The organism is Amycolatopsis sp. CA-211722, from assembly GCF_056828465.1.
The window spans coordinates 7,652,506-7,710,176 of the sequence record NZ_CP184752.1 but is presented as its reverse complement, the minus strand read 5'-3'; the positions used below and the strand labels follow the sequence as shown (position 1 = coordinate 7,710,176).

Below are 57,671 nucleotides of genomic sequence, written 5' to 3'. Positions count from 1 at the left end.
TGGTGGATTACGAGCCGCTCGGGGCGATCGTGTCGGAGGAGTCGGCGTTCGCCGAGGGCGCTCCACTCGTGCACGACGAGGCGCCGGGCAACGTGCTCGTCGACGTGTCGATGTTCGACACGCCCGGTGTCGACGCGGCGTTCGAGGCGGCCCGCGCGGGCGGCGGCCGGGTGGTCGAGGTCGTCACGAAGAGCGGACGGCAGAACGCGCTCCCGCTCGAAACGCGGGGAGTGGTCGCTTCCTGGGACGACCACGACGACCAGTTGCTCGTCCGGATGTGCACGCAGGTGCCGCATCAGGTGCGCACGGCGATGGCCCGTTCCCTGCGGGTCCCCGAACGCACCGTGCGGGTCACCGTCCCGGACATGGGCGGGGGTTTCGGGCAGAAATGCGTCGTCGGCCGCGAGGAGATCGCCGTCGCGGCGGCGGCCCGGCGGCTGAACCGGCCGGTGAAGTGGATCGAAGACCGGCGCGAGGCGCTCACCGCCGGATTCCTTGCCAGGGAACAGCGTTACCGCACGCTGGCGGCGTTCGACGAGGACGGGCGGATCACCGCGCTGGACGTGGACGTCGTCTGCGACATGGGCGCGTACTCCTGTTACCCGTTCACGGCGGGGATCGAGCCGTTGATGGCGTCGGCCGAGATGCCGAGCGTCTACCAAGTGCCCGAATACCGGGTCCGTGCCCGCGCCATCGCGAGCAACAAGGCACCGACGGCGCCCTACCGCGGGGTCAGCCGTCCGCAGTACGTGATGGCGATCGAACGGGTCATGGAACGCGCGGCGCGGGAACTCGGCCTCGATCCGGTCGAGATCCGGCGGCGCAACGTGATCACGCAGTTCCCGTACACCGGGGTCAACGCCATCACCTACGACCCCGGCACCTATCGGGAATCGCTCGAACTCGCCGAAGCGGCGATCCGCGACGAGGGTTGGTACGAGATCCGCGATCGTGCCGCCGCCGAGGGCAGGCATGTCGGCATCGGTTACTGCTGCTTCTCCGAGCGGACCGGTTACGGCTCGGGCGCCTTCGCCAAGCGGAAGATGGCGGTGGTCCCCGGTTTCGACATCTCCGAGATCCGGATGGACACCACGGGCTCCGTCGTGGTCACCAGCGGCACCATGAACCACGGCCAGTCCCACGAGACGACGCTGGCGCAGATCGTGGCCGACCGGCTGGGGCTGCACCTCGACCAGGTCAAGCTCCGGCAGGGCGACACCGAGCGGATCGCCTACGGGTGGGGGACTTTCGCGTCCCGTTCGGTGACCATCGGCGGCTCGGCGGTGTCGCTCGCGGCCGACAAGCTCGGCGAACTGTTGTGCAAGATCGCCGCACACCTGCTCGAAACGAGCCCCGACAACGTCCGGCTCGACGGCGACGGTGGTGTCGTCCAGATCGACGATCCGGAGCGTCGCGCGTCGTTCGAGGAGATCGCCGACGTGGCGTACCTGCGCAGTCATCTGCTGCCCAAGGACGTCGAACCGACGTTGACGGCCACGGCGAGCTTCGACGTGCCCGGTGACGGCACCTTCTCCAACGCCACGCACGCGGTGGTCGTGGAAGCCGATCCGGGTACCGGCCAGATCAAGATCCTGCGCTACGCCTGTGTCGAGGACTGCGGCGTGGTGATCCATCCGCAGGTGGTCGACGGCCAGTGCCGCGGCGGGATCGCGCAGGGCATCGCCGGCGCGCTGTTCGAGGAGGTCACCTACGCGGGCAACGGGGAGCCGTCGGCCGCGAGCTTCATCGACTACCTCGTCCCGACCGCGACGGAGATCCCCGACATCACCGTCACCCACCTCGAAACCCCTTGCGCCTTCACGGAAAACGGTGCGAAAGGCGCGGGGGAGGGCGGCACCATCGGCGCGCCGGCCGCGGTGCTGAACGCGATCAACGACGCGTTGCGCCGTACCGGGGTCGAACTCGACACGACCCCGGTCCACCCGCAGACCGTGCTCGCCGCGCTCGACGCGGAGATCCACCAGGAAGTGAGCGTCCCCTCATGAGCGACCGGCATCTGATCGTCCTGAACGTCAACGGCGAGTCGCACGAGGCGCTCGTCGAACCGCGCAAGACCCTGCTCGACGTCCTGCGCCACGACCTCGGGCTCACCGGCACCCACGTCGGCTGCGAGCACGGTGTTTGCGGCGCCTGCACCGTTCTCGTCGACGGCGAACCGGTGCGGGCCTGCCTGATGTTCGCCGTCCAGGCGGAGTCGGCCGAGGTCCGCACGGTCGAGTCGCTGGGGCGGGACGGCGAACTTTCCGATCTGCAACGGTCTTTCAGCGAGCACCACGGCCTGCAGTGCGGCTTCTGCACGCCCGGATTCCTCATGCTGGCCGAGGGATTCCTCGCCCAGCGACCGGACGCGGGGCGCGAGGAGATCCGTGAGGCCGTCTCGGCGAACCTGTGCCGCTGCACCGGCTACCAGACGATCGTGGACGCGATCGAGGCGACCGCGACCCGTCGATGCCACGCCAAGGAGAAGGAGGCGACAGCGTGATCCTGGAGAACCAGCTGTCCGTACCGGCGGGACCCGACGAGGTCTTCGCCTTGATCAACGACGTCGAACGAGTGGCGGGCTGCCTGCCCGGCGCGACCCTCGACGGACGGCAGGACGACGCCTATCTCGGCCGCGTCAAGGTCAAGGTCGGCCCGATCACCGCCGCCTACTCGGGCACCGTGCGGTTCACCGACGTCACCGAGGCCGACCGCAGCCTGCGGCTGGTGGCCAGGGGAGCGGACGCCCACGGCAACGGGGACGCCGAGGCCGACGTCACGCTGACCGTGCGCGAGGCACCCGGCGGCGCCACCATCGAACTGCGCACCGATCTGTCGATCCGCGGCAAGCTCGCCCAATTCGGCAAGGGCGCGATCGGCGCGGTCTCCACCCGGCTGCTGGACCAGTTCGCCCGCAATCTCGCCGACCAGCTTCGGGCGGGGCCTGTCGCGGCCGCTCCCGCGCCGGTGCCGGAGGCCGTCGACGGTCTCGCCATGGTGGTTCCCGAGGGCGTCAAACGTTACGGCGTGATCGCGGCCGCCGCGGCCCTCGGGCTGTTCCAGGGCTGGCTGCTGGGCCGGATCCGCACCCAGGACAAACTGATCAAGGAGTTGCAGCGTGGCCGTCGATGAAAGCCTCGACAGCGTGTACGACCGAGCCGGTTTCGGCGCGAGCGTGCCGCGCGGATCGCGTCCGGCGCTGGTCGTGGTCGACTTGACGCGGGGCTTCACCGAACCCGCTTTCCCGTCCGGAGCCGACCTCACCGCCGAGGTCACCGCGACCGCCGCCCTCGTCGCCGAAGCACGGCGACAGGGTGTGCCGGTGATCTACACCGCGATCAGCTACACACCCGCCGAAGCGGACGGTGACGCCGTCGCGTGGCTCCGGAAAGCGCCTGGGATGCGGCAACTCCGCGAAGGCAGCGACGCGGTCGCCCTCGACCCGAGGCTCGAACGGCGTGAGAACGACCATCTCGTCCTGAAGAAGGGCGCGTCGGCGTTCCACGGGACCTCGCTGGCGGCGCTCCTGACGAGTCTGGGCACGGACACCGTCGTCGTTTGCGGCGCGACGACTTCGGGATGTGTCCGCGCGACCGCGGTCGACGCCGTCCAGTCCGGCTTCGACACGCTGGTCGTCCGGGAAGCCTGTGGCGACCGGGCTGCCGGGCCGCACGATGCCGCTTTGTTCGACCTGCAAGCGAAATACGCGGACGTCGTCGCTCTCGACGATGCCTTGGCGTACCTGGCGGACCAGGATCACCGGACGCTCGGTCAGGCCGCGTTGGCGGACCTCGGTGACGTTCCGGCGACCAGCCGGTGGGTGACGTCGGGTCCGGTCCGGCTGCACGTCCTCGACTACGGTCCCGCCGACGGTGTCCCGGTGCTCGTGCTGCCGGGGATCACCAGCCCCGCGGTCACGATGGACTTCGTGGCACGGGAACTCACCGATCTCGTGCGGCCGATCGTGCTCGACGTGCGCGGCCGCGGGCTGTCCGATGACGCCGCGGAGTACGACCTGGGAAGCTACGCCGCCGATGTCGGGGCGGTCGTGGACGGGCTCGGGCTGCGCGATCCGATCCTTTTCGGACACTCGATGGGCGCGCGGATCGCCGCACGGGCCGCGGCCACTCGGCCGTTCCGGGGCACGGTGCTGGCCGACCCGCCGCTGAGCGGCCCCGGGCGGGCGCCGTATCCGACCACGCTCGACGCCTTCCTCGGGCAACTCGCGCAGGCCGGCCGGGGCACCGACGCCGACGAGGTGGCCCGATCGTGGCCGCGATGGCCGCGGCGGGAACAGGAACTGCGCGCCCGCTGGCTTTCTTCGTGCTCCCGCGACGCGATCGTCGCCACGCACGCCGGGTTCGAATCCGAGGACTTCTTCGATGACTGGCCGACGGTGCCCGCTCCGACGTACTTCCTGTACGGCGGCGCTAGTCCGGTCGTCACGGCCGCCGGTGCGGCTGAAGCGGCCGAGCGCAATCCGTCGGCCGAGTTCGTCGAGATCCCGAAGGCGGGGCACATGATCTTCTGGGATGAGCCCGAAGCCGCTCTTGCCGCTTTGCGGGAGGCGTTGCGGAAACTGTTGTGAGTGGGTTGCGAAAGCCATTTTCGCAACGTTGAAGGTTGCGGTCCCGTTGGTCGTGGGTGGCGCCTCACCATGCCACTGCCACGCTCGCTCGCAGCTGCAGTACGTGAAGGCCCCCTTCATTGCGCTAGACGCAGTGAAGGGGGCCTTCACGTACTTGGGGAAGGTGTGAAGGTCGAGTTTCCTCGGCTGAGCCGAGGGAAGGAGGCCTTCACGCGCCGCCGCTGTGGCTGCTGAGACTGGTGTTATCGCTGAGGCCGCGGATGGCGATCGCGAGTCCGTGAAGGCCTCCATACCTACCCTGAGGGTAGTGAAGGGGCCCTTCACGGATGTCAGCGATGGTCGTGAGTGGCTCCCCGGCCGAGACGTGTCGCGAAAGCCACTTTCGGGACATCAGACGTCGCGAAAGTGGCTTTCGCGACATGGTCGCCACGCGGTCACGAGCCGAGCCTCAGGCCGCGTGCGCCAGCGTCAGCGCGCCACCCGCCGCCGAAAGCACCAGAACGGACCAGCGGACGGACCGTTCACCGACCCGGCGGCTCAGCACCCGGCCCAGAAGATCGCCCGCGAGTGCGGCGAGCGCGACCGCGAGGAGCACGCTCAGAGGCGCCTCCACCCAGCCGAGGCTGGGCAGCGCCACCACCCCGAGCAGGAAGAAGTAGATCGACAGCGTCCCGCGTGTCTCGTCCGCACCCCAGCCCGCGCTCGCCCCGTACACCGCCACGGCGGGACCGGACAGCCCGGCGACGGAGTTCATCGCCGCGCTCACCACCCCCGCGCCGACAGCGCCCGTCCGGCCCGCCAGCCGTCTGCTGGTGATGCCGCTCGCCAGGATGCCGACCGCGAGGACACAGCAGCCTCCCGCGGCGAGCAGCAGCGGACGTGCGGGAACACCGCGCACCACGAACGCGACGACCGGGGTGAAGACCACCGCGGGGACCGTGAGCCACGCGACCTGCGTCCACCTGATCGCCCGCCAATGCGTGATCGCGACCGCCAGGTAGACCGGGAAGCCGAGCAGCAGGGTGAGCCGGACGGCGTCGAGCGGGCCCAGCGCCAGCGCGAGAAACGGTACGCACAGCAGGGAAAGCCCCATCCCGGAAAGGCGCTGGGCGACGACCCCGGCCGCCGCCGCGAGCGAGGTCATGGCCAGGGTTCCCACCGGTCCATTGTGGAGCCGACGCCATCGCGGCGGTAGCCGTCGCTTGGTGAAGACGTCATAGCCCGACGCTATGAGCGGACGGTCGATCGGCCAACTGGACCCGTCGATCGTGCGGGTTCTGGCACTTCTGGCCGTTCCAGCCGTACCGCACGCTCAGCGTCATTGCCTTTTGGAACAGACGGGAGCGTGAGATGAAGATCGGTGTCCCTCGTGAAGTCAAGAACCACGAGTACCGGGTCGCGGTGACGCCGGCGGGCGTGCACGAGTTCACTTCGGCCGGGCACGAGGTGTTCGTCGAGCGCGGAGCGGGCGAAGGGTCCTCCGTGCGCGACGAGGACTACGCCGCGGCCGGGGCGAAGGTGCTCGACAGCGCCGACGACGTCTGGGCGACCGGAGACCTCGTGCTCAAGGTCAAGGAGCCGATCGCGGAGGAGTACCACCGCCTGCGCCGCGACCAGTTGCTGTTCACGTACCTGCACCTCGCCGCGAGCGAGCCGTGCACGCGGGCACTGCTGGACGCGGGCACGACGTCGGTGGCCTACGAGACGGTCCAGCTGCCGAACGGTTCACTGCCCCTGCTGTTCCCGATGAGCGAGGTCGCCGGAAGGCTGGCCCCGCAGGTCGGCGCGCAAACGCTGATGCGCGCCAACGGCGGGCGAGGGGTGCTCATCGGCGGCGTCTCCGGGGTGGCCCCGGCGCGGGTGGTCGTCCTCGGCGCCGGTGTCGCGGGGATGAACGCGGTCGCCGGCGCGGCCGGGACCTGGGCCGACGTCGTCCTGTTCGACAAGAACGTCGACAAGCTGCGCGCAGCCGACCGGATGTACCAGGGCCGGATCCGCACCGCGGCGGCCAACGCGTACTCGATCGAGGAGGCCGTACTCGAGGCCGACCTCGTGATCGGCGCGGTGCTCGTGCCCGGAGCCAAGGCGCCGAGCCTGGTCTCGAACGAGCTCGTGTCGAGGATGAAGCCGGGCAGCGTGCTCGTCGACATCTCCGTCGACCAGGGAGGCTGCTTCGAGGACACCCGGCCGACTACGCACGCGGAACCGACGTTCGCCGTGCACGACTCGGTGTTCTACTGCGTCGCCAACATGCCCGGCGCCGTCCCGCACACCTCGACGTACGCGCTGACGAACGTCACGCTGCCGTACGCGCTGGAGCTGGCGAACAACGGTCTCTCCGGTGCCCTCGCGCGATGCCCGGAGCTGCGCGGCGGCGTCAGCACGGTGGACGGGCGGCTGACGTCCGCGCCGGTCGGCGAGGCACTCGGAATCGGCTCCGTTTCGCTCGACGACGTGCTCGGCTAGGTGGTGCGGGCCGGGATGTGGAGCTAGGTTCAGATCCCGGCCCCGTCGCCGGAAGGGAGGTGCCGTTGCCGCGAACGTTGATCGAAATCGACCGGACGTCCGCCGAGCCGCTCTACCGGCAGGTGCGGCGCGCCATCGAGCACGGCATCGCGATCGGCACCTTCGACCCGGCGCACCGGCTGCCGAGCTCGCGTGAGCTGGCCGCCGAACTGAGCGTTTCCCGCAACACCATCAATCTCGCCTACCAGGAGCTGGTCGCCGAGGGGTTCGTGGAGAGCCGGGAGCGCAGCGGGCTGTTCATCAACGCGGAGATGCGGCCGCATTGCGCGGTGCAGGAGCGCGGCACCACCCCGGCCATCGACTGGAGCGCGCGGGTGCGCCGGTACCCGGACGCCGGGGTGCCGCATATCGAGAAACGCCCGGACTGGCACACCTATCCGTACCCGTTCCTCGCCGGCCAGGTCGACGTCTCCGCGTTCCCGGCGCGGTCGTGGACCCGTTGCCTGCGCGACGCGCTGTACCGGCCGCACGTGTTCCCGAGCCTGCAGGACAGCGTCGGCTCGGACGACCCGATGCTGGTCGACCTCATCTGCCGCCAGCTGCTCACCGCGCGGGGTATCGAGGCCGACCCGTCCGAGGTGCTGATCACCGTCGGTTCTCAGCAGGGGCTCGACCTGCTCGGCCGCGCGCTGCTCGGCTCGGACAGTGTCGTGGCGATGGAGAACCCGGGATACCTCGACGCCCGGCACATCTTCCTGCGCACCGGCGCCGGGCTGCGTGGCGTCGACGTCGACCAGAGCGGCCTGCGCCCACCGGACACCCTCGACGGCGTCGACCTGCTCTATCTCACCCCGAGCCACCACCACCCGACGAACGCGACGTTGAGCATCGGCCGCCGCCGTCGGCTGCTCGGTCTCGCCGCGAGTGCGGGCACGGTCCTCGTCGAGGACGACTACGACAGCGAATTCCGGTACCACGGCAGCCCCACGCCCGCGCTCAAGGCGCTCGACGGCACCGGTGACGCGATCTACCTCGGCACCTTCTCCAAGTTCCTCTCACCCGGATTGCGGCTGGGGTATCTGGTCGGGCCGCGCGAGCTGGTACGGGAGCTGCGGGAGATCCGGCGGTACGTGCTGCGGCACCCGCCCGGTCACCTCCAGCGGGCGCTGGCGCTGCTCATCGACAGCGGCGAGTATCACCGGTCCCTGCGCCGCTATCGCACGAAACTGATGCGGAAATGGGAGGCGACCTGCGCCGCGGTCACCGAACATCTGCCGTGGACGCAGACGGCGTATCCGCCGGGCGGGGTCAGTCTCTGGATGACCGGGCCGTCCGAACTGGACTGCCGGGCGCTGATCGAACGCGCCGAGCGCGACGGCGTCCTGATCGAGCCGGGCGACATCTTCTTCGTCGGGGAAGACCCGCCGCGGAACCACTTCCGGATCGGCTTCGCGGCGGTCCCGTTGCGTGACATCGACCCTGGTATCCGCTTGCTCGGCGAGGCCTGCCGCGACCTGATCGCGTAACTGGTACCACCGCGGCGGCGCGTTCTGGACCTGTTCAGACGGCCAGATGTGTCGCACTGTCTGGGGATCCCTCGTGAGCCCCGGGAGGCCTGTGTGGAGTTCCTTCGAGAAGATCCCCAGCGTGCAGCCGATTTCGTCGCGCTCGGCGGTACCGTTCTCACCCTGGACGCGGCGGGGAGACGGGTCCGCGCGCTGGCCGCGACCGGCGGGCGGATCACCGCGCTCGGTTCCGAACGGGAGATCTCGCGGCTGATCGGCCCGGAGACCACCGTGCTCGACCTGGCGGAGCGCACGGTGATCCCCGGCTTCGTCGAGTCCCACAACCATCCGGCGTTCTTCGGGATGACACTGGCCGCGCCGGTCGACGCCGGCAGCCCGCCCAACGACACCATCGCCGACATCGCCGGCCGGGTCGCGCAGGCGGCCAAGGATCTCGGGCCGGGGGAGTGGATCCGCGGTTTCCGGTACGACGACACACTGCTCGCGGACGGCCGTCATCCGACACGCGCGGACCTCGATCCCGTCTCCGGTCGCAATCCCGTGGTCCTGACCCACGTTTCCGGGCACTTCTGCACCGCGAACTCGCTCGCCCTGCGCGAAGTCGGGATCACCGCCGAGACCCCGGATCCGCCTGGCGGGCTCATCGTGCGCGACGCCAGGGGCGAGCCGACCGGCGTGCTCGTCGAGACGGCGGCCTTCCTCGTCACGTCCCGGCTCCCGGGGCAGAGCGCGGGCGAACTGGCCGAAGCCCTGCTGCTGGCGGACGAGGAGTACCTCGCCAACGGCGTGACGTCCGTGCACGACACCGGGATCGGCCTCATCGGCGGAGCGGCTGAGCTGGAGGCGTACTCGCTGCTGAGGCGGGCCGGGAAGCTGCGCGTCCGGGTGCGTGGCTACCTGTTCGACGGCCTGCTTCCCGGTCTCGGCGAGGGCCACCCGGAATCGCCGGAAGCCCAGGTGGACGACAAGTTCGCGATGACCGGCGTCAAGATCGTGGCGGACGGGTCGATCCAGGGCAAGACCGGATGTCTCGCGGAGGGCTACACCTGCGACCCGGACGAACACGGCATGATGCTGCTCGAACCGGCCGACCTCGGCCGCCGGATCGCCGCGCTCGACGCCGCGGGCTGGCAGGTCGCCGTGCACGGCAACGGGGACGCGGCGATCGACGCGATCATCGACGGCTACTCGCGGCTGGGCTCGCCGCGCGGCACCGGCAGGCGGCACCGGATCGAACACTGCCAGACGGTGCGCGAAGACCAGCTGGACCGGATGGCCGCCCACGACGTCCTCGCGTCGTTCTTCGTCAAACACGTCTACTACTGGGGAGACCGGCACCGTGACGTCTTCCTGGGCCCGGAGCGGGCGCGCCGGATCAGCCCGCTGGTTTCGGCCCGGTCGCGCGGAATCCATTTCGGACTGCATTCGGACACCCCGGTGACCCCGGTGCCGCCGCTGGAAGGGATCTGGTGCGCGGTACGCCGGATCACCAGGCAGGGCAAGGTGCTCGGCCCGGAACAGGCCGTGGACGTCGACGCCGCGCTGCGCGGCTACACGATCGACGCCGCGTACCTGGCGGGGGAGGAGGACGTCAAGGGCAGTCTGGAGACCGGGAAGCTCGCCGATCTCGCGGTGCTCTCCGGTGACCCCACCACGATCGACCCGGACCGGATCCGCGAGCTGACCGTGGACGCCACCGTCAGCGGCGGCGAGGTCGTCTGGCGGCGCGAGACGACGGGGGCACGACGATGATCCGCAGCTGGCCGAGTGTCCTCATAGGACTGTTTGTTCCCGCTTTCGCCCTGCTGGCCGGGATTCTGCTGCTCTCCGGATCGACGGCATCGGTACTGGGCATCCCGGTGCTGTTCTTCTGGGTGTTCTGCTGCTGCCCGCTGACCTCCCTGTGCCTGTGGATCAGCTGGCGTTTCTTCGACCGCGCCCACTACCCGGAGGACGACTGATGCTGATCGCGATCGTGGCGGTGGTGATGGCGGGTTCGATCGGGCTCGCGGTGTGGGCGGGGCGGTCGGCACGCGGTGGCGGGATCTCGGAATTCCTCGTCGGCGGCCGGTCGTTCCCGGCGTGGCTGGTGTACTTCCTCGCGGTCGGCGAGGTGTACAGCATCGGGACGATGATCGGCTTCCCCAGCGGTATCTACGCGCACGGCGCGAGCTACGGGATCTGGTTCCTCGGCTACATCCTGCTCGCGTACTCGCTGGGCTACTTCCTGGCGCCGCTGGTGTGGCGGGCGGCGAAACGGTACGACGCGATGACCGTGCCCGACGTGTTCGGACGGCATTTCGGCAGCAGGCGGCTGGAGCTGATCACCTGCGTCACGATGCTGATCGCGCTGGTCCCGTGGGGGCAGTACCAGTTCATCGGTCTCCAGGTGGTGCTGAGCAACCTGGGGTTGCGGCTGGATCCCGTGCAGTGCGTGGTGCTGGCCGGCATCGTCGCGTTCGTCTACATCGCCGTCTCCGGGGTGAGGTCGCCCGCTTTCGTCTCGATCCTCAAGGATTTCTTCATGCTGCTCGGCGTCGTGCTCGTCGGGGTGGCCGTCGTGATCGCCGCCGGCGGCACCGCGAAGGTCAGCGGACCCGAGGTGCTGAGCGCGGCGCAGACCACCATGGGCGGCTCGGAACTCACGTTCGCGATGACGACGATCCTCTTCCAGAGCATCGTGTTCTACCTCGGTTTCGGTGGCGCCTACGTGTTCCCGGCCCGGTCCGAACGCGCGGTGAAGAGTTCGACCGTGTGGATGCCGATGTACATGCTGATCTACCCGTTCCTGGTGCTGGCCGCCTATTACGGCGTGCGTGCGCATCCGGACCTGGAGAACCCGAACACGGTGTTCATGGTGACGGCCAAGGGTTTGCTGCCCGACTGGCTGCTGGGTCTCGTCGCCGCCGGCGCGGCGCTGTCGGGCGTGCTGGTGCTCGCCGCGACCGCGCTCACCATCGGCGGCATGGTCTGCCGCAACCTCGCGCCGAACGTCCCGGCCGCGGCCCAACGGCGGTGGACGGTCGTCGCGGTGGCCAGTTTCCTGGTGCTGGCGGCGGTACTGACCCTCGTCGCGTCGACGTTGATGCTCACCATCCTGAACCTGACGTACAACCTGCTCGCCCAGGTCGTCCCCGGCTGGCTCGCGATCCTGTTCGTGCGCCGGGTGCGGACGGCCGCGGTGGCGGCCGGGATGGTCGTCGGAGTGCTCACCGCGATCGCCCTGTACGTCACCGGTGCGACGTTCGGCGGTTTCAACGCCGGGCTGGTGTCACTCGTGGTGAACCTGGCCGTGGTGGCGATCTGGAGCCTGGCGGCGCCGGACAAGGCGCGGACCCCGGTGGCGAAGTCGGCCGACAGCGCTACAGACCCGGAGGCGGTGCCGTCGCTCAGCCGATGAGACGAGCGATCACGCGTGATCAGAGGCGTAACTCGCGTGATTGAAGGCGTAACTCGCGTGATCAGAGGCGTAACTCGCGTGATTAAAGGCGTAACTCGCGTGATCAGAGGCGTAACTCTCGGCCCGCGTGTCATCCGCTCGGAATCACGCGAGTTACGGCTCCAATCACGCGAAATACGGCTCCAATCACGCGAGTTACGGCTCCAATCACGCGAGTTACGGCTTCAGACACGCATCATCCGGCTAGCTCGACCGGGTTCGCCACGAGCGCAGGGCGAGGCGCCGCGCCGGGGGAGGTGCGGCGGCTTCCTCGGGCACCCGCTCTCCGTACACCGCCTTCGCGACCGAGAGTTTCAACTCGCGGCACCGCCGCACGACCGAGGGCGGGAAGCCGGTACCGGTCGGCGGGTCCGGCGTCCCGCCCGTCTCGGCGTCGTACGGAGTCCAGCCCGAGCCCAGGTCGATCAGGCTGCGGTGTTTGGTCGTGTAGTACCCGTGCGTCACGCTCATCGCGAGGCCGGTCGCGCCCGCCGCCGCGGCGACGAGGTGCAGGTGATACCGGCTGGAGATCCAGGTCTGCCCGGGCGCCATCGGCGGACCGTGGCGCCAGATGTCGCGGAACGGATGGAATTCCGCGCCGGCGAGTTCGTGCTCCAGCAGCGCCGGTACGGCGCGGTCGACCCGGGGGATCCCCTCGACGACGGCGAGCTGCTCGGGGTGGATCTCCCACGCCCGCACCAAACCCAGCACCTGGGCGGCCAGTACGGACGGCTCGAAGGCACCGATGTCGGACTGCACGCACAGGACGAATTCGCGCGCCTGCGTGGCGGGTCTGGGTCCGGGCGGTTCCAGGAAGACGTCGTCGCAGGTCCGGACGGCCCCGGGAAGCAGTTCCGCCGACGGGTCGTCGCGGACGTCGACGACGTCGAACCGGTCGGTGAGCGACCGGAGGAGGTCGGTGGCGCCGGGCGGGAACGGTGTCAGGCCCTGCCCGGTCATGGCCGTGCGCGCACCCGATCGCCGCGCGGCGGCCGCGGCGCCCGCGATCAGCCCGATATGCCGTGGCCACAACGCGTTGAGGTAGCCGCCGCCGATCAGGTGCACCACGTCGGTCCGGCCGAGGAGGTCGATACCCGCGTCCCATCGCGGCGCGAGCCCGGGGTCGTCCACCGCCGACTGCACCCAGCGCGCCACCTCCCACGGATCGTCCGACGGCGCCTCACCGCACAGCCGCCACAGGGTGTCCGTGCAGCGGAGGCGCGGATGCAGCCCGTCCAAGAGCACTCGCGCGGGTCCCGGCGAATGGGTGTCGAGCCAGACGTCGGCCTCCGGATCGATCCGCGCCAGATGACGCAGCCACGTCGCCGCGATCAGTTCGTCGCCGTAGTTGGGAAAACCGCTCGGGCCGATCAGATAATGACAAGCGCGGGTGGGCGGATCGCTCCGCCCACCCGCGCTTCCGTCGAAGGTCACTGCGCGACGGTGATCTGCGTGTCCAACGCCTGATCGCCCTGCGCCTTCTCGTTGCCGGTCGCTTCGGTCTTGACACGGTCCTTGGCCACGCCGGCGCCTTCCAGGGCGGTGGCGATCGCCTCGGCGCGCTTTTCCGAAAGCGCCTTGGACTTTTCCGCGTCGGGGTAGCCCGCATGGGTGGCGACGGTGATCTTGACGTCGTTGCCCTGCATGGCCTTGGCGATTTCGCCGAGTGCCGTCTTGCTCTTTTCGGTCAGTTCGGCGCTTTCCGTGGTGAAGGTGATCGGTGACTGCTGGAGCGCCTGCTGGATCGCCGCGGTCACCTTCTGCGCCGCCTCACCGCCGGCCTGACCGGCGTCCCCGGTGCCCGCTCCCGAGGAAGCCGGGGCACCGGTGCCGGACGACGACGCGGCGGCCGCGCTCGAAGCGGTTCCGTTCGCGCCAGATGTCCCGGCCGCACCGTTTTCGCCCTCGGATCCGCACGCGGTGACCAGGCCGGCCACGATCGCGACGCCCGTTACCGTCCGGGCAATTTTCCTGCGCATGAAGTTCGAACTCCCTTTGGCCGTGTCCGCATTGGCTGACCCCAGGGATACGAACACGAACGGGCTAAAAGCGCCAATTGCGATCACGGGTGACCGGCTTCGACCGTGTCGCGGCCGCGATGCGGAGAAAACGCGTCGACCAGGAAAACCTTTGTCGTGACGGACTCGTGGGCCGCACTCGTATGGTCACGAACGGTCGGCAAGTCCACCCGAGTGAGCGACCATCGTCTTCGGGCCCGCGTCGTGGCCCAGGAGGTTTTCCCTGTCTGGAAAGGAGAACTCGCCGACTCACCCATCCGTCGCGTTCAAGTTGCCGCACTCGGCGAATGGACTTTGATGGACGTGTGCGCCGGTCGTCGGCGTATCGGAACCAGTGAGGAGTTCTCGTGGGTATCGACTTCGAAGGCATGAAGAACAAGGTGAGCGGGGAGCACGTCGACAAGGCCGCCGATTTCGCGAAATCCCGCTTCGGTGAACACTCCGACAAGATCGACTCGGCCGCGGACAAGGCCAAGGGTTTCCTCGGTGAGTCCGGTGGCGAACAGCGGAACGAAGAGCAACAGCAGGGTGGCGGATTCGGTAACGAGGCACCCGGCGGTCAGGCGGGCAACGAATACGGCGGTGACCAAGGCCAGCGCGCCGAGTTCGGCGGGAACAGCGGCGAAGAGGGTGGCTACGGCCGCTGAGCCGCCTACGGCTCAGGGAAGGGAGCCGGCGGCGTTCACCCCTGGGAAAGCAGTCCGAGGACGTCCCGGAACGGTGCGTACCCGGACGTGACCGAGGTGTCGAGAACCCGGGAACGGCGGTAGAACGGGCTGAGGTCGAACCCCACGCCGATCCCGCGGATCTCGACGGTGTTCTCCTCTCGCAGCACCGTTTCTCGCAGATGCTCATCCAGGTAGTGCGGGTCGTTCGCCAGGCTCGTCGCGCCGTCCATGGGGCTTCCGTCGGACACGACGAGCAGGATCCGGCGGGACTCCGTTCGCGCGCGCATCCGGTCGCAGGCCCAGGCCACCGCCTCGCCGTCGATCCCTTCCCGGAACAGATCGGCCTTCAGCAGCGCCGCGAGGTCCGGGCGCGCCCGCCGCCACGGGGTTTCGGCGTCCTTGAACACGAGGTGCAGGCGTTCGTTGAGCCTGCCGGGATGGCGCGGCCGTCCCGCTCGCCTCCACTCCCGCCCGGGTCCGCCGCCGTTCCAGGCGCCGGTCGTGAAGCCGAGTACCTCGCAGGTGGCGCCGGCGAGTTCGATCGAGCGCGCGAAAAGATCGGCCAGCGCGGCGACGGGTTCCGCGTGCGCGGTCATCGAACCCGAGCAGTCGATCAGGAACGTCACGAGGGTGTTCGCCACCGGTTCGATCCGTTCGGTGCAGAAGATCCGGCGTTCGGTGGGGGAGCTGATCAGCCGCGCCAGGGTGCGGCCGTCGAGGTGACCTTCCTCCTGGTCGCCGTCCCAGCCGTCGCGAGCGGGCTCGGCCAGCACCGCCTTGAGGTCGCGTGCCAGCCGCCCCGGACCGACACCCTGCCTGCCGACACGCCGGTCCAGCCGTTCGCGGAGTTCGGCCAGCAGTCCGGGGCGGACCAGGTCCGACGCACGCCGTTCACGGTCGTACGCCGTGGTGAAAACCCGGTATGCCGCACCGGATTCGCCCAAGGTCCGGCTGGTGCCCGCGGTCGCGATCGGAATCTGTTCACCGTGGCTCGCGTCGAAGTCGATCACCAGGCTGAACCGCGGATCGGTGGGATCACCCTCGCTCTCGGCGTCCTGCTCGGTCCCGGCGAGCAGGCCACCGGTCGTCCGGGCGATCGCCAGCGCGTGTCCGGCGAACGCCTTCTGGTCCGTCCGGTGCCGCCGAAGCCCGGCGAGGTCGTGACCGAGCGAAGGCGCCAGCGCGAATCTGGTCGCCTCGATGAGATCCTCGGTCTCCTCGACCACCGGTTCGCCGGTGATCCGCGACCGGCAGACCTGCGCGACGGTGTACAGCAGCAGACCACGCGCGGTCTCGGTCAGCCCGGACCGGTGGAACTCCAGCGACCAGCGCAGATGCCGCAGCCGCAGGTTCCGTCGCATTCCCGGCAGGTCGGCGGGTGGGAGCGACTCGACGCGGAACTGTTCCAGCAGCTCGAAGATCCCGCGTTCGGCCGGGTCGGGTGGGCACAGGTTCCGGTGCAGTGCGGCGTCGGAGGACGTCAGGCGCAGTGCCATCCCGTCCGCGATCCCGCGGGACGACAGCAGGTCGTCGTCGGCGGAGTGGCGGAGATGTGGTGCGTGCAGGGGCAGCGGTTCGCGGCCGCGGCGCAGGCGCCGTGCCCGGAAGTGGAGCGCGGGGTCGCCGGTGAGTGCCCGGATCGCGGCCGCGCACAGCTCCTCGACCTGGTTGCGGCGCCGGGTTTCCGCCTGCCCCGTGGTCATGCCGAGAGCAGGTGGAGCTCGTCGTCGAAGCAGCGCTGGAAGTATTCCGCCACCAGGTCCCGCTCGGCTTCGTCGCATTTGTTCACGAAGGACAGCCGGAACGCCGTCGCCGGATCACCGAAGATCTCGATGTTCTCCGCCCAGGTGATGACGGTGCGCGGGGACATCAGGGTGGACAGGTCACCGGCCTGGAAACCCTTGCGGGTCAAGGCGGCCACCGCGACCAGCGACGCCGCCAGCGACTCGGAGACACCGGGGACCCGCGCTCGCACGATCGCGATCTCCTCGGCGGCGGGCAGGTAGTTCAGCGACGCCACGATGTTCCAGCGGTCGATCTGCGCGTGGTTCAGCCGCTGTGCGCCGTGATAGAGCCCATTGAGGTTGCCCAGTCCGACCGTGTTGGCGGTGGCGAACAACCGGAAGGACGGATGCGGTCGCAGCACCCGGTTCTGATCGGTGAGGGTGAACTTGCCGTCGCGTTCGAGCACCCGCTGGAGGACGAACATGACGTCCGGGCGGCCGGCGTCGTACTCGTCGAGCACCAGCGCGACCGGCCGCTGCAGCGCCCACGGGAGGATGCCCTCCTGGAACTCGGTGACCTGCTTGCCTTCGCGCAGTACGACGGCGTCGCGGCCGACGAGGTCGAGGCGGTTGAGGTGACCGTCCAGGTTGACGCGCACGCACGGCCAGTTGAGCCGTGCGGCCACCTGCTCGATATGGGTCGATTTCCCGGTGCCGTGCAGGCCCTGCACCAGCACCCGGCGATCACGGGTGAAGCCGGCGAGCAGCGCCAGCGTCACGTCCGGGTTGAAGCGGTACGCCTCGTCGATCTCGGGGACGTGCTCGCCGCGCTCGCGGAACGCGCCGACGACGAGATCCGAATCGATGCCGAAGACTTCGCGTACCGGGAGCCGTAGCTCGGGGACCATGAGAACTCCTTACGAAGGAACACTTTCCGGTTCGGACCCGCCCTCGGCGTCGACGCGGCTGATCGCTTCGGCCGCGCGCTGCAACGCGGGGAGCGTCTGCAGCGCCTTGTCCGGTGTCAGCCGCATGACGGGCGCCTGCACGGCGACGCAGAGGTTGGCGCGTCCCGGCACGAGGACCGCGACGCACACCAAGCCGGGCAGGAACTCCTCGTCGTCGAGCGCGAAACCGTCGCGGCGGATGCGGGTGAACTCGGCTTCGAGCGCGTCGAGGTCGGTGAGGGTCTTGTTCGTGTACTGCTTGAGCGGCGCGTGCGCGAGCAGTTTCCGCCGCTGGGCCGGGCTCATCTGCGCGAGGATCATCTTGCCGCTGGCCGAACAGTGGATCGGCACTCGTGAGCCGGGCCGGAGATAGAACCGCAGCGGTTCCGGTGTCTCCACCCGGTCGAGGTAGACGATCTCGTTGCCCGACAACGTGGTCACGTTGCAGCTCTCGCCGAGTTCGTCGACGAGGTGGCGCAGGACGGCGTGCCGGGCGCCGTGGTGGGTCGCGTTGAGGAGCAGGTTCTCCGCGAGCCGTCGCAGCCGGTGGCCGGTGCCGTAGTGGCGTCCGTCGGCCTGGCGGACCAGCAGGCCGGCCCCTTCGAGCTGCTGCAGCATGCGGTGCAGCGTCGGTTTCGGCAGGCCGGTCTCCTCGACGAGCCCCTGCAGGGAGACCAGCTGGTCCTTGGCGGCGATCAGCTCGAGCAGGGAGAACAGCCGCATGGTCGGCGTGTCCCCGTTGATCGGATCGGGTTCGCGAAGCAGCTCCATGTTCCGAAAAGTAGCACATGGCGTCTCGGTTTCCAGGATCTGACGTTGACGCTCGGCGATCCGCGTCCTATCGTCGGTCGCATCCTGATTTCAGGAACGCCACGTATCGTTTTTTGTAAATCTGCCTGTCGAAGGAGCGGAACATGACGGAACGGAAGACGGGTGACGGCCGCGTGGTCGTCAGCGGCCGGAAGAAGATGACCCCGTCCGAGGCCTTCGTCGAGACGCTCGTGGCGAACGGCGTCACCGACATCTTCGGCATCATGGGCTCGGCGTTCATGGACGCGATGGACATCTTCGCGCCGGCGGGTATCCGGCTGGTACCGGTCGTGCACGAGCAGGGCGCCGGGCACATGGCCGACGGCTACGCCCGGGTGAGCGGCAGGCACGGTGTCGTCATCGGGCAGAACGGCCCGGGTATCAGCAACTGCGTGACCGCGATCGCGGCCGCGTACTGGGCGCACAGTCCCGTGGTCATCGTGACGCCGGAAGCTGGAACGATGGGCACCGGCCTCGGTGGCTTCCAGGAGGCCAACCAGCTGCCGATGTTCCAGGAGTTCACCAAGTACCAGGGACACGTCAACAACCCGAAGCGGATGGCGGAGTACACCGGCCGGTGCTTCGACCGGGCGCACTCCGAGCTCGGCCCGACGCAGCTCAACATCCCGCGCGACTTCTTCTACGGCGAGATCGAGGCCGAGATCCCCGAGCCCGCCAGGCTCGACCGCGGTCCCGGCGGCGAGCGGAGCCTCGACGAGGCCGCGGCATTGCTGGCCACGGCGGAGTTCCCGGTGATCATCTCCGGCGGCGGTGTCGTGATGGCCGACGGCGTCGAGGAGTGCAAGGCGCTCGCGGAACGTCTCGGCGCGCCGGTGGTGAACAGCTACCTGCACAACGACTCGTTCCCGGCGAGCCACCCGCAGTGGTGCGGGCCGCTGGGGTACCAGGGTTCCAAGGCCGCGATGAAACTGATCTCGCAGGCGGACGTCGTGATCGCGCTCGGCTCGCGGCTCGGCCCGTTCGGCACCTTGCCGCAGCACGGCATGGACTACTGGCCCAAGGACGCGAAGATCATCCAGATCGACGCCGACCACAAGATGCTCGGCCTGGTCAAGAAGATCACCGTCGGCATCTGCGGTGACGCCAAGGACGCGGCGGTCGCGCTGACCAAGCGGCTCGCGGATCGCACGCTGGCCTGTGATTCCACAAAGGACGCTCGCGCGGCGAAGATCAAGGCGGAGAAGGACGCGTGGGAGGCTGAACTCGACGCCTGGACCCACGAGACCGATCCGTTCAGCCTCGACATGATCGCGGAGCAGGAAGGCGAGGAGGGCAACTGGCTGCACCCGCGGGAGGTGTTGCGGGAGCTGGAGAAGGCCATGCCGCCGCGGGTGATGGTGTCGACCGACATCGGCAACATCAACTCGGTCGCGAACAGCTACCTGCGCTTCGAGGAGCCGCGCAGCTTCTTCGCGCCGATGAGTTTCGGCAACTGCGGCTACGCGCTGCCGACCATCATCGGCGCCAAGGCCGCGGCGCCCGACCGGCCCGCGATCTCCTACGCCGGCGACGGCGCGTGGGGGATGAGCATGGGCGAGATCATGACCGCGGTCCGGCACGACATCCCCGTCACCGCGGTGGTGTTCCACAACCGGCAGTGGGGCGCGGAGAAGAAGAACCAGGTCGACTTCTACAACCGGCGATTCGTCGCGGGTGAGCTGGAGAGCGAGAGCTTCGCGGGGATCGCGAAGGCGATGGGCGCGGAAGGTATCGTGGTCGAGAAGCTCGACGAGGTCGGCCCCGCCCTGCAGCGCGCGGTCGACGCGCAGATGAACGAGGGCAAGACGACCGTCATCGAGATCATGTGCACCCGTGAGCTGGGCGACCCGTTCCGGCGGGACGCGCTCTCCAAGCCGGTGCGGTTCCTGGAGAAGTACAAGGACTACGTGTAGAGCGGCATTTTGCGCGTGAAGGCCCCCTTCCCTCGGCTCAGCCGAGGGAAGGGGGCCTTCACGCGCTTTGCGATCGGGCTGGACGGCTGGGGGTGGCGAGCGTCCCAATTCCTTCATGAACGCCTCTCCGCTGCCCTTGGGCTGGTTGTTGGGGCAGGGCACGTTGCGAAAGCCACTTTCGCAACCTTCAACGTTGCGAAAGTGGCTTTCGCAACGTCGATGCGGTGGGCCGGCGTGGGTCTGGCTGGTGGGTGGGTCGCGAAAGCCACTTTCGCGACGTCTGATGTCCCGAAAGTGGCTTTCGCGACACGGCGAGCGACCCGGTGGGGACGAATTGGCCCATCGAACGCAGCCGCTGCCGCGTAGTGCACCGCGAAAGCCACTTTCGCGACATGGGCGCCCCGGCCAACTGGACCCATCGAACGCCGCCGCTCTGGTGCTGGGCCGGTGCCAGCCGGGTTGCGAAAGTCAGGGCACAGACTCGTGTCTCGAAGGAGGTCTCCGGTGGACGTCACCCAGCTGCGAGCGCAGGCCCGCAGGCATCTCGGCCCGCACTTCACCCGCAAGGACACCTGGGCCTCGGATTTCCCGGTGTTCGTACGCGGCGAGGGAAGCTACCTGATCGACACCGAAGGACGCCGCCATCTCGACGGTCTTGCCGGGCTCTTCTGCGTCAACATGGGCCACGGGCGCGCCGACATCGCCAAGGCCGCCGCCGACCAGGTCGGCACCCTGGCCTACGCGAGCAACTGGGGTTCGGCGCACACGCCGGCGATCGAGGCGGCCACGCTGCTGGCAGAGCTCGCGCCCGGCGACCTCGGGACGACGTTCTTCGTCAACTCGGGCTCCGAGGCGGTCGAGACCGCGCTGAAGTTCGCCCGGCAGTATCACCGCAGCCAGGGGCAGCCCGAGCGGACGAAGATCATCAGCCGGGACATGGCCTACCACGGCACGACCATCGGTGCCCTCTCGGTGACCGGGCTGGCGAAGATCAAGGAGCCCTTCGGCCCACTCATGCCGGGCGTCCGGCACGTGCCGAACACGTTGGGGCTGCTGGGAGACTGCGGCCCGGCGTCCGATTTGGACTGTGTTGCGGCGATCGAGCGGGTCATCCTGGAGGAAGGGCCGGAGACGATCGCGGCGCTGTTCGCCGAACCGGTGCAGAACGGCCGCGGCGCGCTGGTGCCGCCGAAGGGATACTGGCCCGCTTTGCGCGCCCTGTGCGACAAGTACGGCATTCTCCTCGTGTCCGACGAGGTCATCTGCTCGTTCGGCAGGCTGGGGCACTGGTTCGGGCACGGTGTCACCGGGGTCGTGCCGGACCTGATCACCTTCGCCAAGGGTTCGACGTCGGGGTACGCGCCGCTCGGCGGGGTGATCGTGCGCGAGAAGCTGGTCACCGAGCTGTACGACTCGCCGAAGGGTGGCGTCTTCACCCACGGCGCGACGTGGGGCGGGCATCCGGTCGCCACCGCCGTCGCCGTCGCGAACCTCACCGCGATGCGGGACGAGCGGGTGCTCGACAACGTGCTCACCGAGGGCCCGGAGCTGTTCTCCGCGCTGAACTCGCTCAAGTCCGCGCACCGCTGCGTCAAGGACGTCCGCGGCACCGGGTTCTTCTACGCCATCGAGCTGATGGCCGACCGTGACAGCGGCCGGGAGCTGACCGAGGCCGAGTCCTTGAAGGTGCTTCGGGAGGTGCTCCCGGAGGCGTTCCGCCGCACGGGTGTCATCCTCCGCGGCGACGATCGCGGCGCGACGATGTTGATGATCTCGCCGCCGCTCGTCGCCGACCGCGAGGTGCTCACCGAGCTTCTCCACGGTGTCGACGCGATGCTCAACGACGTCGAGAAGGCCGTCCAGCCCTGATCCTCTGTTCACCACGTGGGGGCCGCCGTCTTCCGGCGGCCCCCGCTTCGTCCGTGGAGGTACTTCGATGAGCCTGACCACCGAGGTCACGCCGGACGTCACGCTCGACGGCTGGCGGGAGGCGTTGCGCGGCCGGGATCTCCGCGTCGCCTTGCCGGACGGCGACGACGATCGCGCCGTCCGCGCCGCGCTGAAGCTCCGGGACGAGGGAATCGTGCACCCGCTGCTTTTCGGTGACGGGGCGCGTCTTCGCGCGGCAGGGGCCGCGGAGGAACTGATCGTGGACGTCGCGGAAGCCCTCGCCGACGACCGGACCGAGGCCGCCCTGGCGGCGGGATTCGCGCGTCGTCCGGAGAACCTCGACGCCGCCCGGCGCGATCCGGTGTCCGTGGCGGCCGCGGCCTTGCGGGCGGGCGTCGTGGACGCTTGTGTCGCCGGCGCGACCCGGCCGACCGCGGACGTTCTGCGCGCGGGGCTCCGGATCGTGGGTCTCGCGCCGGGAGTGTCCACTTTGAGCAGTTGCTTCCTGTTGCTGCTCCCGGACGGGCGGCGGCTGACCTTTTCGGACTGTGCCGTGGTCCCCGAGCCGGGCGCGGACCAGCTGGCGGACATCGCCCTCGCCGCCGCGGCGACCCATCGCGGCCTGACGGGCGAAGACCCCGTGGTCGCGATGCTTTCGTTCAGCACACAGGGGAGCGCCGCCCATCAGCGTGTCGACGTCGTCCGCGAGGCGACTTCGCTGGTGCGGCAGCGGGAACCAGGGCTCCCCGTGGACGGCGAGTTGCAGTTCGACGCCGCGCTGGTGGCGTCGATCGCGGCGGCCAAGGCGCCCGGATCCGCGGTCGCCGGCCGCGCGAACGTCCTCGTCTTCCCGAATCTGGACGCCGGCAACATCGGCTACAAGATCGCCGAACGGCTCGGCGGAGCCGTCGCGCTCGGCCCGATCCTCCAGGGCCTCGCCGCGCCCCTCAACGATCTCTCCCGCGGCTGCTCGGCCTCCGACATCGAGACGCTCGCGCTCCTGAGCGCCGTCCAAGCTAGCCGAGCAGGGCAAGGGTGACGTAGGCGATGGTGCCGACGAGCAGAGTGGACAGCAGGCCGAGCAGCAGGGCCCGGCCGCCGGTGCGGATCAGGGTGCCGATCCGCACCGCGCAGCCCAGGCCGAAGAGCGCTCCCGCCAGCAGCAGCGTGCAGACCACCTTGGCGACGTCGAGCGCGACGCCTGGCAGGATCCCCGTGCTCCGCACCACCACCATCGCCAGGAAACCGAGGACGAACAGCGGGACCAGCGGCGTGCGCTTGCCGCCCGCGGACGGACGGCGACGGCGTTCGTGCACGCTGACCGCCGCGACCATCGGCGCCAGCAGGACGACCCGGCTCAGCTTCACCACGACGGCGACCGCGACGGCGGCGGCTCCCGCCGGGGTGGCCGCCGCGACGACCTGCGCGACCTCGTGCACGCCCAGCCCGGCCCAGCCGCCGATCCGCAGCGCGTCCATCCCCAGCCATCCACCGAGGAGCGGGACCGCCGCGATCGCCAGGCCCCCGTAGAAGGTGACCAGGGCGACCGCGGTCGCTACATCGGAGTCTTCACGCTCGACGACGCCTTCCATCGCCGCGATCGCCGACGCGCCGCAGATGGAGAACCCGGTCGCGACCAGCATCGCGAGACCGCGTGGAACGCCGATCAGCCTGCCGAGCCCGATCGTGCCGAGGAACGTGAGGCCGACCGTCAGCACGACCGCGAGCAGGGTGCCGGGTCCGAGGGAAAGCACCGAAGGGAGCGCGAGTTGCAGGCCGAGAAGGACGACACCGGCGCGCAGGAGCTTCTTCGTCACCTTCGCGATGGCTTGCCGCGTGCCGTCCGAGAGCACCGGGAGCGAGCCGGCGAGCACTCCGAGCACGACCGCGAGCGTGAGAGCGCTGAGCACGGGAACGGCGGTGCTCAACAGGTACGCGACGGCCACGCCGAGCGCGGTGACGGCGAGACCGGTCAGATGCGGCTTCGTCCGCCGCGCATACGTGGTGCCCATGCCGACGAGCGTCGTCCGGAGAGGACGGTGCCGGTAGCCGGGAAAGCGCCGGGTAGGTCATGCAGTTTGGCTATGACTGCGCCGGAGCTGGACTCGTTGCGCCTGCTCGTTCTCGTCGGTGAACTGGGCAGTATCGGGCAGGCCGCCGCCACCCTCGGGATCGCGCAGGCTTCGGCGAGCAAGCGGCTGTCCTTTGTGGAGCGACGGCTCGGCCTGGTCCTGCTGGACCGGACCCGCCGCGGTTCCGCGCTCACCCCGGACGGCCGCGTGATCGCCGGCTGGGCACGATGCGTGCTCACCGAGCTCGACGGGCTGCTCGACGGTGCCGAGGCCCTGCGGACCCGGCACGAGGCCGGACTCCGCGTCGCGGCGAGCATGACCTTGGCCGAACACCTGGTCCCAGGCTGGATCGGCGAGCTCAACCGCGCGAACCCCAGCCTCTACCTCGGCCTGGAGGTCACGAATTCGGATCAGGTCGCCGCACTGGCCCGTGCGGGCAAGGTCGACCTCGGCTTCCTCGAGTCACCCGGTTCGCTGCCCGGTCTCACTTCGCGGAAGGTCGCGAGCGACCACCTCGTGGTGGTCGTCTCCGGTTCCCACCCCTGGGCGCGCGAACGTCGACCGCTGACTCCGGCGGAGCTCGCCGGGACGCCGCTCCTGGTGCGGGAACGCGGTTCCGGAACCAGGGAAACCGTGGACGCCGCCTTGCGCCGGGCCGGGGTGGGGCCGGTGAAACCGTTGCTGGAGCTGGGTTCCGCGTCCGCCGTCCGCAACGCCGTGATCGCGGGCGCCGGCCCCGCGGTGATCAGCGCACTGGAGGTCACCGGCCACGATCTCGTGCCCGTCGCGGTGGAGGGTGTCGACTTCGGACGCGTCCTGCGCGCGGTCTGGCCTGCCGGACGGCGCCTCGACGGCCCGGCGGCGGAGCTGCTGGCGTTGGCGACGCGCCAGCAGTCCTGAGTGGTAACTGGACCCCTTTCCCACATCGTAACTGGCCCTCGCTCAGGGCCCGACTTGTTCCTACGGTGACCGGAACCACAATGGAGCTCCCAGCGCCACCGCTCCGGCGGTGCGCGAGAAGGAGGAGACGTGACTTCAGCGTCCGACCCGGCACAGAGCAGCGGCTTGAAACCAGGGCTCAAGCAGCGACATATGAACTTGATCGCCCTCGGCGGCGTCATCGGGGCCGGGCTGTTCGTCGGCAGCGGCGTGGTCATCCAGTCGGCCGGTCCGGCCGCGGTGGTCTCGTTCCTCATCGCGGGCCTGATCACCGTGCTCATCATGCGGATGCTCGCGGAGATGACGATCGCCAAACCCGCGCTCGGCTCGTTCTACGTCTACGCGAGGGAAGCGCTCGGCAACCGCGCGGGCTTCGCCGTCGGCTGGATGTACTGGTACTTCTTCGTCATCGTCGTGGCGGTCGAAGCCGTCGCGGGCGGCCGGATCCTGCAGCTGTGGGTACCGGACGTACCACTGTGGGTGCTCAGTCTCGGCCTGCTCCTGATCCTCACCGGCACCAACATGGTCTCGGCCCGGTCCTACGGCGAGTTCGAGTACTGGTTCTCGTCGATCAAGGTCGTCGCGATCGTCGTCTTCCTGGTCGTCGGCGCCTTGTACCTGTTCGGTTTCTGGCCGGGCGCGCAGGGTGGTGTGTCGAATCTGGTCTCCCACGGCGGATTCGCGCCACTCGGGATCGGCGCGGTACTCGCGGCGGTGGTCCCGTGCATCGGCTTCTACACCGGCGCGGAGATCGTCACCATCGCCGCCGCCGAGTCCGCGGAACCGAAGAAGGCGATCGCGAAGGCCATGCGGTCGATCATCTTCCGGGTGGTGTTGTTCTACGTCGGTTCGGTGTTCCTCGTCGTCGCGATCAAGTCCTGGGACGATCCGGCGACCGCGGTGAGCCCGTACGCGGCCGTGCTGGAGGTGCTCGGCATCCCGGCGGTGGCCACGATCATGAACGCGATCGTGCTGACCGCGGTGCTCTCCTGCCTGAACTCGGCGCTCTACACCTCGTCGCGGATGCTGTTCGCGCTCACCAGCAACGGTGACGCCCCGAAGGCCTTCACCAGGCTCTCCCGCAGCGGTGTGCCGCGGCGCGCGATCCTGGCCGGGACCGCGATCGGGTACGTGTCCGTCATCGCCGCCTACACCTCGCCGGACCTGATCTTCCAGTTCCTGGTCAACTCCTACGGCGCCGTCGCGCTGTTCGTGTACCTCTCGATCGCGCTCGCGCAGGTGCGGCTCCGCCGCAGGCTGGAACGAGAGGACCCGGACAAGCTCACGCTCAAGATGTGGCTGTTCCCGTGGCTGAGCTACGCGACCATCGCACTGATGGCCGCGGTGATCCTGGCGATGGCGCTGTTGCCCTCGACGCGCTCGCAGTTCTGGCTCAGCGCGGTGACGCTCGCGTTGATCCTCCTCGGCTTCGAGATCCGGCGGCGGCGGGGGAAGCCGGTGGCGAAGGCGCCTTCCGGGCCCGTCGATCCCGTCCCGGACGAACCCGAGCGCGCCCCGGCCACCGTCCGGGAGTGAGCTGAACGGGCCGAAAGCGTCCTTCGCCGCATCCGACGCGGTGAAGGACGCTTTCCGCCCGGCTGATCACCGGCTCACCGTGAACTCCCTTGTCACGCTGGAGAGTTTTTCGGGATTGCGGACGTGATAGGCGCCGGTGACGAGGCCGTTTTCGATCCGGACCGCCAGCACGCCGTCGATCTCTCCGCCGACGCGGACCAGCAGACCGGGACCGCCGTTGACCTGTACCGGTTCGACGGACCTTTCCGCCTCGCGTTTCCACCAGCCGACCGCCAGCAGGCGAGCCACCTCGTCCGCGCCCACGATCGGCCGCGGCAGGGCGTGTTTCACCCCGCCGCCGTCGCTGAGCGCGACGACGTCCGGCGCGAGGATGTCGAGAAGGCCCTGCAGATCGCCCGTTTCCACCGCCGACTGGAACGCCTGAAGCGCGGCGCGGTGTTCGGCGGGCGACCCGGTTCCGCGCGGTCGGCGGGCGGCGACGTGGGCCCGCGCCCGATGGGCGATCTGGCGTACGGCGGCGGGAGTCTTGTCGACGGCCTTGGCGATTTCGCCGTAGCCCACGGCGAAAACCTCCCGCAACACGAAGACCGCTCGCTCGGTCGGCGCGAGTGTTTCCAGCACCAGCAGCATCGCCATCGAAACGCTGGCGGCCAGTTCGACGTCCTCGGCGACGTCGGGGGTGGTCAGCAGCGGTTCGGGTAGCCATGGGCCGACGTAGGACTCCTTGCGCCTGCCGAGCGTCCTCAGCCGCTTGAGCGCCTGCCGGGTGGTGATCCGGACCAGGAACGCGCGCGGGTCCAGCACCGTGCCTAGCTCGACGCCCGCCCAGCGCAACCAGGTTTCCTGCAGGACGTCCTCGGCGTCGGTGGCCGAACCGAGCATCTCGTAGGCCACGGTGAACAACAGGGCGCGATGGGCCACGAACGCTTCGGTCGCCGGGTCCATGGCGCCGTGGGCCTCGCGTCGTTCGCTCATGGCCGGTCCTCACCTGTTCGGGTCGATCGTGCTGTGCCCATACGACCCCGGCCGCCACCGTTTTGTGACAGTGGCCCGCGCCACACGGTCCCTCGGGCATGATCGGCTGATGCGCGTCTTGTCGGAGAGTCAGCTCGGTTCCATCCTGGCGGGCGTTCCCGCGTCACGCCCCCGGGTGGTGGTGAGCGGGAACTTCGCCACCCCGATGCGCGCGCTGAACGTGCTGGACACGGCCCTGGCGGAGTACCGGCTGTTCGCGTTGAACGCGCAGGCCGGGATGCCGGACCGCGAAGGAGTGCTGCTGGAGACGCCGTTCGTGGGCGCAGGGATGCGCGGCCGTGCCGGGCTGAGGTACTTCCCGTCGCGGTTGTCGCTGGTGCCGCAATTGCTCAAGACGGCGCTGCCGCCGGATGTCGTCCTGCTGCACACCTCGGTTCCGGTGGACGGCATGGTGTCGCTGGGGACGGAGGTGAACATCCTGCCCGCGGCGGTCGAGGCGGTGCGGGCGCGCGGTGGCCTGGTCATCGCGCAGCTCAACCCGGAGATGCCGTTCGTCCACGGCGACGGGGTTCTTCCGGTCAGCGAGATCGACTACGCCCTCGAGGCGGCCGAGCCGCTCCTGTCACCGGTCCCGCGGCCGGTGGGGGACACGGCGCGGACGATCGGCGAGCGGGTGGCGGGCCTGGTCGAGGACGGCGCGACCCTCCAGCTGGGCATCGGCGGGATCCCGGACGCGACACTGGCCGCGGTGACCGGACGGCGCGGGCTCGCGATCTGGTCGGAGATGTTCAGCGACGGCGTGCTCGCGCTCGACCGCGCCGGAGCCCTCGATCCGGCGGTGCCGGTGACGGCATCGTTCGTGTTCGGCACCGCCGAGCTGTACCGCTGGCTCGACCGCAACCCGCGGGTTCGCTTGCTGCGCACGGAAAAGACGAACGACCCCGCCGTGATCGCCCGGCAGCGTGGGCTGGTGTCGGTGAACAGTGCTCTCGAAGTGGATCTGTTCGCGCAGGCCAACGCGAGCCGGGTGCGCGGCGCGATCTATTCGGGATTCGGCGGGCAGACCGACTTCGTGGTCGGGGCGTTGCATTCGCCCGGCGGGCGGGCGATCATCGCGCTGCCGTCGTGGCATCCGAAGGCCGACGTTTCGACGGTCGTGCCGCGGCTGACCGGGCCGGTGACGTCGTTCCAGCACAGTTTCCTGGTGAGCGAGCACGGCGTCGCGACCATCTGGGGCAACGATTCGAGCGAGCAGGCGCGGCAGATCGTCGACCACGTCGCGCATCCCACCGCCAGGGAAGAGCTCGTGACGCGGGGCAGGGAGCTCGGCTTCACGCTTTCCTAGTGCCGGATCGCCTTGAGGGCAGCGCGAGTGAGCGCGGATTCACGGGAACGGCGGTGCCGGTGCCACGCGTTCGAGCTTCGTCCAGCCGGTCCAGCCTCGGGTGCGCAGCAGCTCGATCAGCCGTCGGGCCGGCGGGGCGGTGTCGAAGGCGAGAGCGTCCATCAGTGCGGCGAACGGCGGTGCGACCTCTGTGTCGCCGACGTAGGCCTCGTCCCGCTCGTCGGCCATCCGCGTGATGTAGACGGCCAGCTTGTCGGCCAGTTCGACCAGCTCGGGATCGTCGCCGATCCGGTCGAGCGCCTGCCCCAGGGTGAGATAGAAGTCGATGAGGGGCGGGTCGGCGAGCTGAGCCCGCTTGCGCGCCGCCCACTCCGGGATCCGCTCGGGTGAGTGCGCGGCCAGCAGGATCCAGCCGTCGCGCTCGACCTCGACGATCCGCTCGTCGACGCCGTGCGTCCGCAGGAGGCCGAGGATCTCGACCACCTCCGGTGGCAGCACCAGGCTGTCCCCGGAGGCGAGCCGCGCGATCCGCTCGCGATGCCGCTGCCGTTGCCGGATTTCGGCGCGCAGCCGCTCGTCGATGTCGGCGACCGCCGCGGCGAACCCGCGTTCGTCGGCCTGGAGCAGTTCCCGCACTCGCGACAGCGGGACCCCGGCTTCGGCGAGGGTTCTGATCCGGAGCAGCTCGACCACGGCACCGGCGTCGTACCTCCGATAGCCGGAACGGTCGCGCCCGGGCTCCGGCAGCAGCCCCTTGGCGTGATAGTGCCGCACGGCGCGCACCGTCACCCCCGCGTACGACGCCAGCTCACCGATGGTCAACATCCACCCAGTGTGCGGCACCGCGGATCAGCCGCGCGATCTCCCGGGCGTGGGTGACGACGAGCCGGTGGTCGGCGTCGAGCCACGACGTGGAGACGTGCGGCCGTTCCTGGACGAGCCGGTCGACTCCGGCCCGCCAGTTCTCGTTGCGCCACCGCGCACGCTCGTCGCCGCCGGTCCCGGCCATCCAGGTGGACATGATCAGGTGGATCGGGCGGTCGATCTTCCGATACCGGTCGAGGATGCCGGAGCGCACCGCGTCGATCTCGATGTTCAGGTCGAGGAAGTCCTGCGGCGAAAGCAGCACCTGACGCGCGGTGCCCGCGACCCGCTCGGACTCGTGCCGCAGTCCCTCCGCCATCGCACGGAACTCCGGCAGGTCGGCCTCGGTGAGGAACGGTTCGGGTACCGGGTTCGCGCCGTCGACGAGGACGAGCCCGGACACGGCGTCCGGATGGCCCGCGGCGTAGTGCACGGCCAGATCCGCGCCGAGCGAATGCCCCACGAGCAGGGGCGCGGCCCGCGGGCCGCGCCCCTGCTCCGCCATGACGGCGCCGAAATCGCCGAGGAACGCTTCGAAGGTGTACCGGTCGGCGGGCGAGGAGAGACCGTGGCCCCGCAGATCGAACGTCACCACGTCGTGATCACGGCGCAGGCACTCGATCAGCTCGCAAAGATCCGCCTGTGCCGTGAGCAGCCCGGGACACAGGACCAGCGGCCGCCCCCGGCCGCCGCGGGAACCCCGGATCGTGACGCCGTCGTGGTGGACCGTGAAGTGGCCGTTTCGCGTGTTCATGGCGGCCATGCTGTGGGGTTGACCCTGCGTCAGGGTCAACCCCTCAGTGCGGGTACAGCCGGATGATCGCCGACGGCGGCACCGCGCCGCCCAGGAGGACCTCCTTCGAGCCGGTCGCCCAGTTCGTCGGCGTCTTTCCCCAATTGCCCCCGGCCAGTTTGGTCGCCTTGGCGCGTCCGGCTTCGGTCGACACGTCCAGCACACTGCCGGCGCCGCCGCTCGTCTTCCGGTACTCGTTCAGGTCGATCGCGACCGTCCGCTGGCCGGGTTTCCGGTACTTCTTCGCGACTCGGTAGTCCTTCGTCGTGGAGATGAACCGGTCCTTGAACTTCTTCTTGCTGCCGTGCCCCACATGTCCGGCCGGGGTGCCCAGCTTGTCGAACTTGATGTTGTTGTTCTTGTCCTTCAGCGGACGGCCGAGGTCGTCCTTTCCCTTGTTCGGATTCTTCGGATACAGCCCGATGGTCGGGTTTTCGTTCTTCCGGAGATTCCGGTAGACGATGTTGCGGGAACCGCCGCCGCAACCGCCGGGCGAGCCGGTGAGCCCGAGCGGGTCCATCCAGGTGACCGGGTTGTGCACGTAGGCCGCGGGGTTGGGCGAGGGGTCGAGGCCCAGCGGGTCGTCGCTGGTGAACCGCGCGGTGGCCGGGTCGTAGTAGCGATGGACGTTGTAGTGCAGGCCCGTTTCGGCGTCGAAGTACTGGCCGGGGAACCGCAACGGGGTACTCGCACGGCCAGGGGCAGTCGCGAGCGGTTCACCCCATAGCGTGGTCCGTGCCTGCCATGCGACGTTCCCGCGCGCGTCCACCAATTCCGTCGGCGTGCCGATGATGTCGGTGACGATGGAGTGGAACTCGGCGTCCACCCACCGCGCCTCCGCCGTGCGCACCCGCTCGGCCTGGGTGATCGGGGCGTCGGTGTCCTCCTGATGGTTCCAGGTGATCGCGTGCCGCCCGTCGTGCACCTGCTCGACCAGGGTGACGTCGTCCCAGGTGAAGTCGACCTGCTCGGCCACGGTCACCCCGTCGGCGGCCAGTCGTTGTTTGGCCACGCGGCGGCCGAAGGGGTCGTAGCGGTAGCGCCAGCAGGTGCCGTCCGGCGTGACCGCCCCGATCAGCCGGTCTTCGGCGTCCCAGGTGAAGTGCCACGTGTCGGGCTTGCGGGACAGCCGTTTCCGCTGCCTCGTGACCACTCTGCCCTGCGCGTCGTACCGGTAGGTCAGGCCGCCGGCGGTCAGGAGCCGGTTGTTCCGGTACGTGCGTGGTCCCTGCGCGTCGGGCTCCGCCGCTTGCCACGCCGCGTCGACGACATTGCCCGCCGCGTCGTAGGTGTAGCGCTCGGACCAGCCCATGCCGCGCACGCCGGTCACCTGGCCGTGGTCGTCGAGGTCGAACGAACGGCTCCCGGCGAGCCGGTCTTCGATCGCTTCCACGTGATCGTCCGCGCGGTACCGGTACCGGCGCCGCTGGATCTGGTTCGCCCGGGTTCCGGCGCCGAAGACCGAGGAGAGATACTGCTCCGCCAGCCGGTCTCGCGTGTCCCATCGCTGCGCCAGTACGACTCCGGTGTCGAGCAGCCGCTCGACTTCGCGGCCGGCCGGGTCCAGCCCGAAACGCAGCGACCGCCCCGCCGTGCGCAGTCCGGTCGCCTGATGGTCGGCGTCGTAGTCCCAGAAGCTCTCCGCGCCGGACGGGGTGCGCCGGTAGATCCGCCTGCCCACGGTGTCGTAGCGGAACTCCAGCACCCGGCCGTTGACCGTCTCGCGCAGTTCCCGTCCGAGCGCGTCGCGTTCGATGACCACTTCGCTGTCCGCGTTCACCGCGCGCACCACCCGTTCGGCCGCGTCGTACTCGAACGTCGTGACCTGTTCTCCCGAACGCCTTTCGACCACGTTGCCGAGCAGGTCGCGGACGAACCGCGTGGTCTCGCCCGCCCCGTTGACGAATTCGACGAGCTGGTCCGCCGCGTCGTAGGCGTATCTGAGTTCGCGGCCGTCGAAATCCGTTTCGGAGACCAGGCGTCCCGCCGCGTCGTACCGGTACCGCCAGGTCGACCCGTTCGGATCGCGGACCGCGGTCAGCCGGAGCGCGGGGTCGTACTCGTACTCGACCCTGCTGCCGTCCGGCCGGATTTCACCGGCGGGGAGGTCGAAGTGGGTCGTCTCGACGCGGGTCAGCCGCCCGCGCGCGTCGAGGAAGCCGATCTCGTTGCCCTCGGCGTCGTGGCGGGTCTCTTCGACGGTCCCGTCGGGCAGGGTCCGCGAAAGCAGGCCACCCTCGATCGTCCACCGGAACGTGGTCACCGTGCCCAGCGGGTCGGTGACCGAAGTGACGCGGCCGAACTGGTCGCGGGTGTAGCGGGTGGTGCCGCCACGGCGGTCGGTGATGGCGAGCAGCCGCCCCGCGGGATCGCTCTCCATCCGGACGACGCCGCCCGCCGCGTCCGTGACCGCCGCGAGCCGGCCGCGGTCGTCGTAGGTGTGCCGGACCACCGCGCCCGCGGGATCCTCGATGGAGGACGGATACCCGCGTTCGTCGTAGGAGTAGCGCCAGACAGCGCCGTCGGCTTCGGTCACGCTGGTGCGCCTGCCGTGTTCGTCGAACTCGACGATCTCCTGTGTGCCGTCCGGCCGGGTGATACGCGAGAGCTCGCCCAGTCCGGTGTAGGCGTAACGGAAAGTCCTGCCGAGCGGGTCGGTGCGCGAGAGCAGCCGGTTGTATCCGTCCCATTCGGAGAGGGTGACGTGGCCGAGCGGATTCGTTTCGCGGACCAGCTGGAGCGCCTCGTTGAACTCGAACCGCGTGGCGTGACCGTCCGCGTCGGTGTAGATCGTGGCCGAGTCCTCGTACCGCCATTCCCCGGTGAGCGCGCCGCCCGAGCCTTCGGTGCGCACCACACGTCCGGCGCTGTCGTAGTGATAGGCGTACCACTCGCCGTTGCGGTCCTCCCAGCGCGTGATCCGGCCCGCCGCGTCGTAGGCGAAGCGCATCGGACGCCCGGAGGAGTTGAGGACCTCGGTCAGCCGTCCGCCGGAGTAGGAGAAGCGGACGAGCGGGATGGGAGTGACCTTGTCGCGCAAGAAAAAGCCGGTGACGAGACCCGCTTCCGTCGTCACCTCGACGACGTGGCCGCCGGAGTGGTGGATCGCGGCGAGGCGCCGCTCGCCGTCGTACTCGAAGTCGATCCGATCCCCGTTCGTGTCCACGACGGCGGAGATCGGGGTGGCGCCGTCCACGGCCGGTCCGAAAAGGAGCAGCTGGCGGGCCAACGGCTGCCGGAGCAGATAGCCGTCCGCGGTCCGCGACAGCGGCCAGCGCGGACCGGCGACGGGCAGCACCTCGTCTCCAGTGGCCGGGGGATGGGGGTAGACCAGCAGGGTGCCGTCCTCCGCCGCGAACACCACGCCCTCGGCGTCCACCTCCAGCCGTTGGTCCACAGTGGACGCCCAGGTCCGGCCGAACGACCGGCCGGCCCGATAGGAGGAGACGTGGCTCCGGCGCAGCACCAGCGCCAGCGACGCCTCGATGAGCACGTCGGTGTGGGTGTCGAACATGTCGCCGGTCGCGGGATCCACCGGATCACCGGAACCGGGCTTGCAGCCTTCCTCGCGGCCCGCGGTCTTCGGGTCCTTCGGGCGCGAACCGCCCGCGCCGCTGGCCTTGGTGCCGCCGCCCCCGCCCCGGTCGGCACGGTATCCGCCCGCGCCGCCGTCCGGCACGTCGTCACTCTGGCGGCCCCTCGGCTCGCCGCCGCCCTTTTCCCCGGCCGGGCCGCCACGATCCCCGGATGGGCCTGTGTGGTCTCCCGATGGGTTCGTGCTCTCGTCCTTGCCCCGGGGTTTGGGATCGGGCGGAGACCTGACGGTGATGTCCTTGGGCTTCCCCGCGGGTTTGACGTTGCCCGGCTTCATGTTCTTCAACGCCTTTCCGGCGTCTCCGAACAGGTCTCCGGCCTTCTTCAGCAGCGGGGCCAGCGCCTTGAGCGCCTTGACCAGTTTGGTCGTCAGACCGGCGATCTTCGACGCGGTCTTCGCGACCGCGGCCACCACCTGCGGCACCACCCAGGCCAGGCCGACGCCGAGGGTGAACACCACTTGCAGTGCCCACGAGATCAGGTGCCCGACCAGTTCGGCGATGATGTCGCGCACCAGCGTCCGGACGGCGGCCACGACCTCACCGGCGGTCTTGACCCCGCTCGCCGCGCCCTCGCAACCCTTCTGCGCACTGGCGATGAGCGTCGAGGTGTCCTCGGCGCGCGTGCGGTAGGCGTCGGCCGCCTCGCCCGACCACGCGGCGAGATCCTTCCCGACCAGGTCCACCAAGTCGACGGACACGCTTTCGAGCTCTTTGGCGATGTTCGTCCAGGTCTGCGCTTGAGCCGCGACCTCGTCGGCGTTGCCCGCGAGCGCGTCGAGCGCGTCCTTGAGCGGGCCGACGTGCTCGATCAACCAGCCGACACCGGCCGCGAAGATCGCGCCGAAGGGATCCAACGCCGCGGTCAGCGCGTCCAGCGCGGTCCCGACCGCGCCCATCGCGACCGCGGCCCAATCGCCGCTTTCGATCGCCGACTTGAGAGTGGTGGCGTCTTCGAGCAACGGCACACCGGATACCGCCGTCGTCGAATCCTTCACCGGTGCTACCAGCGGATTGCTCACCGCCCAGGCCCCCTGCCCGCAGACTTCAAGATCATCTACCGGGTTCGACCCTAGCGAAGCCCGGCCACGGTCGCGAAAACCTTGCCCGATCAGGCAATCCACGCTGACCGGACCGGCGCGTCGCGCATCCGTGCGCCGTCTGGGCGTGGTCGGTACCGTACTGGCGACAGGATGTACCGAGAACCGATGCGTTGCGAGGTGTGGGGTGTCCGTGGCGGGCGAACGGGTTCCAGAGGGTGTCGACATCCGAGTGCCCAGCGCGGCACGGGTCTACGACTGGCTGCTCGGCGGTAGCCACAATTTCGACGCCGATCGCGCCGTCGGGGAGAAGGTCATGGCGGTCCTGCCGTCGGGCCGTCAGGTCGCCGCGTCCAACCGCGCGTTCCTTCGCCGCGCCGTGCAGTACATGGTCGGGCAGGGCATCACCCGGTTCCTCGACCTGGGCTCGGGCATCCCGGCCGTCGGCAACGTGCACGAAATCGCCCAGGACATGGATCCCGGCTGCCAGGTGGTCTACGTCGACTACGACAAGGTCGCCGTCGCCCACAGCCGGCTCATCCTGGACGGCAACCGCAACGCCAGCGTCGTCGAGGAAGACCTTTGCCGCCCGCGAGCTGTCCTGGAATCGGAGGCGGCGCAAGCGCTGCTGGCCGGCGGCGAGCCGATCGGGCTGCTCATGGTGGCCGTGTTCCACTTCATCCCGGACAGCCTGAACCCCGCCGAGATCGTCGCCCGCTACCGGGAGGCCCTGCCGGCCGGCAGCCTGGTCGCCCTGTCGCATCTGACCGCGGACCACGCGCCCCGGGAAATGGCGGCGGTCACCGAGGCGATGAAGAACAGCAGGGATCCCATGTATTTCCGTCCCTACGCCGACGTCGCCGCTCTCTTCGACGGACTGGAACTGATCGATCCCGGTGTGGTGAGCGCGCCGCTGTGGCGCCCGGAGCCCGGCCTTCGCGACCTCGAACCGGACGACGTCTACGCCGGCGTCGGACGCAAGGTCTGACGCGAATCCTCCGGTTTTCCGCGCCTCGCCCCGTCGCGAAAGCCACTTCGGGGACATCAGACGTCCCCGAAGTGGCTTTCGCGACACGGCTCGCCGAAGATCTGGGGACCGTCACCACCACCGGACGCCGCGGTCGATGCAGGTGTCCCAGAACGGGTCGGACTGGCAGATCGTGACGATGTCCTTCTTCTTCGAGATCTTCTTGTCGTAGTGGGTGCACTTCGGACCCGAGACCGTGTCCCGGTAGTACGGCTTCGCCGGTGGCGAGCTCACCGTTTCCTGGAACGAAGCGTAGGCCCAGTAACCGTTCGCCTTCTTGTCGCAAACGGTGAAATCGCGGTCCTTCAGGTCGACGACGACCCTGGCGAGGAGCGGGCCGCCGAGCTCCTGGAGGTCGAAATACCGGTAACGCTCGCTGTCCTGGGCCACGGAGGCCTCGGTCTGGCCCTCCAGCCCGCCGTCCGTGGCGGGCTCCGCCGTCGTGGCGGCCGAAGCCGACCCGGCGCCCAGCGCGAAAAGTGCGGCGGTCGTAACGCCGACAATTCCTGTTTTACGCATGTTTACCCCTCTACGTGCTTTGTGGAATTCACCCGGTTCGAGCGTGGAAATCACCATCGCCGATGGACGCGGACCGCGTACACACCTTTTCGCCAGGACGAAAACCGGGCGAGCTTCGAATACCGGCGTCGACCGCGCCGGTACCGTTTGTCATGCTGCCGGTGTGGCAACCACGGAAACACGGCCCGTCGAGACGTCCGCCGGCCGGGGGAGAGCGCTGGTCCTGGTGTGCCTGGCCGGCGTGCTCTGGGGCACGATCGGCCCGGTCATCCCGGTCGTCCACGACGCTTCGGGCCTTTCACCGCTGGCCATCGGCGGGTACCGCGCCCTCGTCGCGGTCGTCGTCCTGGTGATCGCCGCCGCCGTGCTGCGGCGGTCGCGCGAGTGCGTGCGGCTCGGGCGCAGGCATTGGCGGCGAGTGACCGTGGTCGGGGTTTCGACGGCGATCTTCCAGCTGCTCTTCTTCGTGGCCGTCCTGTGGGCCGGGGTGAGCGTCACCACCGTGGTGTGCCTGGGATTCGCGCCGGTGCTGCTGCTGGTCACCGGCAGCGTCCGGCGTCGCCGCAGGCCTTCGGCCGGCCAGTTCCTCACGGTCGCGGTCGCACTCGCGGGGCTGCTCCTGGTCGGCGTCGCCGGCAGTCCCGCCGGCGAAGCGCCGTACCCGGTCCTCGGTGTGCTCGCCGCGCTCGCGTCCGGTGCCTCCTACGCCCTCTCGGCCGAAGCGGCCGGGCCCCTGTCCCTGCGGCTCGACACGCTGACCATGACCACGACGACGACCTTCGTCGCCGCGATGGTCCTCGTTCCCGCCGGGCTGATCGTGCCGGTGGCGACCGGCGGCGGGATCTGGACGGGCGACATCGGGTCTTGGGCGCTGATCGGCTACCTCGGGGCCGTGACGATGGCGCTCGCCTACGCGCTGCTGTTCACCGGCCTCCGGTCCACACCCAGCGGCGCGGCGGTGGTGGCGACCCTGCTGGAACCGGTCACCGCCGTCGTGATCGCCGTCGTCTGGCTGGGTGAACGGCTGACCGTCGCGGGTGTCGTGGGGGTCGTGCTGATCATGGCCGCGATCGGCGGCCTGGGGTGGCGTTCGAAGGAACCCGCGCCGCGGTGATCCACGATCGGCTCAGCTCGTTTCCCGCACGACCAGCCGGTGCGGGGCGACGATCGAGCGCGGCGATCGCGGGCCCGACATCCGCTCGGCCAGCCGGTCGAGGGCGAGTTCGGCGATGCGATCCTTGTCCGGGGAGACGGTGGTGAGCGCCGGGACGCTGAACCTGCCGTCTTCGATGTCGTCGAAGCCGACAAGTGCCAAGGAATCCGGCACGGCGACACCGCGGTCGGCGGCGGCTCTCGACGCGCCCAGCGCGAGTTCGTCGGTGAAGCAGAACACCGCGTCGGGCGGCCGGGGAGAGTCCAGTAGCCGGAGCATCGCCTGATGGCCGTCGGCGCGGTGCAGACGTCGCACGGTCACTTCGAGTTCGGGTTCCACCGGTAACCCGGCGTCGGCGAGCGCCTCCCGATATCCGGCCGACCGCTGGCGCGCGGTCGCGTTGAGCGACCGCGGCTGGCTTCCGATCGCGGCGATCCGCCGACGGCCGCGTGCCAGCAGATGCGTGGTGGCCTCGCGCGCCGCCGCGACGTTGTCGATCGCGACGTGATCGAATCCGGCGGCGCCGTCGTGCTCTCCGAGAAGCACGAGGGGAGCGGTGTCGGTCCGCGAAGCGAGTTCCGCCGGGGCCACCGCCCACGGGCTGAACAACACACCGTCGACCAGCTGGCCGCGCCGCCCGTGGAGCAGTTGGGTCTCCCGCTCGGCATCGCCGTCCGTCTGGTCGATGAGCACCGTCAGCCCCCGCGCTCCGGCGATGCGCACCGTCCGCGCGGCGAGCTCGGCGAAGTAGGGCGAATCGATCTCCGGGATCACCAGCGCGACCAGGCCCGTCCGGCCTTGCCGGAGTGTCCGGGCGGCCATGTTGGGCCGGTAGCCGAGCGCGTCGATACTCGCCTGCACCCGCTCCCGGGTCGCCGGGGCGACGTAACGGAAGCCGTTGACCACGTTCGACACGGTCCGCACGGACACCCCGGCGTGCTCGGCGACATCCCGCAGCTTCGGGTTCATCCTCGTCCTCTCGCTCTCGGCGAGGGTACCTCTTGCAACGTGGCATGCCACGTTGCAAACTGACCTGACACCGCGTGTCGCCCCGGAGGTCGAGATGCCCGTCGAGTACACCGCTCCCGCCCCGCTGCCCGCCGGCGAACTCGAATCCCTGACCGCCCGCCTGCGTCAGGAGGGCATCATCGGTCTCCCGCAGGCGTTCACTCGCGAGTGGGTCGGACGGCTGGGCGAAGACATCGAGACGGCGTTCGCCGAAGCGCGCGGACGCGAGAACGGCGCGGTCGGTCGCGGCCCCCACCGTTTCTACGTCGAAATCCATCCCGAACAGGTGCGCGGGTTCGCCGAGCTGGCGTCCCATCCGTGGATCACCGCCGTCGCCGAGGCCGTGCTGGGGCCGGATTACCGGATCGTCGAGGTCGGCTTCGACGTCCCGCTGGCGGGCGCGATCGACCAGCCGTGGCATCGCGACTTCCCGATGCCCGAGGAGACCGCCCGTCACCGCAGGCTGAACTCGCTGGCCGTCAACGTGACGGCCGTCGACACCGAGCCGGACATGGGACCCTTCGAGATCGCACCCGGCACGCACTGGGACGACGGCGGCGCGTTCGAGCACGGCATGTTCCCTCCCCGGGCGGCGTATCCGCGCTACCGCGAGCTGGCCGTACGCAAATTCCCGCGGATGGGCGACATTTCGATCCGGTCGGCGCTGACCGTCCACAGAGGAACCGCGAACCACTCGGCCAAGAGCCGCCCCGTGCTCGTCCTGGGTCTCGACGCGCCGGGAGCGGGCAACGACGCGCGTCACGACACCGCCGTGACGCGCGAATTCTGGGCGACCCTGCCCGGCTCGGTGCGTGCCCACCTCGAGTGCCCGATCGTCGATTCCCTTGAGCCCATCACGCAGAAACACACCATCGAAGGTCTCGTGATGGGCGAATCCGACGAAGATTGAATGTGATTCTTCGTCGTCGCGCAATTTTCTCGCGGGCGAATGCGGATTCTTCGCGTGAAGGGGGCCGAACGGATTTTTCCGGCGCGCCGTCGCCACGTTCCGTGCACGCGCGCGAAGGATGGATCTCCCGGGGTGCGGTCCGGCCGCGTCGATCCCCGGGGAAGTCGCCTCGTATTTCTGAATCGATTGCGGAAATCGGGCGGCCGGTGGCCGGTGAATGTATCCTCTGGCATGGTGTCGGTTAATATCCGACGTGTCACCGAATGTGATCGATCGAGTGTCGTTTGTGTCCGAAGGACCGTCGCGAAGTGCCGCCCATGGCGCCGATTCGGTCGTAAGTCGGGAAAAACTGCGACGTATGGTCCAATATGGATGGAGCGTTCGGACTAAATCCGCGAAATTCGTATTCCACGGCGCGGCCGGTCGTCTTAACCTTGCGTGATTCTTCACCTGAATCTGCACTGGGGAGCAAGATGAAGTCCACGCCGTTGTTGTTGTCGCGCGCCCGAAAAACCTCGGAGCGACTGCTCGCCGCCCGATGACACGACCCGGCTGCGTCAGTCGATTCGACGTACACGCCAGGCAAGCACCCGACCGGATCGCGGTCTTCGAGCACGGCGCCGGGCTCACCTACGCCCGGCTCGCCGGCCTCGCGGGCGGCCGCGCGCTGCGGTTGCACGACGCCGGTGTGCGGCCGGGGGAGCGGGTCGGGCTCGTCACCGGGCACGGCAGCGCCACGATCGCGGCGATCCTCGGAACTCTCGCCGCGGGCTGCGCCTACGTCCCGCTGGACCCGTCCTTCCCCCGGGAGCGGCTCGAGTACCAGCTCGCGGCCGCGCGGGTGACCGCCGTGCTCGCGGACCCGGACTACGTCGAGCTCGCGGAATTCTTGTGCCGCACCGGATCCGCGCGGCTGGTGCGTTCGGGCGCGGAGACCGCGCCGCTCCCGGTGCCCGGATCCGATCCGGACGGCCTGGCGTACGTGCTGTTCACGTCCGGGTCCACCGGCAGGCCGAAGGCCGTGGCGCAGACCCACCGCAACCTCCTGCACGTCGTCGACAACCAGATCGACGCGCTCGGCATCACCTCGGCCGACCGGCTCAGCCTGCTCGCGTCCTTCGGCTTCGACGCGGCGATCCCGGACCTCTATCCGGCGCTGCTCACCGGCGCCGCGCTCGTACCGGTGGACCTGCGTGCCCACGGCGTCGCCCAGGCCGCGCGCGAGCTGGCCCGGCACCAGGTGACCGTCTACCACTCGACGCCCACGGTCTACCGGCATCTGCTGGACGTCCTCGGCGAGACCGGCCTCCCGTCCGTGCGGACCGTGCTGCTCGGCGGCGAACAGGCGACCCATGCCGATGTCCGCCGCGGCCGGTTCGCTCCGGAGTGCGTGTTCGTCAACGGCTACGGCGCCACCGAGGTGACCTTCGCCGCGCACTACCGGACGACCGTCGCCGAGCTGGATCCGGACGCCGAGGGGCCGCTGCCGATCGGGCGCGCGCTGCCCGGATTCACGCTCACCGTGCTGGACGGCGGTGAACTCGAAGTGCGCGGACGGCACCTGGTCGACGGCTACCTCGACCAGCCGAGCCCGGCGTTCGGGGTGACCGCCGACGGCGGCCGCCGCTACCGGACCGGCGACCTCGGCAGGCTCCTGCCGGACGGGAACCTCGTCTGCCTCGGCAGACTCGACCGGCAGGTCAAGGTCCGCGGCTTCCGGGTGGAGCTGACCGAGATCGAAGCCAAACTCGCCGAACAGCCTGGTGTCGCCGAAGCCCGCGCGATCGTGCGGGACGGCGACTTGCTCGCCTACGTGACCGCGGCAGGCCCGCGTCCGGACGGCCGGGTGCTCCGCGCCGCGCTGGTGGACGCCCTGCCCGGCTACTCGGTACCCGCGGCCGTCGCGGTCCTGGACGGCTTTCCGCTGACCGTCACCGGAAAGCTCGACGAACTGGCGCTGCCGGACCCACGTTCGTCCGCGACCGTCCCGGCCGAGCGGCTGACCCCGGACGAGGAACGCGTGCACCGGATCTGGTGCGAGGTGCTCGGCCGTGACCGGATCGGCAGCACCGAAGCGTTCTTCGACGCCGGTGGCGACTCGCTGCGGCTCGGGCGGGTGCAGGTGCGGCTGGCCGACGAGTTCGGGGTGGACGTCCCGCTGCTCGCCCTGTTCGAGCGCACGACGATCGCCGGGCAGGCCGCCTGGCTCACGAAGTCCACTTCGGACACTCGAACGCCCGTCACCGCGGAGGAACAGGCCGGGGATCTCATCGCCGTCGTCGGGCTGGCCTGCCGGTTCCCCGGCGCGCCGGACGCCGCTTCCTTCTGGTGGAACCTGTGCGCGGGCGTCGACTCGATCCACGACTACACCGACGACGAGCTGACGGCGCTGGGCATCGGCCCGGGCCTGCGTGGCGACCCGGCGTACGTACGGGCGGGCGGCCGGATCGAGGGGATCGAGGAGTTCGACGCCGGGTTCTTCGGCTTCACCGCCGACGAGGCCGCGCGGACCGATCCACAGCACCGGCTCTTCCTCGAAACGGCGTGGCAGGCACTCGAAGACGCGGGCCGCGATCCCGCCGCGGAGACCGGACCGGTCGGGGTGTTCACGGCGACCTCGGTGAACCGCTATTTCCTCTTTCACCTGTTCGGCAATCCGGCGGTGACCGGTGACGTCGACCCGGACGACTGGGAGGGGCGGCTGACCGGCCGCCAGCTCACCGACCACCTGCCCGGCCAGGTCGCCTACCGGCTCGGGCTGACCGGTCCGGCGGTGGCCGTGCAGAGCGCGTGCTCCAGCTCGCTCGCGGCGGTGGCGCTGGCCGCGCAGAGCCTCGCGGACTATCGGTGCGACGTCGCGCTGGCCGGTGGGGCGAGCGTGACGTGGCCGCGGTACCGCGGTGGCGGGCTCGCTTCGCCGGATGGCCGCTGCCGCGCGTTCGACGTCGCGGCGGCGGGTGCCGGGTTCAGCTCGGGCGCCGGGGTCGTCGTGCTGCGGCGGCTGGCGGACGCGCTCGCCGATCACGACCACGTCTACGCCGTGCTGCCCGGCTGGGCGATCACGAACGACGGACCGGACCGCGCGGGCTACGCCGTGCCGGGGCCGGCCGGACAGGCGGCCGCGGTGGCCGAGGCGCTGGCGGTCGCGGAGGTCGCCCCGGACGAGGTCGCGCTGCTCGAAGCCCACGGCAGTGGCACCCCGCTGGGTGACGCGATCGAGGTGGCCGCGCTCAACCGCGTCTACCGGGAGGCGCCGCCGGAATCGTGTGCGCTGGGGTCGGTGAAGACGAACATCGGGCATCTCGACGCGGCGGCCGGTATCGCCGGGCTGATCAAGGCCGTGCTGTCCGTGCGGCACGGTGTCATCCCGCCGAGCCTGCATTTCACGGCCCCGCATCCGGAGGTCGACCTGGCAGGCGGCCCCTGGTACGTCCCGGCGAAGGCCACCGACTGGCCCGTCCGCGAGCGGCGGGTGGCCGGGGTCAGCTCGTTCGGCATGGGCGGCACGAACGTGCACATGATCGTCGAAGAGGCGCCTGCTGTTCCGCCACGGCCCGCGGCGAGCGGCCCCTTCGTCCTGCCGGTGTCCGCGCGTGACCCGAAGGCATTGCGCGAGGCGGTTTTCCTGCTGCGCGAGCGGCTCGCCACGGACGCGCCCGACCTCGGCGACGTGGCGTACACGCTTTCCGTGCGGCGGGCGTTCGCGTGCCGCGCCGCCGTGGTGGCGGACTCGGTCGCGTCGGCGGTCGAAGCGCTCGATGCCTTGCTGGCGAACGGGACCGACGTCGAGGGCCCGGCCGGGCAGGAGCGGGAGCTCGCCGCTCACTGGACAGGGGGCGGCGACGTCGAGTGGAGCGCGGACGGCGATCCCGGCCGCGTCCCGCTGCCGGGCTATCCGTTCCAGCGAGAGCGGCACTGGATCGAACCACCGCACCACACAGCCGACCAGGAGACCCCTCGGTGACCGACACCTTGCCCGTCACGGGCGGCCATGGGCCGCCACTGTCCTATCCGGACACCACACTCACCGAGCTGATCCTCGCCCAGGCCACGCGCACCCCCGATGCCGTCGCCGTCCGGCAGGGGGACGCCCGGCTCACCTATCGCGAACTGGTCGCCTCGGCGACCGGCGCCGCCCGCCTGCTCCGGGCCCGGGGTGCCGCACCCGGCGTTCGCGTCGGTGTCTGCGCGGACCGGCGGCCGGAGCTGATCTCGACCGTCGTCGGCGTGCTGCTGTCCGGGGCCGCCTACGTGCCGCTCGAACCCGGCGGCCCGAAGGCGCGGCTGGCCGAAATCGTCGCGGACGCCGGGATCTCGCTGGTCGTCGGCGACTGCGCGAAGGCCGAATTCGGTGCCATGGAAGGCATCGAGGCGCTCGACGTGCCCCCGTCCGTGGACGGGCCCGTCGAATGTCCCGCCGGTCCGGACGACCTCGTCCACCTCCTCTACACCTCCGGCTCCACCGGACGGCCCAAGGGCGTGCTGACCAGCCACCGCAACGTGGTCGCTTTCGTCACCGGGTTCCCGGCCGCGCTCGGGATCCGGCCGGGAACCCGGGCGCTCGGCATCTCGTCGCTCGCCTTCGACGCCTTCACCATGGACGTGTTCGTCCCGCTGGCGCACGGCGGATCGGTCCAGCTCACCAGTGCGGCCGACCGGTCCGACCCCGAACGGCTGCGCCGGTTCCTCGTCGAGCACGACGTCGAGTGGGGCTTCGTCACGCCGACGCTGCTGTCCATGGTGGACCCCGCCGCCGTCCCCGGCTGGCGCGTCATCGCCTGCGGTGGCGAGCCGGTGCCCGCGGAGCTCGCCGCGCGCTGGATGCCGGGACGACGGTTCTTCAACGCCTACGGCCCGACCGAGACCACCGTCGTGGTCGTCACCGACGAGGTCACCGGCATCCCGGCCGACCCGCTGCCGCTCGGCCGCCCGACGCCGAACCACCGGGCGTACGTCGTGGACACCGAACTGCGGCCGGTCGCTCCCGGCGAGATCGGCGAGCTGCTCATCGGCGGCCCGGGCCTGGCGCTTGGCTACCTCGGCAGCCCCGAGCTGACGGCCGAGAAGTTCGTCGACGACCCGGCCACCCCGGGGGAACGGCTCTACCGCACCGGTGACCTCGTCCGCGAGCTGCCCGACGGCCGTCTCGAATTCGCCGGCCGCGCCGACCGGCAGGTGAAGGTCCGCGGCCAGCGGATCGAGCTGGGCGAGGTGGAGGCCGCGCTCACGACTCACCCGGACGTCGACGCCGCCGCGGTGGCCGCCGTCCCCGGACCGGCGGGCACCCGGCTGGTGGCCTTCCTGGCACCGGCGTCCGCACCGTCCGATGTGGACGAACTCGGCCGGGACCGGCTCACCGCGGCGATGCGTCCGGCCGCGGTCCGGGTGCTCGACCGGCTGCCGGTCAACCCGCTCACCGGCAAGATCGACCGGCCCGCGCTGCGCGACCTCGCCGAAGCGGCGCTGGCGGGCCGGCAGGACCTCGGCCCGCTCGGTACTCCGGCCGAACGCGCGGTCGCGGCCATCTGGCGGCGGGTGCTCGGTGCGGGCGCGGGACCGGACTTCCTGGCCTCGGGCGGGAACTCGATCGCCGCGATGCGCCTGGTCGCGGCACTGCGGGCGGAGCTGGCCGCGGACGTCGCCACGGAGGACGTCTTCACCGGCGGCACACTCGACGGGCTCGCCAGGCGGGTCGCGGCCGCGCCGCCGCTGACCGGGCCGGGACTGACCACCGGGCACGCGCCCGCGCTGTCCCCGCAGCAGCGGCGGCTGTGGTTCCTCGACCAGCTCGCGCCGGACGCCGCGCCGTACAACATCGCGATGGCGTTCCGGCTGACCGGCGCGCTGGACGTCGACGCCCTGCGCCACGCCCTGCGCGCGGTCGCCGAGCGGCACGACGTGCTCCGTTGGCGTATCCGGGCTGTCGACGGAGCGCCGGTGGCGGATCACTTGCCGCCGTCGGACGTTCCGCTGCCGGTGGCGCCGACGACCGAGGACGGTCTGCGGGCCCGGCTGGCCGCCGACGCCGCGACGCCGGTGCGTCTCGACCGCGAGGCACCCTGGCGCGCGCGGCTCTACCGGCTCGGCGAGACGGAGCACGTGCTCGGTTTAACGTTGCATCACGCGGTGTTCGACGGCTGGTCGCAGGAGCTGCTGTGCGCCGACCTGTCGGCGGCTTACCGTGGCGAGCCGCTGCCGCCGCCGGAGGCGTCCTATGCGGATTACGCGGTGTGGCGAGCCGGACGCGATGAACGCCGCGAGGCCGTGGATGTCGCGTGGTGGACCGAACATCTCGCCGGTGCACCGACCACAGTGGACCTTCCACGTGACCGGCCCCGCCCGGCCGTGCAGACCTATCGGGGCGCGAGCCTGCGTCAGTCCTTTTCGGACGGTACCGCCGAGTCCGTCCTGGCGCTGGCCGCCCGTACCGGCACGACGCGCGCCGGAGTGCTGCTCGCCGCGTTCGGCCAGCTGCTGCGGCGGCTCACCGGTGCGACCGACCACCTGGTCGCCACGGTCGTCGCGGACCGGCAGCTCGCCGAATGCCAGGAGGTCGCGGGGTTCTTCGTCGACATCGTGCCGGTGCGGCTGAGGGCCGACGACGCCGCGGACTTCGCCACGCACGTCCGCGACGGCGGCGCGGAACTCCTCGCCGCGACCGCGCATCCGGCCGCGCCGGTCGAGCGGCTCGTCGAGGCGCTCGGCGTGCCCCGCGACCCCGCGCACGCCCCGCTCGTGCAGGTGATGTTCAACGTCCTGAACTTCACCGAGCCGCGGCTGGACCTGCCCGGCGTGGCCTCGGCGTGGCTGCCGGTCGACAAACCGGGATCGCCGTTCGACCTCACGGTGTACGTCCACGACGACGGCGTCGAACTGCTGTACAACCCGGATCTGTTCGACCACGACCGCATGTCCGGGCTCGCCGAGGACTACGTCGCCCTGCTCGGCGCGCTGGCCGCGGCGCCGGACGCGCCGGTCGGGACGACCGTGCCCGAGCTGCCGCAGGCGGCCGTCCGCACCGCCGCGCCGGCCGCTGCGACCCTCGTCCGGGCACGGCCGCCGTCGGTGGCCGCGGACCCGGCGGTGCTCGCCGCGACCGAGGCCGTGATCGCGCGGGCCTGGTGCGACGTCCTCGACGTCGCCGAAGTCGGGCACACCGACAATTTCTTCGACGTCGGCGGGAATTCGCTCGCCCTGGCCCGGGTTCACGCCCAGCTCACCGACCGGCTCGCCCGCCGGATCCCGATGGTCGACCTGTTCAGCCATCCCACCGTCCGCGCCCTCGCCGCGCATCTGCACTCCGGTGTCGCCGCCAGCCCCGAACTGGCCCGTGCCGCCGAACGCGTCGCCGCCCGCCGCGGCCGTACCCAGACCAGAAGACCCCGTCGCACCGCCGGCCCCACCGGCCCTTGATAGGAGCACCACCGTGACCCACCACCCCGAAACCGGCGCCGGCGATCCCGGAGCCGAACCGATCGCGATCGTCGGACTCGACGTGCGCGTGCCCGGCGCGCGGGACGCGCACCAGTTCTGGCGCAACCTCGTCGACGGCGTCGAGTCGATCGTGCCCGCCACGCGCGAGGAGATGATCGCCCGCGGTGCTTCACCGGACACAGTGGACGATCCGAGCTGGGTGAACGCCACCGCCGTGGTCGATGGCTTCGACGAGTTCGACGCCGAACTGTTCGGCATGACCAGCCGTGAGGCCGAGATCACCGATCCGCAGCATCGGCTGTTCCTCCAGTCGTGCCACGCGGCGCTGACCGACGCGGGCTACGACCCGGCCCGGTTCAGCGGCGCGATCGGCGTCTACGGCGGATCCGGGGGCACCGGATACCTGACCGAGAACCTGATGCGCAACGAGCGGCTCCTCGCCTCGCAGCACGGCGGTATCGGCATCTCGACCGGCAACCAGCCGAGCTACCTGACGACGTCGGTGTCGTACAAGCTCAACCTGCGCGGCCCGAGCCTCGCGGTGTTCACCGCCTGCTCGACGTCCCTCGTCGCGGTCCACCTGGCCTGCGAGGCGCTGCGCAACGGTGAGTGCGACATGGCGCTGGCCGGCGGGGTCAACGTCGAGATGCCGCACGGCGTCGGCTACATGGGCGTCGACGGCTTCACCTCGCCGGACGGCCACGTCCGCGCGTTCGACGCCGGAGCCAACGGCACGGTCTGGAGCAGCGGCGTCGGTGTCGTGCTGGTGAAACGGCTGTCGCAGGCGATCGAGGACGGCGACCACATCCGCGGTGTCGTGCTGGGCAACGCGATCAACAACGACGGCGCGACCAAGGTCGGCTTCTCGGCGCCCAGCATGTCCGGGCAGACCGAGGCGGTCGCGCAGGCCGTCGGCATGGCCGGTGTCGACCCGCGCACCATCGGCTACGTCGAGGCGCACGGCACCGGCACCGCGCTGGGCGATCCGATCGAGATCACCGCACTGTCCACTGTGTACGGAAACGGGGCCGTGGACACCGGATGGTGCGCGATCGGCTCGGTGAAGTCCAACATCGGCCACCTGTCGCAGGCGGCGGGTGTGGTCTCGCTGATCAAGGCCGTGCTCGTCATGGAGCACGGCCTGATCCCGCCGACCATCAACTACCACGAACCCAACCCGGGTATCGACTTCCCGGCGAGCCCGTTCTACCCGGCGCGTGTGGTGACGAAGTGGGAGGCGGGCCAGGCGCCGCGGCGCGCGGGCGTCAGCTCGTTCGGCGTCGGCGGCACCAACGCGCATGTCGTCCTGGAGGAGGCGCCGGTATTGCAGCGATTCCCGACGCCGCACCCGGCGCACCTGCTGCGGGTGTCGGCCAACACCGAGGAGGCGCTCTCGGCCGCGGTCGACCGGCTGGCCGACCGGCTCGCCGGGGACGTCGACCTCGATCTCGCCGACGTGGCCCACACCCTGGCCGCCGGGCGCACCGAGTACCCGCATCGCGCGGTCGTCGTCGCCCGTGACCTGGAGGACGCGGTCGACGGGCTGCGCGACTCCCGGCGCCTCGTGTCCGGGCGGGCCGGGGAGACGAACGTGGCGTTCCTCTTCCCCGGGCAGGGTTCCCAGTACGCCGGGATGGGCGCCGAACTGTACGACGCCGAGCCGGTGTTCGCCGCGGCCGTCGACGAGTGTCTGCGGCTGCTCGAACCCGGGCTGCCGGAGCTGCGTGACCTGATCTTCGGGCGCGGTGGCGAGCAGGCGCTGAGGGAAACCCGCGTGACCCAGCCCGCGCTGTTCGTCGTCGAGTACGCGCTGGCGACGCTGTGGCAGAGCTGGGGCGTGCGGCCCGCGGCGATGATCGGCCACTCGGTCGGCGAGTACGTCGCCGCCACCGTCGCCGGGGTCTTCACCCTGCCGGACGCGCTGAACCTGGTCGCCACGCGCGGCCGCCTGATGCAGTCGATGCCCGCCGGGGCGATGCTGGCCGTCCAGCTCGACGAGGAAAGCGTCGCCACGCGGCTGCCGGGCACGCTCGCGATCGCCGGAGTGAACGGGCCCGGCACGTGCGTCGTAGCCGGGCCGTCCGACGAGGTCGCGGAGTTCGCGGCCACGCTCAAGGCCAGCGGCGTCCAGTGCCGCGAGCTGGTGACGTCGCACGCGTTCCACTCGCCGATGATGGACCCGATCCTCGCCGAGTTCACCGAGGCCGTCGCCGCCGTCGCCCGTACCGCGCCCGCGCTCCCGTTCCTGTCGAACGTCACCGGCGAGTGGATCACCGACACGCAGGCCACCGATCCCGCCTACTGGGCCTCGCACCTGCGTCAGGCCGTCCGGTTCGGCGACTGCGTCAAGAACCTGTTCGCCAGAGGCGGACGGTGGGCGCTCGTCGAATGCGGTCCGGGGCATCAGCTGTCCGGGCTGTCCCGCGGCCAGGTGCCGAAGGGGATGCCCGCGCCGCAGCCGAGCCTGCCGGGCCGCAACGAGCGCATCGGCGACGTCGAAACCCTGTACGGCGCGGCCGGTCTCTTGTGGACGAACGGGGTTTCCCTGGAACCGCGGACGTTCGGCGCGCCGGGGCGGCGAGTGCCGCTGCCCGGCTACCCCTACGCGCGCAAGCGGTACTGGGTCGACCCGGATCCGGTGACGGCGAACCAGCCCGTGCGGTCGAGCGGTCCGCTGCCGCTGTCCGAATGGTTCGCGGTCCCGGCGTGGCGGCAGGCGGAGCCGGACCTGAGACGCGAGCCTTTCGCCAACGCGCTCGTCTTCGCGGCCGACGACGTCCTGCCCGGCTTGCTGCGCGACGCGGGTGTGACGGTCACCGAAGTGCGGCCCGGCGACGGATTCGCCGCGACGGAGACCGGATTCACCGTCCGGCCCGGCGCGCGCGAGGATTACGACGCGCTCGTGGCCGCGCTCCCCACCCGGCCGGAACGGGTCGTCCACGCCTGGGCGCTGGCCGGGGACGAGCGCGGCATGGCCGCCCAGGACCACGGGTTCTTCAGCCTGCTGAATCTTGTCCAGGCCTGGGGCGAGCCGGTGCGGATCGACGTGCTGAGCACCGGCACCGCCGATGTCACCGGTAGCGATCTGACCCGGCCCGAGCACGCGACCCTGGCCGGTATCGCCCGGGTGGTGCCGCTGGAGATGGCGGGCACCGTGGTGCGCCGGATCGACACCGATCGCCTGCAGGACACCATCGCCGAGCTGTTCCGCCCGGCCGGCGCGGCGGCCGAGGTCGCGCTGCGGGCCGGTCGCCGCTGGGTGCTGGACTACACGCAGCTCGAACTGCCCGCGTCCGCCGAGCCGGTGCTGCGCGACGGCGGCCGGTACCTGATCACGGGCGGGACCGGCGGCATCGGCATCACGCTCGCCGAGGATCTCGCCCGCCGGGTGCGGGCGAAGCTCGTGCTGCTCACCCGCGCCGGGTTGCCGCCGCGGTCGGAGTGGGACGCGCACCTCGCCGCGCACGGCGGCACCGACCGCGCCGGACGCGCGATGCTCGCCGTGCGGCGGATGGAGGCCGCGGGCGCGGAGGTGCGCGTCGTCGCCGCCGACGTCACCGACGCGGCGGGCCTGCGCGAGGTGCGTGAGCTGGCCGAACGCGAGTTCGGCGGTCTCGACGGGATCGTGCACGCCGCCGGGCTGCCCGGCGGCGGCGTCGCCGAGGTGAAGGAGCGGGCCGCGGCCGAGGCCGTGCTGGCCCCGAAGATCGCCGGGACACTGGCGCTGGCCGAGGCGCTCGCCGACCTGCCGATGGACTTCGTCGCGCTGTGCTCGTCGATCACCGCGGCGGTGGGCGGCATCGGGCAGGTCGACTACTGCGCCGCCAACAACTTCCTCGACGCCTACGCGCGGGGCGGCCACGGCTGGCGGGCGCGGCTCGTCTCGCACGCTTGGGGTGGCTGGGACGAGGTCGGCATGGCCGCGGAGGTGGCCGCGCCGACCACGATCCGCACCGCCCGGTCGCGGGCGGTCGGCGCCGTCGAACACCCCGTGCTCACCACGCGTTCCGAGGACGGCGCGCACGGGCTCGTCTCGGCGGCCACGCACTGGCTGCTCGACGAGCACCGGATCGCCGGGGTGCCGGTGGTTCCGGGGACGGGACACCTGGAGACCGTCCGCGCGGCGGTGGCCGCGGCACTGCCGAAGCCCGGTGACGGACACGTCGTCGAGCTGCGGGACGTCGCGTTCCTGGAGCCGTTCGGTGTCCCGGACGGCGCCACCGCGGAGTACCGCGTGGAGTTCGACGGCGACGACTTCACCGTGACCAGCCACATCGCCGGCGCGAGCCGGACCCACGTGCGCGGATCCGCCGGCTGGGTCGCGGCCGAGCCGGTGTCCACCGTGGACATCGCGGCGGTGACCGGGCGGACCGAGCCGGTCGAGGACGGGCACGGCTTCGGTGCCGGACGCACCAGCATGGTCACCTTCGGCCCGCGCTGGGCGGCGTTGCGCGAACACCGCATCGGCGCGGAGGAGGAGCTGGCCACGATCACGGCTCCCGACGCGGCGGCGGGTGACATCGGCGCGTGGGGGCTGCACCCGGCGCTGCTGGACGTCGCGACCGCGTTCGGCCGCGGGCGGGGGAGCGGCACCTATCTGCCGATGAGCTACGGACGGATCGTCGTGCACGACGCGCTCCCGGCGAGTTTCCGCAGTCATCTGCGCTACCGCGACTCCGGCGGCGACCAGGTGGTGGCGGCCGACCTCTCGCTGTGCGACGAGACCGGCCGCGTCCTCGTCACGATCGAGGATTTCGTGCTGCGCCAGGTCGATCAGGCCGCTGTCGGCGGTGGCCTGACTTCGGCGTCCACTGTGGACACTATGGACACTGTGGGAACGTCGACCGGGATCCGGCCGGTGGACGGCGCCGAGGCGTTCGTCCGGGCGCTGGCCCCTGGCCTCGGCGGGCACGTGGTGATCACCACCCTGCCGGTGCGGGAGCTGATCGAGCGCCAGGTCGGTGCCGAGGAACTGGAGGAACCCGGCGAGACGGCGGTGGTGGTGTCGGAGGACGACTACGTCGCCCCGCGCACGGACCTGGAGGCCGAGATCGCCCGCCAGTGGACCGAGCTGCTCGGCGTGGAGAAGATCGGTGTGCACGACGACTTCTTCGCCCTCGGCGGGAACTCGCTGGTCGCCATCCAGCTCATCGCCCAGGTGCGGAAGGCGACCGGCACGCGGCTGGCGATGAAGACGCTGTTCGAAGCGTCCACAGTGGCCACTCTGGCCGAGCGGATCGAGGAGCTGCGCGCCGGCAAGGCCGAGGCGCCCGCCGAAGAACCCGCCCGGACCACCATCCCGAAGCTCGAGCGCTGAGAAGTGACTGTCATCGAGGACAAGACGAACGCGGCGTGTCCGGTCGCTCGCGTGCCCACCGGCCCCGGTGTCGCGAAAGCCACTTTCGGGACATCAGACGTCGCGAAAGTGGCTTTCGCGACACTTTCGAACCTCCGTCGCCCACGCCCCTCTGCTCGGCGCGGGCCGATGGGTCGACGGCGTTGTGAAAGCCACTTTCGCAACGTTGAAGGTTGCGGAAGTGGCTTTCACAACATCCGAAGCCGGCACACCGGTGAGCGAGCGGCACATCTTCGCCTTGCCTCTCGCGAGCACTCCACCTTCGACAGACACTGAGAACAGGAAATCATGAGCGACACGAAGGAATGGACGTTCCCGGCCTCGTTCGGGCAGGAGCGGATCTGGCTGTCCGGCCAGCTCGACCCGGCGTCCCCGGTGTACAACCTGCACTGCCAGGCCCGTCTCGACCGCCCGCTGACCGCGGAGCAGTGGCGCGCCGCGCTCGGCGTCATCGTCGGGCGGCACGAGGCGCTGCGCACGTCGTTCCGCATGGAGGGCGGCGCCCTCGTGCAGGTGGTGCACGCCGAGGTCCCGATCGAGCCCGAGGTGCACGACCTGCGGGATCTGCCCGCGGACGCCCGCGAGGCCCGGCTCACCGAACTCGTCGGCGCCGTCACGCGAGAGGCCGTCCCGCTCGACTCGCCGCCGCCGTGGCGGGCCCAGGTGTGCCGGACGGCCGACGACGAGTGGGTGCTCACGTTCGTCGTGCACCACACGGTGTTCGACGCCGGTTCGGTGCTGGTGCTGGGCAAGGAGCTGGGCGAGGCGTGCGACGCCGTGTTCGAGGGCCGCGAGCCGAAGCTGCCCGAGCTGGCCATCCAGTACCCGGACTACTCCGCCTGGCAGCGTGGGCAGCTCGAAACGTCCACCGAACAGCTGGACTACTGGCGCGAGCAGCTCGCCGGGTCGCCGCCGGTGCACGGCCTGCCCACCGACCGGCCGCGGCCGTCGGAGCTGACGTTCGCCGGCGACCAGGTGTACTTCGCCCTCCCGGACGGTCTGATCGACCGGGTCGGCGAGCTGAGCCGGGAGCTGTCGGCGTCGCCGTTCATGGTGCTGCTGGCCGGCTACGCGGCACTGCTGTCGCGACTGTCCAGAGCGGACGACATCGTCGTCGGCGTCCCGGTCGCCGGCCGCGACCTGCCGGAGCTGGCCGACCTGATCGGCATGTTCGTCAACCAGATGGCCGTGCGCGTCGACTGCTCGGGCGCGCCCGCGTTCACCGAGCTGGTCGGCCGGGTCCGGACCACGCTGCTGGAGGCGATCGACCACAGCCAGGTGCCGTTCCAGGCGGTCGCCGAGGCGGTCGGGGCCGAGCGCGATCCCGGCGTGCAGGCGCTGTACCAGCTCGGGTTCAACTTCCTGCCCGACTCGGGGCTGGAGCCGATCCGGTCGGCCACCGCGAAGGACGACATCGCGATCGACCTGACCGCCGTGGACGGCAGGCTCGTCTACCGCACCGACCTGTTCGACCGTGAGACCGCGGAAGCCATCGCCGAGCGGTACGTGCGGCTTCTGACCGCGGCGGTCGCCGATCCGGCTCAGCCGGTCTCGGACCTGCCACTGCTTTCCGACGCCGAGCGTGAGCTGGTCCTGAACGGCTGGAACCCACTGTCCACTCCGGAAACAAGCACGGTGCACGCCCGGTTCGAGGACCAGGCACGGCGGACTCCGGACGCGCCCGCCGTCGACTTCGGCGGGGTTCGCCTGACGTACGCCGAGCTGAACACGCGAGCCAACCGCGTCGCACACCGGCTGCGCGAGCTGGGCGCCGGTCCGGGCACCGTCGTCGGCGTCTGTGTGCCGAACTCGGCGGATCTGCTGACCGGCGTGCTCGGGGTGCTGAAGAGCGGCGCGGCCTACGTCCCGCTCGACCCGGCCAACCCGGCTCCCCGGCAGGCAGTGATCCTCGCCGACGCGGGCGTCCCGTTCGTGCTCGTCACTGGCGAGTCCACAGTGGACACCAAGACGCTGGCACTGGACGACCCGGCCGAGTGGTCCGCCGCAGCCTCCGAAAACCCGGAACCCCTGGCAGGGCCGGGCGACGTCGCCTATGTGATCTACACGTCGGGCTCGACCGGGCGGCCCAAGGGCGTCGAGGTCGAGCACCGGGCCGTCGACACGTATCTGGGTTGGGCGCGTGAGGCGTACCCCGGCCTGGCCGGACGGGCGTTGCTGCACACGTCGGCGTCGTTCGACCTCACCGTGACGACGGTGCTCGGCACCCTCACCGCCGGGGGCGCGGTGGTCGATGGCGGCCGGCCGACGTTCGTCAAGGCGACCCCGACGCACCTCGCGGTCCTCGCCGAGGAGCTGTTCCCGACGGGCGAGCTGGTGCTCGGCGGTGAAGCGCTGACCGCCGAAACCGTTCAGCCGTGGCGGGACCGGCACCCCGGGACGCTGGTCGTCAACGAATACGGCCCGACCGAGGCCACGGTCGGCTGCGTCGTGCACCGGATCGAGCCCGGGGAGGCCTTGCCGTCCGGACCCGTCTCGATCGGCCGCCCGGCGCCCGGCACCCGCGTGTACGTCCTCGACGAGCGGCGGCAGCCGGTGCCTCCGGGTGTCCCGGGCGAACTGTACGTCGCCGGGCCGCAGCTCGCCCGCGGCTACCTCGGGCTGCCGGACGTGACCGCCGAAAAGTTCACCGAGGGTCCGTCCGGCCGGATGTACGCGACCGGCGACCTCGTCCGGTGGCGTCGCGACGGCACACTCGACTACCTGGGCCGCATCGACGAGCAGGTGAAGCTGCGCGGCTACCGCATCGAGCCCGGCGAGGTCGAAGCGGCGCTGCGCGAACTGCCGGAGGTGCGGGACGCGGCCGTGGCGGTCCGCGGCGACGCGCTCGTCGGCTACGTCGTCGGCAGCACCGACGGCGCGGCCGAAGCACTGCGGAAGACGTTGCCGGAGTACCTGGTGCCGACCCGGTTCGTGGCGCTGGACGCGCTGCCGATGGCGGCCAGCGGCAAACTCGACCGGGCCGCGCTGCCTGATCCCGAACCCGGCGAGGCACCGGCGTACGTCGCACCCAGGACCGCGGCCGAAGAGCTCGTCGCCGAGGTGCTCGGGGAGCTGCTCGGTATCGACGACCTCGGCGCGCACGACGACTTCTTCGCCCGTGGCGGCAACTCGCTGCTGGCGATCCGCGCGATGGCCAGGATCCGCAAGCAGGTCGAAGTCGACATCCCGGTGCGTGGCCTGTTCACCCTGACCACGGTCGCCGGGCTGGCCGCCGAGATCGAACGGCGGCTCGAGGAAGACCTCGACCAGCTCAGCGACGAAGAGGTCCAGCGTCAGCTGGCCGAAGGCGGGAACTCATGACCGCGATCGACGAAACCAGCGCGGCCGCGCGCCGCGCCCTGCTCGAACGACGGCTGCGACGGCGCGCGGAACCGGCCGCGACCATCACCCCGCGTCCCGCCGATGCCGTCGTACCGCTGTCGTATCAGCAGGAACGCGTCTGGTTCATGGAGCAGTTCGCGCCGGGCACCGGGTCGTACCACATCCCGGTGCCGATCCGGCTGACCGGCAGGCTCGACGTCACCGCGCTCCAGTCCGCTTTGGACACTTTGCCCGCGCGGCACGAGGCGCTCCGGATGCGGTTCCCGGAAGGGGAGGACGGGCAGCCGACCGTCCACATCGAACCTTCGGTCACGGTTGGCCTGTCCATGGTGGACGCCGGAAGCGAAGAAGCGGCCCGTGCCGCGGTCGACGCCGCCGCGGCCGAGACGTTCGACCTGGCCTCGGGTCCGCTGCTGCGGGCGACGCTGGCCCGGGTGTCCGACGAGGAACACCTGCTGGTCCTGTGCACGCACCACATCGTCGGCGACGGCTGGTCGGTCGACCTGCTGCTGCGGGACCTCGCCGCGCAGTACCACGCCCTGAGCACCGACGGCACGGCCGAGCTGCCCGAGCTGAGCATCGGGTACGGCGACTTCGCGCACTGGCAGCGCCGTACGCTCACCGGCGGCGAACTCGACCGGCAACTGGAGCACTGGAAGGCGCAGCTCGCCGGGGTCGAGCCCTTGGAGCTGCCCACCGACCGGCCCCGGCCGGCCAAGCAGAGCTTCGACGGCGAGATCCACGAGTTCTTCGTCGAGCGCGATCTCGCCCGGGCCCTCGGCGAGCTGAGCCGCGAGCACGGGGTCACGCTGTTCATGACCCTGCTGGCCGCCTACCAGGTGCTGCTTTCGCGGTACTCGGGCCAGGACGACTTCGCGATCGGCTCGTCGTCGGCCGGGCGCGGCCTGCCCGAGCTGGAGGGCGTGGCGGGCATGTTCATCAACATGCTGCCGCTGCGTGCCCAGCTGGACGGCGACCCGACGTTCGCCGAACTGCTCGAACGGACCCGGCGGCACGTGCTGGACGCGTTCGAGCACGCCGACGTCCCGTTCGAGCGGCTGGTGAACGCGCTCGGCGTACCGCGTGACGTCAGCCGCTCGCCGGTGTTCCAGGCGATGTTCGTGCTGCAGAACTACGAGATGGGCCGGATGGGCGAGGCGGGCGAGTCCGAAGTGGACTTCCGCTGGCTGCCGATGGATCTGCCCGCGACCCGGTTCGACTTCGAATTCCATGCGATCGAGCTCGAACGTGGCCTGATCGGCAAGCTCGTGTACAACACCGCGCTGTTCACCGCCGACACGGTCGAGGGGATGGCCGGGCGGCTGGTCACGCTGCTGAGCTCGATCGTCGCCGACCCGGGTCGGCGATTGTCCGAAGTGGACATTCTCGACGACGTGCAGCGTGAACTCGTCCTGGAGCGCTGGAACGACACGACCACCGAGTTCCCGCAGACCACGCTGCACGCGTTGGTCGAGGAGCAGGCCGCCCGGACACCGGACGCGCCCGCCGTGACCTTCCGCGGCACGTCGCTGACCTACCGCGAACTGGACGAGCGGGCCAACCGGCTCGCGCACCGGCTGCGTGGCCTCGGTGTGGGACCGGGCGTGCTCACCGGGGTGTTCGCGGAACGGTCTTTCGAGCTGGTCGTCGCGCTTCTCGGCGTGCTGAAGGCCGGTGGCGCGTACGTCCCGCTCGACCCGGAGTATCCGGCCGACCGGCTGGCGTTCATGCTGCGGGACGCGGCCGCGCCCGTCGTGCTGACGCAGGCGGCGTTGC

General features: G+C 70.5%; 37 protein-coding genes (2 of these 37 only partly in view). 24 read left to right on the top strand and 13 right to left on the bottom strand.

Annotated elements, in window-relative coordinates; all coding sequences use genetic code 11:
* The 4 genes in view from ACOCEP_RS35380 to ACOCEP_RS35365 are tightly spaced (each overlapping or abutting the next) and all read left to right on the top strand, a layout consistent with a single transcriptional unit that may run on beyond the window.
* Positions 1 to 2,006, top strand: the 3' portion of a protein-coding gene (locus ACOCEP_RS35380; protein WP_482333867.1) for a xanthine dehydrogenase family protein molybdopterin-binding subunit. 400 nt of this gene lie to the left of the window's left edge; only the last 2,006 of its 2,406 coding nucleotides appear in the window; its start codon lies beyond the left edge, outside the window; its stop codon occupies positions 2,004 to 2,006.
* Entirely contained in the window at positions 2,003 to 2,503 is a 501-nt protein-coding gene (locus ACOCEP_RS35375) for a (2Fe-2S)-binding protein (protein WP_482333865.1), read from the top strand. Before ACOCEP_RS35380 ends, ACOCEP_RS35375 begins: the two co-directional genes overlap by 4 nt.
* Complete coding sequence (locus ACOCEP_RS35370; protein WP_482333864.1) at positions 2,500 to 3,132, top strand: SRPBCC family protein; 633 nt, start codon at positions 2,500 to 2,502, stop codon at positions 3,130 to 3,132. Before ACOCEP_RS35375 ends, ACOCEP_RS35370 begins: the two co-directional genes overlap by 4 nt.
* A complete protein-coding gene (locus tag ACOCEP_RS35365) occupies positions 3,119 to 4,588 on the top strand; it encodes an isochorismatase family protein (RefSeq protein WP_482333863.1) in 1,470 nt (489 codons plus the stop codon). Before ACOCEP_RS35370 ends, ACOCEP_RS35365 begins: the two co-directional genes overlap by 14 nt.
* Positions 4,589 to 5,036: 448 nt before the next feature.
* On the opposite strand, the gene ACOCEP_RS35360 is transcribed toward ACOCEP_RS35365, so the two are convergent.
* Positions 5,037 to 5,747: a TSUP family transporter gene (locus ACOCEP_RS35360; protein ID WP_482333861.1), complete on the bottom strand. Its 711-nt coding sequence runs from the start codon at positions 5,745 to 5,747 to the stop codon at positions 5,037 to 5,039.
* 191 nt (positions 5,748 to 5,938) lie between these two features.
* On the opposite strand from ACOCEP_RS35360, the gene ald reads away from it, so the two are divergent.
* From ald to ACOCEP_RS35335, 5 genes are all read left to right on the top strand, one after another.
* Positions 5,939 to 7,054 carry an alanine dehydrogenase gene (ald, locus tag ACOCEP_RS35355; protein ID WP_482333860.1) on the top strand — a complete coding sequence of 372 codons (1,116 nt, stop codon included), beginning with the start codon at positions 5,939 to 5,941 and terminating at the stop codon, positions 7,052 to 7,054.
* 65 nt (positions 7,055 to 7,119) lie between these two features.
* Complete coding sequence (gene pdxR, locus ACOCEP_RS35350) at positions 7,120 to 8,580, top strand: MocR-like pyridoxine biosynthesis transcription factor PdxR (protein WP_482333859.1); 1,461 nt, start codon at positions 7,120 to 7,122, stop codon at positions 8,578 to 8,580.
* A gap of 93 nt (positions 8,581 to 8,673) precedes the next feature.
* Positions 8,674 to 10,332, top strand: a complete 1,659-nt coding sequence (locus tag ACOCEP_RS35345) for an amidohydrolase (RefSeq protein WP_482333857.1) — start codon at positions 8,674 to 8,676, stop codon at positions 10,330 to 10,332.
* A complete protein-coding gene (locus ACOCEP_RS35340) occupies positions 10,329 to 10,541 on the top strand; it encodes a DUF3311 domain-containing protein (protein ID WP_482333855.1) in 213 nt (70 codons plus the stop codon). Before ACOCEP_RS35345 ends, ACOCEP_RS35340 begins: the two co-directional genes overlap by 4 nt.
* Positions 10,541 to 11,980 (top strand): sodium:solute symporter family protein, encoded by a 1,440-nt coding sequence (locus ACOCEP_RS35335; protein ID WP_482333853.1) that lies wholly within the window; start codon positions 10,541 to 10,543, stop codon positions 11,978 to 11,980. Before ACOCEP_RS35340 ends, ACOCEP_RS35335 begins: the two co-directional genes overlap by 1 nt.
* Before the next feature lie 243 nt (positions 11,981 to 12,223).
* On the opposite strand, the gene ACOCEP_RS35330 is transcribed toward ACOCEP_RS35335, so the two are convergent.
* Both ACOCEP_RS35330 and ACOCEP_RS35325 read right to left on the bottom strand, forming a co-directional pair.
* Positions 12,224 to 13,453 (bottom strand): polysaccharide pyruvyl transferase family protein, encoded by a 1,230-nt coding sequence (locus ACOCEP_RS35330; protein ID WP_482333851.1) that lies wholly within the window; start codon positions 13,451 to 13,453, stop codon positions 12,224 to 12,226.
* The gene (locus ACOCEP_RS35325; RefSeq protein WP_482333850.1) at positions 13,450 to 14,085 is read right to left on the bottom strand and encodes an OmpA family protein; all 636 of its coding nucleotides are present in this window, start codon (positions 14,083 to 14,085) and stop codon (positions 13,450 to 13,452) included. The genes ACOCEP_RS35330 and ACOCEP_RS35325 overlap by 4 nt, the downstream gene beginning before the upstream one ends.
* A gap of 299 nt (positions 14,086 to 14,384) precedes the next feature.
* Here ACOCEP_RS35325 and ACOCEP_RS35320 point away from each other — a divergent pair, with 299 nt between their 5' ends.
* On the top strand, positions 14,385 to 14,684 hold the full coding sequence (locus ACOCEP_RS35320; RefSeq protein WP_482333848.1) for an antitoxin: 300 nt from the start codon (positions 14,385 to 14,387) through the stop codon (positions 14,682 to 14,684).
* A gap of 35 nt (positions 14,685 to 14,719) precedes the next feature.
* On the opposite strand, the gene ACOCEP_RS35315 is transcribed toward ACOCEP_RS35320, so the two are convergent.
* From ACOCEP_RS35315 to ACOCEP_RS35305, 3 genes are read right to left on the bottom strand one after another with little or no spacing between them, the layout of a single operon-like run.
* Entirely contained in the window at positions 14,720 to 16,408 is a 1,689-nt protein-coding gene (locus tag ACOCEP_RS35315) for a cobaltochelatase CobT-related protein (protein ID WP_482333847.1), read from the bottom strand.
* Entirely contained in the window at positions 16,405 to 17,337 is a 933-nt protein-coding gene (locus ACOCEP_RS35310; protein WP_478261802.1) for an AAA family ATPase, read from the bottom strand. Before ACOCEP_RS35310 ends, ACOCEP_RS35315 begins: the two co-directional genes overlap by 4 nt.
* Before the next feature lie 9 nt (positions 17,338 to 17,346).
* Positions 17,347 to 18,147, bottom strand: a complete 801-nt coding sequence (locus ACOCEP_RS35305) for an IclR family transcriptional regulator (RefSeq protein ID WP_482333846.1) — start codon at positions 18,145 to 18,147, stop codon at positions 17,347 to 17,349.
* Between the two features lie 143 nt (positions 18,148 to 18,290).
* On the opposite strand from ACOCEP_RS35305, the gene xsc reads away from it, so the two are divergent.
* The 3 genes from xsc (at position 18,291) to ACOCEP_RS35290 (ending at position 23,028) form a co-directional block, all read left to right on the top strand.
* The gene (gene xsc / locus ACOCEP_RS35300) at positions 18,291 to 20,099 is read left to right on the top strand and encodes a sulfoacetaldehyde acetyltransferase (protein ID WP_482333844.1); all 1,809 of its coding nucleotides are present in this window, start codon (positions 18,291 to 18,293) and stop codon (positions 20,097 to 20,099) included.
* Between the two features lie 504 nt (positions 20,100 to 20,603).
* Positions 20,604 to 21,968 (top strand): aspartate aminotransferase family protein, encoded by a 1,365-nt coding sequence (locus ACOCEP_RS35295; protein ID WP_482333842.1) that lies wholly within the window; start codon positions 20,604 to 20,606, stop codon positions 21,966 to 21,968.
* Between the two features lie 67 nt (positions 21,969 to 22,035).
* Complete coding sequence (locus tag ACOCEP_RS35290) at positions 22,036 to 23,028, top strand: phosphotransacetylase (RefSeq protein ID WP_482333841.1); 993 nt, start codon at positions 22,036 to 22,038, stop codon at positions 23,026 to 23,028.
* Here the strand turns inward: ACOCEP_RS35290 and ACOCEP_RS35285 are convergent.
* A complete protein-coding gene (locus ACOCEP_RS35285; RefSeq protein ID WP_482333839.1) occupies positions 23,006 to 24,001 on the bottom strand; it encodes a YeiH family protein in 996 nt (331 codons plus the stop codon). The genes ACOCEP_RS35290 and ACOCEP_RS35285 overlap by 23 nt on opposite strands.
* 72 nt (positions 24,002 to 24,073) lie before the next feature.
* Between ACOCEP_RS35285 and ACOCEP_RS35280 the strand changes: the two genes are divergently transcribed.
* Complete coding sequence (locus ACOCEP_RS35280; protein WP_482333837.1) at positions 24,074 to 24,961, top strand: LysR substrate-binding domain-containing protein; 888 nt, start codon at positions 24,074 to 24,076, stop codon at positions 24,959 to 24,961.
* Between the two features lie 192 nt (positions 24,962 to 25,153).
* Complete coding sequence (locus tag ACOCEP_RS35275; protein WP_482339875.1) at positions 25,154 to 26,536, top strand: amino acid permease; 1,383 nt, start codon at positions 25,154 to 25,156, stop codon at positions 26,534 to 26,536.
* A gap of 66 nt (positions 26,537 to 26,602) precedes the next feature.
* On the opposite strand, the gene ACOCEP_RS35270 is transcribed toward ACOCEP_RS35275, so the two are convergent.
* Positions 26,603 to 27,511, bottom strand: a complete 909-nt coding sequence (locus ACOCEP_RS35270; protein WP_482333836.1) for an RNA polymerase sigma-70 factor — start codon at positions 27,509 to 27,511, stop codon at positions 26,603 to 26,605.
* A gap of 109 nt (positions 27,512 to 27,620) precedes the next feature.
* Between ACOCEP_RS35270 and ACOCEP_RS35265 the strand changes: the two genes are divergently transcribed.
* Positions 27,621 to 28,856 (top strand): acetyl-CoA hydrolase/transferase family protein, encoded by a 1,236-nt coding sequence (locus tag ACOCEP_RS35265; protein WP_482333834.1) that lies wholly within the window; start codon positions 27,621 to 27,623, stop codon positions 28,854 to 28,856.
* A 39-nt stretch (positions 28,857 to 28,895) separates the two neighbouring features.
* Here the strand turns inward: ACOCEP_RS35265 and ACOCEP_RS35260 are convergent, their stop codons facing one another.
* Genes ACOCEP_RS35260 through ACOCEP_RS35250 form a run of 3 tightly spaced genes read right to left on the bottom strand, consistent with a single transcriptional unit; the run spans position 28,896 to position 35,128 of the window.
* Positions 28,896 to 29,681, bottom strand: a complete 786-nt coding sequence (locus ACOCEP_RS35260) for a MerR family transcriptional regulator (protein ID WP_482333833.1) — start codon at positions 29,679 to 29,681, stop codon at positions 28,896 to 28,898.
* Positions 29,665 to 30,474 carry an alpha/beta fold hydrolase gene (locus tag ACOCEP_RS35255; protein WP_482333831.1) on the bottom strand — a complete coding sequence of 270 codons (810 nt, stop codon included), beginning with the start codon at positions 30,472 to 30,474 and terminating at the stop codon, positions 29,665 to 29,667. Before ACOCEP_RS35255 ends, ACOCEP_RS35260 begins: the two co-directional genes overlap by 17 nt.
* Before the next feature lie 43 nt (positions 30,475 to 30,517).
* Positions 30,518 to 35,128, bottom strand: a complete 4,611-nt coding sequence (locus tag ACOCEP_RS35250; RefSeq protein ID WP_482333829.1) for an RHS repeat-associated core domain-containing protein — start codon at positions 35,126 to 35,128, stop codon at positions 30,518 to 30,520.
* 145 nt (positions 35,129 to 35,273) lie between these two features.
* On the opposite strand from ACOCEP_RS35250, the gene ACOCEP_RS35245 reads away from it, so the two are divergent.
* Positions 35,274 to 36,134 carry an SAM-dependent methyltransferase gene (locus ACOCEP_RS35245; protein WP_482333828.1) on the top strand — a complete coding sequence of 287 codons (861 nt, stop codon included), beginning with the start codon at positions 35,274 to 35,276 and terminating at the stop codon, positions 36,132 to 36,134.
* Positions 36,135 to 36,245: 111 nt separating this feature from the next.
* Here the strand turns inward: ACOCEP_RS35245 and ACOCEP_RS35240 are convergent, their stop codons facing one another.
* Positions 36,246 to 36,692 carry a hypothetical protein gene (locus ACOCEP_RS35240; protein WP_482333827.1) on the bottom strand — a complete coding sequence of 149 codons (447 nt, stop codon included), beginning with the start codon at positions 36,690 to 36,692 and terminating at the stop codon, positions 36,246 to 36,248.
* A gap of 163 nt (positions 36,693 to 36,855) precedes the next feature.
* Here ACOCEP_RS35240 and ACOCEP_RS35235 point away from each other — a divergent pair, with 163 nt between their 5' ends.
* A complete protein-coding gene (locus ACOCEP_RS35235) occupies positions 36,856 to 37,806 on the top strand; it encodes a DMT family transporter (RefSeq protein ID WP_482333825.1) in 951 nt (316 codons plus the stop codon).
* 12 nt (positions 37,807 to 37,818) lie between these two features.
* Here the strand turns inward: ACOCEP_RS35235 and ACOCEP_RS35230 are convergent, their stop codons facing one another.
* A complete protein-coding gene (locus tag ACOCEP_RS35230) occupies positions 37,819 to 38,814 on the bottom strand; it encodes a LacI family DNA-binding transcriptional regulator (RefSeq protein ID WP_482333823.1) in 996 nt (331 codons plus the stop codon).
* 94 nt (positions 38,815 to 38,908) lie between these two features.
* On the opposite strand from ACOCEP_RS35230, the gene ACOCEP_RS35225 reads away from it, so the two are divergent.
* The 6 genes from ACOCEP_RS35225 to ACOCEP_RS35200 form a co-directional block, all read left to right on the top strand.
* Positions 38,909 to 39,763 carry a phytanoyl-CoA dioxygenase family protein gene (locus tag ACOCEP_RS35225; protein ID WP_482333821.1) on the top strand — a complete coding sequence of 285 codons (855 nt, stop codon included), beginning with the start codon at positions 38,909 to 38,911 and terminating at the stop codon, positions 39,761 to 39,763.
* A 538-nt stretch (positions 39,764 to 40,301) separates the two neighbouring features.
* The gene (locus ACOCEP_RS35220; protein WP_482333819.1) at positions 40,302 to 43,727 is read left to right on the top strand and encodes a beta-ketoacyl synthase N-terminal-like domain-containing protein; all 3,426 of its coding nucleotides are present in this window, start codon (positions 40,302 to 40,304) and stop codon (positions 43,725 to 43,727) included.
* Positions 43,724 to 47,176, top strand: a complete 3,453-nt coding sequence (locus tag ACOCEP_RS35215) for an acyl carrier protein (protein WP_482333817.1) — start codon at positions 43,724 to 43,726, stop codon at positions 47,174 to 47,176. The genes ACOCEP_RS35220 and ACOCEP_RS35215 overlap by 4 nt, the downstream gene beginning before the upstream one ends.
* Positions 47,177 to 47,189: 13 nt before the next feature.
* Positions 47,190 to 52,514 (top strand): type I polyketide synthase, encoded by a 5,325-nt coding sequence (locus tag ACOCEP_RS35210; protein ID WP_482333815.1) that lies wholly within the window; start codon positions 47,190 to 47,192, stop codon positions 52,512 to 52,514.
* Between the two features lie 327 nt (positions 52,515 to 52,841).
* On the top strand, positions 52,842 to 55,874 hold the full coding sequence (locus tag ACOCEP_RS35205; protein WP_482333814.1) for a non-ribosomal peptide synthetase: 3,033 nt from the start codon (positions 52,842 to 52,844) through the stop codon (positions 55,872 to 55,874).
* Positions 55,871 to 57,671: the 5' portion of a non-ribosomal peptide synthetase/MFS transporter gene (locus tag ACOCEP_RS35200; RefSeq protein WP_482333812.1), read on the top strand. The gene runs 3,629 nt beyond the window's last position; only the first 1,801 of its 5,430 coding nucleotides appear in the window; its start codon is at positions 55,871 to 55,873; its stop codon lies off the right edge, out of view. The genes ACOCEP_RS35205 and ACOCEP_RS35200 overlap by 4 nt, the downstream gene beginning before the upstream one ends.

Excerpts from the sequence above, each read along its gene's own strand:
- ACOCEP_RS35375 (WP_482333865.1), top strand. The coding sequence starts at position 2,003 with ATGAGCGACCGGCATCTGATCGTCCTGAACGTCAACGGCGAGTCGCAC.
- ald (WP_482333860.1), top strand. The coding sequence starts at position 5,939 with ATGAAGATCGGTGTCCCTCGTGAAGTCAAGAACCACGAGTACCGGGTC.
- ACOCEP_RS35340 (WP_482333855.1), top strand. The coding sequence starts at position 10,329 with ATGATCCGCAGCTGGCCGAGTGTCCTCATAGGACTGTTTGTTCCCGCT.
- ACOCEP_RS35335 (WP_482333853.1), top strand. The coding sequence starts at position 10,541 with ATGCTGATCGCGATCGTGGCGGTGGTGATGGCGGGTTCGATCGGGCTC.
- ACOCEP_RS35315 (WP_482333847.1), bottom strand. The coding sequence starts at position 16,408 with ATGACCACGGGGCAGGCGGAAACCCGGCGCCGCAACCAGGTCGAGGAG.
- ACOCEP_RS35310 (WP_478261802.1), bottom strand. The coding sequence starts at position 17,337 with ATGGTCCCCGAGCTACGGCTCCCGGTACGCGAAGTCTTCGGCATCGAT.
- ACOCEP_RS35305 (WP_482333846.1), bottom strand. The coding sequence starts at position 18,147 with ATGGAGCTGCTTCGCGAACCCGATCCGATCAACGGGGACACGCCGACC.
- xsc (WP_482333844.1), top strand. The coding sequence starts at position 18,291 with ATGACGGAACGGAAGACGGGTGACGGCCGCGTGGTCGTCAGCGGCCGG.
- ACOCEP_RS35290 (WP_482333841.1), top strand. The coding sequence starts at position 22,036 with ATGAGCCTGACCACCGAGGTCACGCCGGACGTCACGCTCGACGGCTGG.
- ACOCEP_RS35285 (WP_482333839.1), bottom strand. The coding sequence starts at position 24,001 with ATGGGCACCACGTATGCGCGGCGGACGAAGCCGCATCTGACCGGTCTC.
- ACOCEP_RS35280 (WP_482333837.1), top strand. The coding sequence starts at position 24,074 with ATGACTGCGCCGGAGCTGGACTCGTTGCGCCTGCTCGTTCTCGTCGGT.
- ACOCEP_RS35275 (WP_482339875.1), top strand. The coding sequence starts at position 25,154 with ATGAACTTGATCGCCCTCGGCGGCGTCATCGGGGCCGGGCTGTTCGTC.
- ACOCEP_RS35270 (WP_482333836.1), bottom strand. The coding sequence starts at position 27,511 with ATGAGCGAACGACGCGAGGCCCACGGCGCCATGGACCCGGCGACCGAA.
- ACOCEP_RS35265 (WP_482333834.1), top strand. The coding sequence starts at position 27,621 with ATGCGCGTCTTGTCGGAGAGTCAGCTCGGTTCCATCCTGGCGGGCGTT.
- ACOCEP_RS35260 (WP_482333833.1), bottom strand. The coding sequence starts at position 29,681 with ATGTTGACCATCGGTGAGCTGGCGTCGTACGCGGGGGTGACGGTGCGC.
- ACOCEP_RS35255 (WP_482333831.1), bottom strand. The coding sequence starts at position 30,474 with ATGAACACGCGAAACGGCCACTTCACGGTCCACCACGACGGCGTCACG.
- ACOCEP_RS35240 (WP_482333827.1), bottom strand. The coding sequence starts at position 36,692 with ATGCGTAAAACAGGAATTGTCGGCGTTACGACCGCCGCACTTTTCGCG.
- ACOCEP_RS35230 (WP_482333823.1), bottom strand. The coding sequence starts at position 38,814 with ATGAACCCGAAGCTGCGGGATGTCGCCGAGCACGCCGGGGTGTCCGTG.
- ACOCEP_RS35225 (WP_482333821.1), top strand. The coding sequence starts at position 38,909 with ATGCCCGTCGAGTACACCGCTCCCGCCCCGCTGCCCGCCGGCGAACTC.
- ACOCEP_RS35220 (WP_482333819.1), top strand. The coding sequence starts at position 40,302 with ATGACACGACCCGGCTGCGTCAGTCGATTCGACGTACACGCCAGGCAA.
- ACOCEP_RS35205 (WP_482333814.1), top strand. The coding sequence starts at position 52,842 with ATGAGCGACACGAAGGAATGGACGTTCCCGGCCTCGTTCGGGCAGGAG.